Origin of the sequence: Kitasatospora sp. NPDC101447 (genome assembly GCF_044767225.1) — a bacterium.
Classification (GTDB): domain Bacteria; phylum Actinomycetota; class Actinomycetes; order Streptomycetales; family Streptomycetaceae; genus Kitasatospora.
The window spans coordinates 85,545-143,215 of sequence record NZ_JBIWNL010000009.1 but is presented as its reverse complement, the minus strand read 5'-3'; the positions used below and the strand labels follow the sequence as shown (position 1 = coordinate 143,215).

The 57,671-nt window shown below is 73.7% G+C and carries 37 protein-coding genes and 1 tRNA gene (2 of these 38 cut by a window edge); 21 read left to right on the top strand and 17 right to left on the bottom strand.

Annotated elements, in window-relative coordinates; all coding sequences use genetic code 11:
* Both ACIRST_RS16155 and ACIRST_RS16150 read left to right on the top strand, forming a co-directional pair.
* Positions 1-72, top strand: the 3' end of a protein-coding gene (locus ACIRST_RS16155; RefSeq protein WP_402802831.1) for a helix-turn-helix domain-containing protein. 945 nt of this gene lie to the left of the window's left edge; 72 of the gene's 1,017 nt are visible here — the last part of the coding sequence; its start codon lies off the left edge, out of view; its stop codon occupies positions 70-72.
* 183 nt (positions 73-255) lie between these two features.
* Positions 256-930 carry a Crp/Fnr family transcriptional regulator gene (locus ACIRST_RS16150; RefSeq protein WP_030240972.1) on the top strand — a complete coding sequence of 225 codons (675 nt, stop codon included), beginning with the start codon at positions 256-258 and terminating at the stop codon, positions 928-930.
* 161 nt (positions 931-1,091) lie between these two features.
* Here the strand turns inward: ACIRST_RS16150 and ACIRST_RS16145 are convergent, their stop codons facing one another.
* The 5 genes from ACIRST_RS16145 to ACIRST_RS16125 form a co-directional block, all read right to left on the bottom strand.
* Positions 1,092-1,922, bottom strand: coding sequence for an MBL fold metallo-hydrolase (locus ACIRST_RS16145; RefSeq protein WP_350519797.1), 831 nt, complete (start codon positions 1,920-1,922; stop codon positions 1,092-1,094).
* 34 nt (positions 1,923-1,956) lie between these two features.
* Positions 1,957-2,130 (bottom strand): hypothetical protein, encoded by a 174-nt coding sequence (locus tag ACIRST_RS16140; RefSeq protein WP_350519796.1) that lies wholly within the window; start codon positions 2,128-2,130, stop codon positions 1,957-1,959.
* A gap of 146 nt (positions 2,131-2,276) precedes the next feature.
* Complete coding sequence (locus ACIRST_RS16135; protein ID WP_402802830.1) at positions 2,277-3,143, bottom strand: NUDIX hydrolase; 867 nt, start codon at positions 3,141-3,143, stop codon at positions 2,277-2,279.
* A gap of 63 nt (positions 3,144-3,206) precedes the next feature.
* Complete coding sequence (locus ACIRST_RS16130; protein ID WP_350519794.1) at positions 3,207-3,674, bottom strand: RidA family protein; 468 nt, start codon at positions 3,672-3,674, stop codon at positions 3,207-3,209.
* The gene (locus ACIRST_RS16125; protein WP_094743074.1) at positions 3,671-3,829 is read right to left on the bottom strand and encodes a DUF4177 domain-containing protein; all 159 of its coding nucleotides are present in this window, start codon (positions 3,827-3,829) and stop codon (positions 3,671-3,673) included. Before ACIRST_RS16125 ends, ACIRST_RS16130 begins: the two co-directional genes overlap by 4 nt.
* A gap of 213 nt (positions 3,830-4,042) precedes the next feature.
* Between ACIRST_RS16125 and ACIRST_RS16120 the strand changes: the two genes are divergently transcribed.
* Positions 4,043-5,143, top strand: a complete 1,101-nt coding sequence (locus ACIRST_RS16120) for an ArsA-related P-loop ATPase (RefSeq protein ID WP_402802829.1) — start codon at positions 4,043-4,045, stop codon at positions 5,141-5,143.
* Positions 5,140-6,309: an ArsA family ATPase gene (locus ACIRST_RS16115; protein WP_350519792.1), complete on the top strand. Its 1,170-nt coding sequence runs from the start codon at positions 5,140-5,142 to the stop codon at positions 6,307-6,309. Before ACIRST_RS16120 ends, ACIRST_RS16115 begins: the two co-directional genes overlap by 4 nt.
* 135 nt (positions 6,310-6,444) lie before the next feature.
* Here the strand turns inward: ACIRST_RS16115 and ACIRST_RS16110 are convergent, their stop codons facing one another.
* Positions 6,445-6,768: a WhiB family transcriptional regulator gene (locus tag ACIRST_RS16110; RefSeq protein WP_030240986.1), complete on the bottom strand. Its 324-nt coding sequence runs from the start codon at positions 6,766-6,768 to the stop codon at positions 6,445-6,447.
* Positions 6,769-7,191: 423 nt separating this feature from the next.
* Between ACIRST_RS16110 and ACIRST_RS16105 the strand changes: the two genes are divergently transcribed.
* Complete coding sequence (locus ACIRST_RS16105; protein WP_350519791.1) at positions 7,192-9,537, top strand: transglycosylase domain-containing protein; 2,346 nt, start codon at positions 7,192-7,194, stop codon at positions 9,535-9,537.
* A 186-nt stretch (positions 9,538-9,723) separates the two neighbouring features.
* Here ACIRST_RS16105 and ACIRST_RS16100 read toward each other — a convergent pair whose 3' ends face one another.
* Positions 9,724-10,176, bottom strand: coding sequence for a GatB/YqeY domain-containing protein (locus ACIRST_RS16100; RefSeq protein ID WP_350519790.1), 453 nt, complete (start codon positions 10,174-10,176; stop codon positions 9,724-9,726).
* Positions 10,177-10,741: 565 nt separating this feature from the next.
* Between ACIRST_RS16100 and ACIRST_RS16095 the strand changes: the two genes are divergently transcribed.
* The 3 genes from ACIRST_RS16095 to ACIRST_RS16085 all read left to right on the top strand — a co-directional run bounded on the left by ACIRST_RS16095 (position 10,742) and on the right by ACIRST_RS16085 (position 14,513).
* A complete protein-coding gene (locus tag ACIRST_RS16095) occupies positions 10,742-12,049 on the top strand; it encodes a helix-turn-helix domain-containing protein (RefSeq protein ID WP_350519789.1) in 1,308 nt (435 codons plus the stop codon).
* Positions 12,050-12,262: 213 nt separating this feature from the next.
* Entirely contained in the window at positions 12,263-13,432 is a 1,170-nt protein-coding gene (locus ACIRST_RS16090) for a class I SAM-dependent methyltransferase (RefSeq protein WP_350519788.1), read from the top strand.
* Positions 13,433-13,499: 67 nt separating this feature from the next.
* The gene (locus ACIRST_RS16085; RefSeq protein WP_402802828.1) at positions 13,500-14,513 is read left to right on the top strand and encodes a class I SAM-dependent methyltransferase; all 1,014 of its coding nucleotides are present in this window, start codon (positions 13,500-13,502) and stop codon (positions 14,511-14,513) included.
* 92 nt (positions 14,514-14,605) lie between these two features.
* On the opposite strand, the gene ACIRST_RS16080 is transcribed toward ACIRST_RS16085, so the two are convergent.
* On the bottom strand, positions 14,606-15,181 hold the full coding sequence (locus ACIRST_RS16080; RefSeq protein WP_402802827.1) for a hypothetical protein: 576 nt from the start codon (positions 15,179-15,181) through the stop codon (positions 14,606-14,608).
* A gap of 303 nt (positions 15,182-15,484) precedes the next feature.
* On the opposite strand from ACIRST_RS16080, the gene ACIRST_RS16075 reads away from it, so the two are divergent.
* On the top strand, positions 15,485-15,820 hold the full coding sequence (locus tag ACIRST_RS16075) for an acyl carrier protein (RefSeq protein WP_350519785.1): 336 nt from the start codon (positions 15,485-15,487) through the stop codon (positions 15,818-15,820).
* Between the two features lie 183 nt (positions 15,821-16,003).
* On the opposite strand, the gene ACIRST_RS16070 is transcribed toward ACIRST_RS16075, so the two are convergent.
* Together ACIRST_RS16070 and ACIRST_RS16065 are read right to left on the bottom strand one after the other, a co-directional pair.
* The gene (locus tag ACIRST_RS16070; protein WP_402802826.1) at positions 16,004-17,263 is read right to left on the bottom strand and encodes a beta-ketoacyl-[acyl-carrier-protein] synthase family protein; all 1,260 of its coding nucleotides are present in this window, start codon (positions 17,261-17,263) and stop codon (positions 16,004-16,006) included.
* Positions 17,264-17,307: 44 nt separating this feature from the next.
* A complete protein-coding gene (locus ACIRST_RS16065; protein ID WP_350519783.1) occupies positions 17,308-18,324 on the bottom strand; it encodes a ferritin-like domain-containing protein in 1,017 nt (338 codons plus the stop codon).
* Positions 18,325-18,526: 202 nt separating this feature from the next.
* On the opposite strand from ACIRST_RS16065, the gene ACIRST_RS16060 reads away from it, so the two are divergent.
* The gene (locus tag ACIRST_RS16060) at positions 18,527-20,263 is read left to right on the top strand and encodes an acyl-CoA dehydrogenase family protein (protein ID WP_402802825.1); all 1,737 of its coding nucleotides are present in this window, start codon (positions 18,527-18,529) and stop codon (positions 20,261-20,263) included.
* Between the two features lie 99 nt (positions 20,264-20,362).
* Here ACIRST_RS16060 and ACIRST_RS16055 read toward each other — a convergent pair whose 3' ends face one another.
* From ACIRST_RS16055 to ACIRST_RS16040, 4 genes are all read right to left on the bottom strand, one after another.
* Positions 20,363-21,139, bottom strand: a complete 777-nt coding sequence (locus tag ACIRST_RS16055) for an SDR family NAD(P)-dependent oxidoreductase (protein ID WP_402802824.1) — start codon at positions 21,137-21,139, stop codon at positions 20,363-20,365.
* 106 nt (positions 21,140-21,245) lie between these two features.
* The gene (gntD, locus tag ACIRST_RS16050) at positions 21,246-22,304 is read right to left on the bottom strand and encodes a guanitoxin biosynthesis L-enduracididine beta-hydroxylase GntD (RefSeq protein ID WP_402802823.1); all 1,059 of its coding nucleotides are present in this window, start codon (positions 22,302-22,304) and stop codon (positions 21,246-21,248) included.
* 142 nt (positions 22,305-22,446) lie between these two features.
* Positions 22,447-28,917 (bottom strand): amino acid adenylation domain-containing protein, encoded by a 6,471-nt coding sequence (locus ACIRST_RS16045; protein ID WP_402802822.1) that lies wholly within the window; start codon positions 28,915-28,917, stop codon positions 22,447-22,449.
* Complete coding sequence (locus ACIRST_RS16040; protein WP_402802821.1) at positions 28,914-35,234, bottom strand: amino acid adenylation domain-containing protein; 6,321 nt, start codon at positions 35,232-35,234, stop codon at positions 28,914-28,916. Before ACIRST_RS16040 ends, ACIRST_RS16045 begins: the two co-directional genes overlap by 4 nt.
* A gap of 277 nt (positions 35,235-35,511) precedes the next feature.
* On the opposite strand from ACIRST_RS16040, the gene ACIRST_RS16035 reads away from it, so the two are divergent.
* Complete coding sequence (locus tag ACIRST_RS16035) at positions 35,512-37,131, top strand: AMP-binding protein (protein ID WP_402802820.1); 1,620 nt, start codon at positions 35,512-35,514, stop codon at positions 37,129-37,131.
* Between the two features lie 53 nt (positions 37,132-37,184).
* Here ACIRST_RS16035 and ACIRST_RS16030 read toward each other — a convergent pair whose 3' ends face one another.
* On the bottom strand, positions 37,185-37,577 hold the full coding sequence (locus ACIRST_RS16030; RefSeq protein ID WP_402802819.1) for a hypothetical protein: 393 nt from the start codon (positions 37,575-37,577) through the stop codon (positions 37,185-37,187).
* A gap of 515 nt (positions 37,578-38,092) precedes the next feature.
* Here ACIRST_RS16030 and ACIRST_RS16025 point away from each other — a divergent pair.
* From ACIRST_RS16025 to ACIRST_RS16000, 6 genes are all read left to right on the top strand, one after another.
* Positions 38,093-44,509: an amino acid adenylation domain-containing protein gene (locus ACIRST_RS16025; protein WP_402802818.1), complete on the top strand. Its 6,417-nt coding sequence runs from the start codon at positions 38,093-38,095 to the stop codon at positions 44,507-44,509.
* Positions 44,510-44,623: 114 nt separating this feature from the next.
* The gene (locus tag ACIRST_RS16020; protein ID WP_396545038.1) at positions 44,624-44,842 is read left to right on the top strand and encodes an MbtH family protein; all 219 of its coding nucleotides are present in this window, start codon (positions 44,624-44,626) and stop codon (positions 44,840-44,842) included.
* Entirely contained in the window at positions 44,839-46,098 is a 1,260-nt protein-coding gene (locus tag ACIRST_RS16015) for a beta-ketoacyl-[acyl-carrier-protein] synthase family protein (RefSeq protein ID WP_402802817.1), read from the top strand. The genes ACIRST_RS16020 and ACIRST_RS16015 overlap by 4 nt, the downstream gene beginning before the upstream one ends.
* A 92-nt stretch (positions 46,099-46,190) precedes the next feature.
* Positions 46,191-46,562, top strand: a complete 372-nt coding sequence (gene panD, locus ACIRST_RS16010; RefSeq protein ID WP_350519772.1) for an aspartate 1-decarboxylase — start codon at positions 46,191-46,193, stop codon at positions 46,560-46,562.
* Positions 46,563-46,873: 311 nt separating this feature from the next.
* Positions 46,874-47,818, top strand: coding sequence for a metallophosphoesterase (locus ACIRST_RS16005; protein ID WP_350519771.1), 945 nt, complete (start codon positions 46,874-46,876; stop codon positions 47,816-47,818).
* A 100-nt stretch (positions 47,819-47,918) separates the two neighbouring features.
* Positions 47,919-47,992, top strand: a tRNA-Pro gene (locus ACIRST_RS16000).
* 176 nt (positions 47,993-48,168) lie between these two features.
* Here the strand turns inward: ACIRST_RS16000 and ACIRST_RS15995 are convergent.
* Complete coding sequence (locus tag ACIRST_RS15995) at positions 48,169-49,269, bottom strand: MrcB family domain-containing protein (protein WP_402802816.1); 1,101 nt, start codon at positions 49,267-49,269, stop codon at positions 48,169-48,171.
* Between the two features lie 198 nt (positions 49,270-49,467).
* On the opposite strand from ACIRST_RS15995, the gene ACIRST_RS15990 reads away from it, so the two are divergent.
* Positions 49,468-50,430, top strand: a complete 963-nt coding sequence (locus ACIRST_RS15990; RefSeq protein ID WP_402802815.1) for a YDG/SRA domain-containing protein — start codon at positions 49,468-49,470, stop codon at positions 50,428-50,430.
* 86 nt (positions 50,431-50,516) lie between these two features.
* On the opposite strand, the gene ACIRST_RS15985 is transcribed toward ACIRST_RS15990, so the two are convergent.
* Entirely contained in the window at positions 50,517-53,345 is a 2,829-nt protein-coding gene (locus ACIRST_RS15985; protein WP_402802814.1) for an ATP-binding protein, read from the bottom strand.
* A 221-nt stretch (positions 53,346-53,566) separates the two neighbouring features.
* Here ACIRST_RS15985 and ACIRST_RS15980 point away from each other — a divergent pair, with 221 nt between their 5' ends.
* The 3 genes from ACIRST_RS15980 to ACIRST_RS15970 form a co-directional block, all read left to right on the top strand.
* Positions 53,567-53,944, top strand: a complete 378-nt coding sequence (locus ACIRST_RS15980) for a nuclear transport factor 2 family protein (protein ID WP_402802813.1) — start codon at positions 53,567-53,569, stop codon at positions 53,942-53,944.
* 140 nt (positions 53,945-54,084) lie between these two features.
* Positions 54,085-55,626 (top strand): MFS transporter, encoded by a 1,542-nt coding sequence (locus ACIRST_RS15975; protein ID WP_402802812.1) that lies wholly within the window; start codon positions 54,085-54,087, stop codon positions 55,624-55,626.
* A gap of 256 nt (positions 55,627-55,882) precedes the next feature.
* On the top strand, positions 55,883-57,671 hold the 5' portion of the coding sequence (locus ACIRST_RS15970; RefSeq protein ID WP_350519767.1) for a prolyl oligopeptidase family serine peptidase. It continues 74 nt past the right edge of the window; only the first 1,789 of its 1,863 coding nucleotides appear in the window; the start codon lies at positions 55,883-55,885; its stop codon lies beyond the right edge, outside the window.

Genomic DNA, 57,671 nt, shown 5'->3' with positions numbered 1-57,671 from the left:
CTGCACGCCCGCACCGCGATCGGCGATTCGCTGTTCGATCAGGACGAACAGGAGTTCGATCGGAGCACGTGAGGGCGCTCCTGCGGCCCGCCCCGCCCCATGACCAACCGGTACGAATGGCCCCGCACGGCACACCTCGGCACACCCCCTCCTCATATGATCGGAGCGACATGCGCCATGCTTGGTGATGCAGAACACTGAACGGAACTTGCGCCGGACGGCCCACCCGCCGTACGGCCGAGAAGGAGGAAGCACGTGGACGACGTTCTGCGGCGCGCCGCACTCTTCGCGGCACTCGACGACGAACAGGCCGGCGAGCTGCGCGCTTCCATGACCGAGGTCACCCTCGCCCGTGGGGAGTCGCTGTTCCACGAGGGCGACCCGGGCGACCGGCTGTACGTCGTCGCGGAGGGCAAGGTCAAGCTGCACCGCGCATCCCCGGACGGCCGCGAGAACATGCTCGCCGTCCTCGGCCCCAGCGAGATGATCGGCGAGCTGTCGCTGTTCGACCCGGGCCCGCGCACCGCGACCGCCAGCGCGCTGACCGAGGTCAAGCTGCTGGGCCTGGGCCACGGTGACCTGCAGCCCTGGCTGCACGCCCGCCCCGAGGTCTCCATCGCGCTGCTGCGGGCCATCGCCCGCCGACTGCGCCGGACCAACGACGTGATGTCCGACCTGGTCTTCTCCGACGTGCCCGGCCGCGTCGCCAAGGCCCTGCTGGACCTCTCCCGCCGCTTCGGCGTGCAGTCCGAGGAGGGCATCCACGTCGCCCACGACCTCACCCAGGAGGAGCTGGCCCAGCTGGTCGGCGCCTCCCGCGAGACGGTCAACAAGGCGCTCGCCGACTTCGCCGGCCGCGGCTGGCTGAAGCTGGAGGCGCGCGCGGTGGTCCTGATGGACGTCGAGCGGCTGTCCCGCCGCTCGCGCTGACGCCCCGAACACGCCGAAGGGCCCGTCCGGACGGACGGGCCCTTCGGCGTTCACGAGCCCTTCGGCGTTCGCGAGCCCTTCGGCGTTCACGAGCCCTTCGGCCGTCGCGCTCCCGGAGCGGCCCGGGTCGATCGGGCTCCGGGGCCGACCGGGCGCCGGGGTCAGTCGAGCTCCGGGGTCAGCCCGTGCTCCTCCAGGTACTCCAGCTGGGCCCGGACGGACAGCTCCGCGGCCGGCCAGAGCGCCCGGTCCACGTCCGCGTAGACCCGCGCCACCACCTCGGGAGCGGTCCGCAAGCCCGCCTCGACCGCCGTCTCCACCTGCGCGAGCCGGGCGGCCCGGTGCGCCAGGTAGTAGTCGACGGCGCCGAGCGCGTCCGCGAGCACCGGGCCGTGCCCGGGCAGCACGGTCCGCACACCGTGCTCGGAGGCCATCGTGTGCAGCCGGCGCAGCGAGTCCAGGTAGTCCCCCAGCCGGCCGTCGGGGTGGGCCACCATCGTGGTGCCGCGGCCGAGCACGGTGTCCCCGGTGAGGATCGCGCCGTCGTCCGGCAGGTGGAAGGTCAGCGAGTCCGAGGTGTGGCCGGGGGTGGCCACCACCCGCAGGTCCAGACCGCCGACGTCCAGGCGCTGGCCGCCCACCAGGCCCTCCGAGCCCAGCCGGTGCGCCGGGTCCAGGGCCCGGACCTCGGTGCCGGTGAGCTCGGCGAACCGGGCCGCGCCCTCGGAGTGGTCGGCGTGACCGTGGGTGAGCAGGGTCAGCGCGATCCGCTTGCCCCGCTCCTCGGCGAGGTCGATCACCCGGCGCAGGTGCTCCTCGTGCAGCGGGCCCGGGTCGATCACCACGGCGAGGTCGGAGCCGGGCTCGGAGAGCAGCCAGGTGTTGGTGCCGTCCAGCGTCATCGGCGACGGGTTCGGCGCCAGCACGCACAGCGCCCGGGAGGTGGCCTCGCCGCCGACGACGGCGGCGGGGTCACCCGGCAGGAGGCTCATGCACCCACCTCGACGATTCGCTCGCGCTGCTCGCTCACCGGCCGCCCTCGGCGTCGCGTTGGAGGGCCCGCAGCGGCAGTGCCCGGACGAGAGCGCGCTGCGCCACCTCGACGAACGGGACCGGGCTGTCACAGGCCGGGGTACGGGGGTTCAGGCGGCGGGCGGGCATCTCGGGTGCCGTCCGGCGAGCCACGTCGTTGTGGGTCATCGGGCGTCGGTCCTTTCTCTGCGGTGGTGCGGCGGATCTTCTTCGGATGGATCTTCTTCGGACGGGTCCTCTGCGGACAAGGCTTCCCGGGGATTCGCTCCCCGGGCCGGCCGTCCCCGCCGGTGGTGCGGCACGGGCGGACGGCTTCAGGAGTCCTCGGGGAACTCCCCGTCGATGGTCAGCTCGTCGTACCCGGGCCAGCGGACCGTCATGCGGTCCCCGCGGACCTCGGCCCGGCCCAGGACCGGCTCCAGCCGGCGCTCGGCGGCCGCGGCCAGCGCCTCGGCGGCGGTGCGCACCGGCGACAGCTCGCGCAGCACCGTCACGGTCGGCGGCAGCATGCCGAACCGGCCCTCCCGGTAACCCCGGACCGCCTCGGCCGGGCTCAGCCACGCGACCCGGTCGGCCTCGCCGACCTCCAGCGCCGCGCGCTGGCCGGCCGGCAGGGCCGCCACGAAGAACCAGGTGTCGTAGCGCCGCTCCTCGAACTCCGGGGTGATCCAGCGCGCCCAGCCGCCCAGCAGGTCGCTGCGCAGCACCAGGCCGTGGTCCCGGAGGAACTCGGCGAAGGACAGCTCGTGCGCCTCCAGCGCGGCCCGTTCGGCGGTCCAGTCGCGCGGCGCGGCGACGCTCCGCTCGTCCGGGCCGGCCAGCAGCACGCCGGCCTCCTCGAAGGTCTCGCGGACGGCCGCGCAGACCACCGCCCGGGCGGTCCGGACGTCCACCCCGAGGCGGCGCGCCCACTCCTCGGGCGGGGGCCCGGCCCAGCCCGGCTCGACCTCGGCGTCGCGCGGGTCCACCCCGCCGCCCGGGTAGGCGTACATCCCGGCCGCGAAGGCCATCGAGGTGCGCCGGCGCAGCAGGTAGGCCTCCGGCCCGGCGTCGGCGTCGCGCAGCAGCACGACGGTGGCCGCCTGCCTGGGCACCGGCGGCGTCAGCACGCCGGAGTCGACCGCCCGGATGCGGGCAGGCCAACCGGGCGGCATCGGGAGCGTCGTTGCTCGATGGTCCATGCCCGGATGCTAAGCGCACGAAGGCGGGCTCGGCCAGGGCCGATCCCGCCTTCGTGATCGGACTCAGACGGTCTTGACGCGGACCTGGAGCTCGACCTCGACCGGGGCGTCCAGCGGGAGCACCGCGACACCGACGGCGCTGCGGGCGTGCACGCCCGCGGCGCCGAGCACCTTGCCGAGCAGCTCGCTGGCGCCGTTGACGACGCCGGGCTGGCCGGTGAAGTCGGGGGCGGAGGCGACGAAGCCGACGACCTTCACGACCCGCTCGATCCGGTCGAGGTCGCCGATCACCGACTTCACGGCGGCCAGGGCGTTCAGCGCGCAGATCTGCGCGAGCTCCTTGGCCTCCTCCGGCGACACCTCGGCGCCGACCTTGCCGGTGCTCGGCAGCTTGCCCTCGACCACCGGGAGCTGGCCGGAGGTGAAGACGAACTCGCCGGACTGCAGGGCCGGCACGTACGCGGCGACCGGCGCGGCCACCGGCGGCAGGGTCAGGCCCAGCTCGGCGAGCTTCGACTCGACGGCGCTCATGCGTTCTTCTCCCGCTTGAAGTAGGCCACCAGCTGCTCCGGGTTCGGGCCGGGCACGACCTGGACGAGCTCCCAGCCGTCCTCGCCGAAGTTGTCCAGGATCTGCTTGGTGGCGTGCACGAGCAGGGGCGCCGTCATGTATTCCCACTTGGTCATGGCCAGACTCTAGACGAGCCGCCGCGGGGATCGGCGCCGCGTGGCGGGCGGCGTGTGAGGTGGGGCACAAAGAGGGCATGATCAGGCCTGGCAACCCCAGGTGCTCCGGGCATCCGGCGCGGTCCCTGGTTACCCTCGCGGGAGGGCACCCTGGCGAGGGGCACCCTCGTCAGGAGGGGACGCCCGTAGGACGGAGACGGACGGAGACGGAGCGTGGCACGCACCCCCGGCCAGGCGGACCGGCGCGACCCCGACTGGGAGGGCGTCCGGCTGCACGTGGTCAGCGGCAAGGGCGGCACCGGGAAGACCACGCTGGCCGCAGCGCTGGCCCTGGCGCTCGCCGCCGACGGCGGTCGGGTCCTGCTGATCGAGGTCGAGGGCCGGCAGGGCATCGCCGAACTGTTCGGGATCGCCGCACTGCCGTACGAGGAGCGCCGGATCGCCTCGGTCTCCCGTCGGCAGCTGGGGCTCCCGGCCGCGGAGGCGCCCGCGGAGGCACCCGCGGACGCGGCGCAGCCCGGCGAGGTGTTCGCGCTGGCGATCGACACCGAGCAGGCCCTGCTCGAATACCTGGAGATGTTCTACAAGCTCGGCCGGGCCGGCAAGGCGCTGCAGAAGGTCGGCTTCGTCGACTTCGCCACCACCATCGCGCCCGGCGTCCGGGACGTCCTGCTCACCGGCAAGGCCTGCGAGGCGACCCGGCGCAAGGACCCGGACGGCCGGCGCCGCTACGACGCGGTGGTGATGGACGCCCCGCCGACCGGGCGGCTGACCCGGTTCCTGAACGTCAACGCCGAGGTCGCCGGGCTGGCCCGGATCGGCCCGATACACACCCAGGCGCAGGCCGTGATGCGGGTGCTGAAGTCCCCGGAGACCGCGGTGCACCTGGTCACCCTGCTGGAGGAGATGCCGGTGCAGGAGACGGTCGACGGCATCGCGGAGCTGCGCGAGGCGAAGCTGCCGGTGGGCGGGGTGATGGTCAACATGGTCCGCCCGCCGGTCCTGGACGCCGCCGCGGTGGCCGCGGTGGACGGCAACCACCGCGAGGAGGTCGCGCTGGCGCTCGGGGAGGCCGGGCTCGGCGGCCGCTCGCGCAAGCCGGAGACGGTCCGCGCGGCGGTGGAGCCGTTGATCGACCCACTGCTGGAGCAGGCCAGGGAGCACGCCGAGCGGGTCGAGCTGGAGCGCGCGCAGCGCGCCGACCTGCAGCAGCTGCGGATCCCGACGTACGAACTGCCGCTGCTGGGCGAGGGCGTGGACCTCGGCGGACTGTACCGGCTGGCGGGCGACCTGAAGCGGCAGGGGGCGGCATGACCTCGAACGGGGTGCGGAGCACCGGGAAGCGGCTCGCGGTGGACGAGCTGATCGACGATCCGGGGACCAGGATCATCGTCTGCTGCGGCTCCGGCGGCGTCGGCAAGACCACCACCGCCGCGGCGATCGGCCTGCGGGCCGCCGAACGGGGCCGCAAGGTCGTGGTGCTGACCATCGACCCGGCCCGCCGGCTCGCCCAGTCGATGGGCCTGACCGAACTCGACAACACCCCCCGGGTGGTCAAGGGGGTGACCGGCGACGGGGAGCTCCAGGCCATGATGCTGGACATGAAGCGGACCTTCGACGAGGTCGTGCTGGCCCACGCTGAGCCCGAACGGGCCCGGGCGATCCTGGAGAACCCGTTCTACCAGTCCCTGTCGGCCGGCTTCGCGGGCACGCAGGAGTACATGGCGATGGAGAAGCTCGGGCAGCTGCGCGACGCCGAGGAGTGGGACCTCATCGTCGTGGACACCCCGCCGTCGCGCTCGGCGCTGGACTTCCTGGACGCGCCCAACCGGCTCGGGTCCTTCCTGGACGGCCGGGTGATCCGGATACTGACCGCCCCGGCCAAGGTCGGCGGGCGCAGCGCCATGCGGTTCCTGAACGCCGGGATGGGCCTGCTCACCGGCGCCCTGGGCAAGATCTTCGGCGCCCAGCTGCTCACCGACGTGCAGACCTTCGTCAGCGCGATGGACTCGATGTTCGGCGGCTTCCGCGAGCGCGCGGACCGTACGTACCAGCTACTCAAGGCGCCGGGCACGGCGTTCCTGGTGGTGGCCGCGCCGGAGCGGGACGCGCTGCGCGAGGCGGCGTACTTCGTGGACCGGCTCGCCGCGGACCGGATGCCGCTGGCCGGGCTGGTGCTCAACCGGGTGCACGGCTCGGGCGCCCCGCAGCTCACGGCGGAGCGGGCGCTGGCGGCGGCCGAGGCGCTGGAGGAGAACGGCTCGGAGCACTCCTCGCCGGAGGCGGAGCTGCTCGCGGCCGGGCTGCTGCGGCTGCACGCCGAGCGGATGCAGATCATGGGGCGGGAGCGCCGCACCCGCGACCGCTTCGTCTCGGTCTACCCGGACGTGCCGATCGTGGAGGTCCCGGCGCTGCCGGGTGACGTGCACGACCTCGACGGCCTGCGGGCCATCGGCGACCGGCTCAGCAGCACGGCGTAGGACGGCGGACGACGTAGGACGGCGCGGAACGCCGTCGGACGGCTCGGGCGGTGCGGCGTGGGCGCCCGCCCGGGGCCGACCGGCCCGGACCCCCCGGTACGGCCGGTTCGGCCTGTGCAGCCGGTGTGCCCCGGCTCAGCCCGCCTGGGCGTAGTCCGTCAGTATCACACCGGTCGCGAGGGACTCCTCGTACTCGGTGCGGGCCGTCTCCAGCAGCCTCCGCCACGAGATGACCGTCGGGCGGCGGCGCAGCAGCGCCCGGCGCTCGCGCTCCGTCATCCCGCCCCAGACCCCGAACTCCACCCGGTTGTCCAGGGCGTCCGCGAGGCACTCCGTGCGCACCGGGCAGCCGCTGCACACCGCCTTCGCGCGGTTCTGCGCCGCCCCCTGGACGAACAGTTCGTCCGGATCACTCGTGCGGCAGGCGGCCTGCGCACTCCAGTCGTCAACCCAGCCCATGCCGGCGCCGTCCTCTCCCGTATCGAGGCTCCCCCACGGCGGCAACGGCATATTCACCGTTGCCAGTTGAGGACGTTACGGAAGAACGACAGCTTGCAACAGCCCCTTCGGGCTCAATCTCGAATGACCCGATTGGACTATGGGTATCGGTCAGCTCACTCGTTGGAGTGATCGCAGGTCGCACACCTTGCCAAGCGCGGAGCCCCCACTCTCGCCGCAGGCGTCGTCACGGAGCGCAACCGTTCACCCCCGCACAGCAGGCCCCAGCCGCCTCAAAGCCCGGACATTCCAGGGCGATTCGGGCAACTCTCCTCGCCCACAAGAGTGAATGATGCTGACGCACCGAAGCTGTACCAAGCTTGTGACAAGCCTAGGCGAACACGTGCCCCTATGTACGGGAATCCGCGACGTAGGGTTCTCCCCATGGCACCGAAGCGCCCACAGGCATCCCAGCCCCCAGGCAACACCGGAGCTCCGCGCGGCGGCAGCGGCGGATCACCGTTGGAGCACGTCGGCAACGGCGTGAAGTTCCTGGGCGTCAGCGTGCTCTCCGGAGTCCTGCTGGCAGGACTCGCCCTGCCCGCCGTCGGCGCCATCGGGCTGACCGCCAAGGACACGGCGGAGAGCTTCGACAACATCTCCGACGACTTCAAGACCCCGCCGCTCACCCAGGCCACCCAGATCTTCGACGCCAAGGGCGGCCTGATCGCCAAGGTCTACGAGCGCGACCGCACCGTCCTCACCGCCGACCAGATGTCGCCGTTCATGCGGCACGCCCAGGTGGACATCGAGGACGCCCGCTTCTACGAGCACGGCGCCGTCGACCTCAAGGGCATCCTCCGCGCGGCCAGCAAGAACGCCGAGAGCGGCACCGCCTCGCAGGGCGCCTCGACGCTGACCCAGCAGTACGTGAAGAACGTCAACGTGGAGAAGGCCGGCGACGACCAGGCCGCCGTCCTGGAGGCGCAGCGCAAGACCCTGGGCCGCAAGATCCAGGAGCTCAAGGTCGCCATCAAGCTGGAGGAGGACCTGAGCAAGGACCAGATCCTCACCAACTACCTCAACATCACCTTCTACGGCCACCAGGCCTACGGGGTCGAGGCCGCCTCCCAGCGCTACTTCAGCAAGAGCAACAAGGACCTGACCGTCGCCGAGGCCGCCACGCTGGCCGGCATGGTGCAGAACCCGTCGTCCTACGACCCGGTGCGCTACCCCGAGAACACGGTCAAGCGCCGCAACGTCGTGATCGACAAGCTGCTGGAGAACAAGCACATCACCGCGGACCAGGCGAAGGAGGCGAAGGCCGCCCCGCTGGGTCTGAAGTACAAGGACCCGCAGAACGGCTGCATCACCGCCCAGGCCGGGATGGGCTTCTTCTGCGACTACGTCCGCCACGTGGTCAAGCAGGACCCGGCGTTCGGCAAGAGCGCCGACGAGCGCAAGAAGCTCTGGGACACCGGCGGCCTGAACATCTACACCACGCTGGACCCGGACAAGCAGGCCGCGGCCCAGAACGCCGTCACCAAGAAGGTCAACGTGACCGACCAGGTGTCGGCGGCCGCGACCATGATGGAGCCGGGCACCGGCAAGATCCTGGCGATGGCCCAGACCCGCCCGTACGGCCTGGACTCGAACAAGAACCAGACCGTCGTCAACCTCAACGTGGACGCCTCGATGGGCGGCGGCAACGGCTTCCAGACCGGTTCGACCTTCAAGCCGATCCTGGCCGCGGCGGCGCTGGAGTCGGGCATGTCGCCGACCCAGGCGTTCCCGTCCGAGAACAAGATCGACTACCCGCAGATGTCCACCTGCTCGGGCACCTGGAAGAACGTCCCGGCGCCCGGCGAGCAGAAGGCCACGGTCAAGAACGAGTCCGAGTCCGAGAAGGGCCCGTACCAGCTGAAGCAGGCCATGGCGCTGTCGGTCAACACCTACTTCGTGCAGATGGAGCAGCAGGTCGGCCTCTGCGCGATGAAGCAGATGGCGAACAAGCTGGGCATCACCCAGTCCGCGAAGGGCGACGCCTTCCGGGAGGTGCCCTCGATGGTCCTGGGCACCCTGGAGCTCTCCCCGCTGACCATGGCGAACGTCTACGCGACCTTCGCCGCGCGCGGCAAGTACTGCACCCCGATCGCGATCAACAAGATCAGCACGGTGGACGGCAAGGAGCTCCAGGTCCCGCAGACCCAGTGCAGCCAGGCCTTCTCCGAGGACACCGCGGACAAGCTCAACACCGTCCTGCTGAACGTGACCGAGAAGGGCACCGCGGCCGCGCTCGGCCTGGACGGCGGCCGCAAGATCGCCGGCAAGACCGGTACCACCGACGAGAAGAAGGCCGCCTGGTTCAGCGGCTACACCCCGTCGCTGGCCACCTCGGTCTGGCTCGGCGGCCCGGCCGGCGGCGTCAAGATGAAGAACATCAACATCGGAGGCAAGCACTTCGACGAGGTGTTCGGCGCCGACGGCCCCGGCCCGATCTGGCAGCTGGCGATGAACCAGGCGCTCCAGGGCACGCCGATGGAGCCGATCCAGACCGTCGACATCCCGGACCCGCAGCCGGCCACCCCGCCGGCCGACCCCAACCCCCAGCCGCCCGCGGGCAACCCCCCGCCGCAGCAGGGCGGCGGCAACCCCGGCGGCGGCAACCCCGGGGGCGGCGGCCCCGGGGGCGGCCCCGGCGGGATGATCGGCGGCGGGTTCACCTTCCCGCCCGGGATGATCGGCGGCGGGAACGGCGGCCGGCACGGCGGCGGCAACGGCAACGGCTGACCGCGCCACCCGGCACGAGCCGCGCAGCAGTGACGAAGGGGCGCCCTCCGGTTCGGAGGGCGCCCCTTCGGCGTCGTGTTGCCGGGTGACGGGCCGTCGGGGCCGCGGGAGCCCCTCGCGGGCCCTACAGGGCCGCTCGATTCCGGCCAGAGCCGGCTTGACCCGACGGACCCGGGCGGTCCGCGGTCAGGACAGCGCGGCCTTCACGGCGGCGGCGACCCGGCCGCCCTCGGCCAGGCCGTCGACCTTGGGCTTCACCAGCTTCATCACGGCGCCCATCGCCTGCGGGCCGGTCGCACCGCTCTCGGCCACGGCGTCCGCCACGATCGCGGCGAGCTCCTCGTCGGAGAGCTGCTTGGGCAGGTAGGTCGCCAGCACCTCGCCCTCGGCCCGCTCCCGGGCGGCCTGGTCGGTGCGACCCGCCCCGTCGAAGGCCTCGGCGGCCTCCCGGCGCTTCTTCGCCTCGCGGCCGATCACCTTCAGCACGTCGGCGTCGGACAGCTCGCGCTTCTGCTTGCCCGCCACCTCCTCGCTGGTGACGGCGGCCAGCGTGAGCCGGATGGTGGACGCGCGAAGCTCGTCCCGGACCCTGATGGCAGCCGTGAGGTCCTCCTGCAGCTGCTCCTTGAGCGTTGTCATTTCCTCTTCTTATCCTTCGGCTGTGGGCGGTCTCAACCAGGTTTCCACCGGGCATCCACTGCGGTCTGCGCAGGTGAACGAGTATGCCGTGTCAAGAGCGGGCGGCCGTCGCCTGACGCCCCGCCGGCCCGACGGTCGATCACGGCCGGGAAGGGGCAGTGTGATCCGGCCAACCTGGCCGACAATGCCTGCATACTCTCGGCAGAACAGCCGGATATTGCCGGGAGCACCGGGGAGTTGCCGGTGCCAAAAGGGGCAAATCGAACGTAGCGGCAGGTTCGCAGAAATAGTCCGCGTAGTACACTCGTTCACATGTAGCTTGAGTAGCCTAACGGGCTGTGGTCACCTCACCCTCAAAGGCCGCTCCCGAGCAGCAGCGGAACGTCCTCAACTCATTTTTCCACGGTTCTGACACATCACGACCCACGCTCGGCGCGGGCGCTCTCGCATGCGCTCCGCCATGACCGCGCGGCACGTAATGATCGTTCTGGAGTGATTGGCGCCGCAAGTCGGCGTGTTAAGTTCTGACTTGAATTCTGCTCACAACAGCAGGAAGCGCGGGGGAATGGACAACAATCAGCTTCGCTCCATGTTAGTAACCCAACGGAAGATGGTCGGCTGGAGCCAAGAGCAGTTAGCCGAGCATTCCAATGTCAGTGTGCGGACCATTAGGAATCTGGAAACCGGGGCCATCAAGAATCCGCGGCGCAGCTCCGTGGAACTCCTGGTCGGCGCCCTGCTGTCCGCGGCGACCAGCCAGGACACGCTGATGTCCCACGTGGCCCGTCCGGGCACCCCGACCGGCATGCTCTCCTCCCGCCTGGAGCCCGGTCTGCTGACCAACGTCGTCGAGGTCCCGGACAACGCCCGGTGGCAGGGGCTGCGTCCCAAGACGGACATCACCGTCGGACGCCAGGCCGACCTGCTGCACGTGGTGACCACCCTCCGGCCGGGCCGGCCGCTGGTGCTCACCGGCCCGGCCGGCGTGGGCAAGACCCGGCTGGCCCTGGACTCCGCCGCACACCTGCTCGACCGCTTCCGGGACGGCGTGGTGGTGCTCGAACTCGGCTCGGTGACCCCCGAGAGCGTCGACGCCGCCGCGGCCTCGGCGGAGGTGCAGCGCTCGCTCGACACCCTGCTGCACGGCTACGAACGGGACCCGAGGACCAACCCCGAACTGCAGATGATGGTCGTCATCGACAACGCCGAGCACGTCATCGGCGCGGTGACCAGGCAGGTCAGGATGATGCTGGAGCGGCATCCCGCGCTCCACATCCTGATCACCTCGCTGCGGGCGCCCGCCTCCATCCCGGCGGACCTGTGGGAGGTGTCGCCGCTGTCCGTCGACCACCCCGAGGGCAGCTACGGCTGCCCGCCCGCCGCCGAGCTGTTCTGCCGCCGGGTGCACTCCGTCGTCCCGACGCTGGACCTCGGCGACCAGATGCCGCAGGTGGTCGAGCTCTGCCGCCGGCTGGGCGGTCTCGCACTCGCCATCGAGAACGCCGCCTTCCGGATGCGCTCGGTGCCCCTGCACGTCCTGGTGGACGAGTGCCAGGTGCTGCCGATCCTGGGTCAGGACGAGGTGGGCGGGCTGTCCCACCACCGCTCGCTGCACCGCAGCCTCGCCTGGGCCTACGGACTCCTCGACGACCGGCAGCGCCGGGCCCTCAGACAACTCTCCCGCTTTCCCGATGAATTCTCCATCGACGATGTCCGGCAGGAACCGGTCGACGGCGGCCGGGAGCCCTCCCGCAATATCGATGTGCTGGCCGATCTCGTGGATTTCTCCGTCGTCCAGGTGAAACGTGGCCACCAGTACGCGTACCGGGTCCCCCGGATGATGCGCGAGTACGTCAACGCCATTCCGGCCTGAGGCCGGCCCGCACGCACACCGTCCGCTCGTCGGGGCGTTTTCCGTCGCGTCGGCCGCACTGTCGTGCCCGGAATCGGTTCCGGGTGCGACCCGGCCGACCGGCGATCGAATTCGATCGAATCGACGGGTTAACTTCTCCGGTCCATTCGGGAAACTCCTCCGCGGGTCATTCAGCACTGCCCGGCTTAATGCCTTGAGCGCAAATGGGGATCGATGACCACGATAGACGCCTCCGTCCACGACGACAGAACCGGCGAAACGTCGGACGAGAACACTCCGCTGCCGGACACCGGTGTGGCGCCCCTGGTGGACGGTTCGAAACTGATCGGCGATCCCCGGGACGGCGCCGTCGTCCGGGCCTCGCATCGCGTCTACGAACACCTGATCGCGATGTTCGCGCCCGGCATGATCGAGGCCGCGTTCGACCTCGGCGTCTTCGTCGCCCTGGCGGACGGACCGGCCACCCCGGCCGACCTCGCCGCCCGGCTGGACGCCGACGCCCACGGCCTGCGGGTGCTGCTCGACGGCCTGTACTGCTACGAGATCGTCCAGCGGGTGCGCACCGAGGACGGTCAGGACGTCTACCGGCTGGTGGACGGCATGGCCGAGTGCCTGCTGCCCGGCGGCCTCTACAGCCTGGCCGGCCGGATCGGCTACGACCGGGCGATCGGCTGGGACGTGTGGCGCAACCTCGCCGACCACGTCAAGCGGCCCGCCCGCGGCGCGGACGGCGACTACCAAGCCAACCAGCTGTCCGCCGAGGACTACGAGCAGGTCGCCCGCGGGATCAACTTCTGGGCCCCGCCGATCGTCGAATCGCTCGCCAACCTCCTTGCGGAGGAGGAGGGTTGGAAGGGCGAGGCGGACCGCTCGATGCTCGACGTCGGCTGCGGCACCGGCATCTACAGCCAGCTGCTCCTGCAGCGCTTCCGGGGGCTGCGGGCCACCGGCCTGGACCACCCGCGGATCGTGCCCATCGCCCGCGGACAGGCGGAACGGCTGGGCGTGCAGGACCGGTTCGAACCGGTGGAGCGCAACTTCTTCACCGAGGAGTGGAACACCGGTCAGGACCTCGTCCTCCTGGTGAACATCTTCCACCTGCAGACCGCCGAGGGCTCCGAGGAGCTCATGCGACGGGCGGCGCAGGCGGTGCGCGAGGGCGGTGTGGTCGCCGTCGTCGACCACATCGTGGACGACGAGACCGACGCCCAGTCGATCCAGAACCGCTTCTTCCGACTGTTCGCCGCGTCGATGCTCGTCACCGGCGGCGGAGACTCCTTCTCCCTGGCGGACTACGACCAATGGCTCGACCGGGCCGGCCTGGTGAGGACGGCGCTGGTCGACACCCCGATGCACCGGATCCTGCTCGCCCGGCGCCCGTGATCACCACCAGCCCGGCCGGACCTCCCGTCCGGCCTGCCGGATTCCATTCCTCAGAGGGGACCAGGACGTGACCGACAACCTCGTGCTCGGAGCGGCGAGAATGACCGCCGCCGACATCTTCAACGCCACCGTCGCCTCCTCGGCGATCGGTGCCGCCTGGGAGGCCGGGGCGCTCGAAGAGCTGGCGGACCAGGACAAACTGGACGTCGCCGAGTTCTCCGGACGCAACGGCCTCGACCAGTACGCGGTCGAGGGGATGTTCCAGGCCCTGGCCAGCGTCCGCGTCGTCCAGCGGCAGGGCACCCTGATCACCACCGATGCGAACTTCGCCGAGGTGTACCGCGCCAAGGCCTTCTACCACTGGCTGTCCCGCGGTTGCGCGGCGCTCTTCGCCGACATGCCCGCCGTACTGAAGAACGAGAACCGGGTCGGCAGCTTCTACCGCCGCGACTCCGCCGCCATCGCGATCGCCTGCCGCGACATCAACGCCAACTTCTTCGACCCGGTGTTCAAGAAGGCCCTCGGCTCGGTCGGCGGGTTCCGCAAGATCGCCGACCTCGGCTGCGGCAGCGGCGAGCGCATCATCAGCGTGCTGCGGCAGAACCCGGACGCGACCGGCCTCGGCATCGACATCGCCGAGGGCGCGCTGGGCGTGGCCCGGGCCTCGACCAAGGAGGCCGGCTTCGAGGGCAAGGTGTCCTTCGTCAAGGACGACGCCACCAACCCGCAGCCGCACCCGGAGTTCGCCGACGTCGACCTCCTGACCTCCTTCCTTATGGGCCACGACTTCTGGCCGCGGGAGAACTGCGTCACCTCCCTGCGCGGGCTGCGCAAGGCGTTCCCCAACGTCAAGCGCTTCCTGCTCGGCGACACCGCGATGACCACCGACATCCCGGACTCCGAGATCCCGGTCTTCACCCTGGGCTTCGAGGTCGCGCACCGCATGATGGGTGCCTACCTGCCGACCCTCCAGGAGTGGAACGGGGTGTTCGAGGAGGGCGGCTGGCGCCTGGTCGAGGCGCACCGCGTGGTGACCCCGGCGGACAGCGTGATCTTTGAGCTCGAACCGCTCGCCGACTGACGACACGGAAAGTGCTCCGGGGCCGTGGGCCTCGGAGCACTTCTCGCTACGCGCGGTGAATCGGCCCGCGGCCGGCCGGTACGGCCCGCGGGTCAGTTCGTCCGGGCGTCGGGCTGCTCGACCGCGGGCACGGTGCGACCCGGACCGGTGGGCCGGACCTCGGTGATGCCGGGAGCGCGGCGCATCATCACGGCCTGCTGGACGGCCAGCGTCACACCGACCCCGAGCCAGACCCCGTTGCCGTTGAACCGGCCGTGGAAGAACACCGCTTCGACACCGCCGACGACCAGGCGCTCGGCCAGGTTCGCCACCCACAGCTTGGCGGTGGTCCGGCCGCCCTTGCGCAGCAGCCGGCCGGTCTGGTCCCGCCACATGGGCATCGTCAGACCGCGGTAGTAGCCGAAGACCAGGGAGAACGCCAGGCCGATGACCAGGAAGACGACGCTGGTCGCCGTCGCCTCGGCGGGGCCCGGCGGCAGGAAGCCGCGCAGCACGAGCATCGCGACCCACAGGAAGGTCTGGGCCCTGACGTCGCGGACGCTGAACTGGGAGACGAGGACGATCGCCGTGATGAGGACGATGAACGCCACGTTGATCACGGCGAAGAGCGTGTCGTCCGCGGGCGAGGGCTGAGCGGCCAGGGATCCCCAGGATGCCAACAGCGTCATAGAGCCACCTCGGTGGTGTCAGGGGTGATGGTCGGGCCACGTGCCGTGCGGCAGGCGGACCCCCCGCAGTCGCCGCCGCCGAGCCCCAACCGGGTTGGCCGTCACACGTGTTGACGGTGACTCAGAGAGCGCACGGGTGCCCATGCTCCGAGCATAGGGGGCCGACCCGGCCGGTCTCCAGGCAAACCGGCGGCAATCCGGTCACCCGCCGGGTCGGCGCGGTCACCCAAGGCGCGATCTTGCCGAGTCGTTGCCGGAGGCGATGCCTGGAATGTCGGACCCCCGCGCGGCGACGATCCCTGTATGACCGACATCGCCTCCGACCAGATCCCTGCTGTGATCAGCCAGCTGGTCCTCCTCATCGCGCCGACCAAGAAGGACCCGATCGGTCCGGACACCAAGCTCGTCAGCGAACTGGGCTACCACTCGCTCGCGATGGTCCAGTTGGGCCTCACCATCGAGGACGTCTTCGAGTTCGACGGCCTGCCCCAGGAGCGGGCCTCCTCGCTGGAGACCGTCCACGAGCTCGTCGAGCTCGTCCGGGAGCTGCTGGACGAGGGCGAGGGCGCGCTGCCGACCGTCGACCACCTGGAGTCCATCGTCGTCCCGCTCGGCGGCGACTGGCCGCCGGCGTCCTGACCGCGGGACAGCCCGGGAACACCGCACGCACACACCCGCCCGCACCGCACCCACCCGCACGCCCCGCCACCGCCCCCGGGCCAGGAGAGCCGACCTGGCCGGGGGCGGACTCATGCCCGGTACGGGCGCACGTCCGCTACGGGCGCACGCCCCGGGCCGCCTCGCGCGCGGTGCCGGGGGGGCTCACGCCCCGGCGCGGAAGGCCAGCACGGTGTTGTGCCCGCCGAAGCCCGCGCTCTGGGTGAGCGCCGCCAGCGGCCCGGCGGGCAGCGGGCGGGGCGCGACCCGGACCACGTCCAGGTCGATCGCGTCGTCCAGGTCGTCCAGGTTGATGGTGGGCGGCGCGGTGCGGTGGTGCAGGGCCAGCACGGTGGTCAGCGCGGCCAGTGCGCCGGAGGCGCCGATCAGGTGCCCGGCGGACGACTTGACCGCCGACACGGCCGGCCGCACGCCGTCCAGCGCGGTCCGGATCGCCAGCGCCTCCGCCGCGTCGCCCACCGAGGTGGAGGAGGCGTGCGCGCTGACGTGGCCGACCTCGGCCGGCTCCACCCCGCCGTCCGCGAGCGCGCGCCGGATGGCCCGCGCCATCCCCTCGCCCTCCGGGTGCGGACGGGTGATGTGGTGCGCGTCGGCGCTCGCCCCGGCCCCGGCGAACCCGGCGTAGACCCGGGCCCCGCGCCGCCGGGCGTGCTCGGCGGACTCCAGCACCAGCACCGCCGCGCCCTCGCCCAGGACGAAACCGTCCCGCTTCTTGTCGAAGGGCCGGGAGGCGCAGGCCGGGGCGTCGTTGTTGCGGGACAGCGCCTTCATCGCCGCGAAGGCGGTGATCGCCATCGGGTTGATGACCGCCTCGGTACCGCCGGCCACCACCACGTCGGCCCGGCCCAGCCGGATGAGGTCCAGCCCCGCCGCGAGGGCGTCGGCGCCGGCCGCGCAGGCCGTCGAGGGCGCGTGGGCCACCGCCGTGGCGTTCAGCTCCAGCGCGCACAGCGCGGCCGCGGCGTTGTTCATCAGCATCGGCAGGGTGAACGGCGAGACCCGGCGGGTGTCCCCGGCCCGGATCAGGTCGTGCGCCGGCAGCAGGGTGCTCAGGCCGCCGATGCCGCTGCCGACGACCACCGCGAGGCGCTCCGGTTCGGGGTGCCCCGGTGCGCCCGCGGCGGCGCTGAAGCCCGCGTCCTGCCAGGCCTCCCGCTGCGCCAGCAGCGCGAACTGCGCGGAACGGTCGGTGCGCCGGGCCTGGACCCGGTCGATCAGCGGGCCCGGCTCCACGGCGGCCGGGGCGGCGATCCGCACCGGCAGGCCCTCGGCCCAGGGCTCGGTGATCGCGACCGCCGCCGAGACCCCGTCGAGCAGTGCCGTCCAGGTGGACCGGGCGTCGCCGCCCAGCGGCGTGGTGGCGCCGAGCCCGGTGATGACGACGTCGTCGCGCTGCGCAGGCACGCGGCTCCTCCGATTCGTTCTCGTCCTCGTTCTCGTCGTCCGGGTCAGTTGACGCCGACGAAGGCTTCCGGCTTGGCCAGCTGCTCGCTCAGGAACAGGTCGCGCAGCTTCGGGCTGAGCAGGCCGACCTGCCGCAGGATGTGGATCACCTGCTGGAACAGCAGCTGGCGGTAGCCGAACATCATCGGGTCGTTCATCGCGAAGGTGATGCCGGCCTCGACGTCCAGCTCCATGCGCTCCCACACCTCGCGCAGCAGGAACCGGCGGGACATCAGGAAGATCGACTCCAGCAGGAACTCCTCCCGCTCCGCGCGCTCCTTGCTGTTCATCTGCTCGTACATTCCGGTGAGCGAGACCACGCCGAAACCGATGTGCCGCGCCTCGTCGCGGGCGATCATCCGGGTGATCTGGGTGATGATCGGCTCGCCGAATCCGGTGCCCGCCAGTCGGGTCGCGGCCAGCGCGAGGCCTTCGACGATCACCTGCATGCCGAGGTAGACGATGTCCCAGTCGGATTCCGAGAGCAGGTCGCGCAGCAGCGACTTGAGCCCCGGATTGATCGGGTAGCAGTTGCCCAGTTTCTCGTCGATGTACTTGGCGTACGCCTCGACGTGCCGCGCCTCGTCGGCGACCTGGGCGGCCGCGTAGATCTTGGCCTCCATGTCGGGCACGGTCTCCACCAGCCGGGCGGTGGTCACCAGCGCGCCCTGTTCACCGTGCAGGAACTGGCTGATCATCCAGGACAGGTACTCCCAGCGGAACTGGTTGATCAGCTCCTCGGGCACCGGGCTGCCCGGGCCGCGGAAGTTCTGCAGACCGGTGCTCTGGCCCTCGTCCAGAAGCGCACCGAACCGGACCTCGTGGTTCCAGTCGATGTCGGTCGCGGCATTCCACTGCGCGATCTTGCTCTTCTCGTAGAGCGCCCACAGCCGGTTGTTGCGCTCGCCGTAGTTCCAGTTGAGATTGGCCTTGAACGCGGCGTCGACCTCCATCAGACTCTCCCTGGTCCGGTCCAGGGTGAACAGCACGGTTTCCCGTTCGTCGTGGAATTCGGTGTTCATCGCCGCCGGGCTCCTTCGGATTGACGTACTGCCACACCGGATACTCTCGGACGGATAACCCGCAGAACCTAGGCACTCACTGGGCAACTTGCAGGCATGACGAGTTGCCTGCGCCGCTGCCTGGAAGTGCGGAAGACCTCCTGACGACACTGCACCGGAACACGCTGGGCGTTCCGTATTCCCGTGCACAGGAGCCAGTCGTATGGAACCGAATTCCGTTCCCCGCCCGACCCGTCGGCTGACCGCGGAGCTGGAGGGGCTGCTGGGCGACCCGCTGGCCGCGTCCGGCCCGTTCGCCTTCGCCGAGGTCGTGGAGCACGAGGAACTCGGTGAAGTCCCGCCCGGCGCCGAGCAGTTGCTCCTGGACTGGGGCCTGCCGGAGCGCCTCGTCCCGGCGGTGGCCGGCGGACGGATGCTCAACCTCGAATCGGTGCTCGCGGTGACCCGCTCGCTGGCCCGGCGGAACCTGACCATGGCGGTGATGTTCGGCTCCAGCATGCTCGGCTGCCAGCCGGTCTGGCTGTGGGGAACGCCCGACCAGCAGAAGCGGATCGCCGAGGCGGTGACCTCCGGGGACAAGCTGTGCTTCGCCGTCTCCGAGGCGGAGGTCGGCAGCGACCTCACCACCACGGCCACCACCGCCGTGCCCGACGGCGAGGACTACGTGCTGGACGGCGAGAAGTGGCCGGTGGGCAACGGCAACCGGGCCCGCTTCTACACCGTGCTGGCCCAGGGGCCGCGCGGACCGGTGCTGCTGCTCGTCGACCGGCGGGAGCTGGACCCGGACAGCGTCGAGCCGAAGCCGATCGTCCGCGCCCTCGGCCTGCGCGGCCACGACGTGAGCGGCATCCGGTTCACCGGCTCCCGGGTACCCGCGGCCGGCGCGGTCATCGGCCGGCCCGGCCGCGCGCTGATCGACACCGTCCGCACCCTGCAGATCACCCGCACGGCGATCGGCGGCATGTCCCTCGGCAGCATGGACGCCGTGCTGCGGATCGGGCTGGACTACGCGCACGAGCGCCGGCTCTACGGCGCCGCGATCCACCGCCTCCCGGTGGTCCGCCGGCACCTCGTCGACGCGCACCTGGACCTGCTGGTCGCCGACTGCGTGACGATCCCGGTGGCCCGGGCGCTGACCCTCGCCCCGGCACGGCTGGCGCTCTGGTCCTCGGTGGTGAAGTACCTGGTGCCGGTGATCGGCGAGGAGACCATGGAGCAGATGTCCAAGGTCCTCGCGGCACGCGGCTACCTGCGCGAGCTGGTCGCCTCCGGCGCCTTCCAGAAGATCCGCCGGGACCACTGCATCACCTCGATCTTCGAGGGCACCACGCACGTCAACCTGTTCAATATCGCGACCCAGCTGGCCGCGCTGGCCCCGCTCGTGGACCGGGCCGCCGAGGGCTCCGAGGAGCTGCTGGAGCGGCTGTTCGACCTCTCCGTCGAGGCCCCGGTCTGGGAGCCGGACGGCAACAGGCTGGCCCTGGCGACCAACGGGCAGGACGAGATCACCCGGGGCTGGCGCACCGCGGTGGAGCGGCTGGAACGGGTGGCCGCGGCCGAGTGCGCCCCCGGGCAGGCCCGCGACCTGGCCGAGGCGGTCGCCGAGCTGGACCGCCGCCGGGCCGCGCTCTACGGCCGCGTCGCCGAGCACGGCATCGACGCGGCCTCGGTGGCCGGCTCGCGCACCGCGGAGGACCACTGCGTCTTCCACGCCGCCGCCTCCTGCGTGCACGTCTGGCTGCACAACCGTGGCTCCGCGCCGGACGCGGGCTGGCTCGTCCTGGTGCTCCGCCGACTGCTGCAGCGGCTGGACCGGGACGTGGTACTGGACGAGCAGGAGGCGTACCTGCCGGGGCTGGAGGCCGTCATGGAGGAGTGCCGGGTCAGCCGGCGGTACTTCGGCCTGGAGGCCGTGCTGGAGCACGGCGCGCGGGTCTGAGCAGGGCTGGCGGGCCGGGCCGGAACGGCGGAAGGACAACAGCAGGACGGCGGAGGACGGTGCCGGGGTCGGCACCGCCCCCCGCCGTGGTGGACGTCCCTAGACCTGCACCGAGCCGGGCGCGAGGGGGCCGGGGAAGAAGGCGGTGGTGGCGCCGGCCGTCTCGCCGCCGTCCACCACGAACTCCTGGCCGGTGACGAACCTCGCCCGGTCGGAGGCGAGGAAGTGGAAGACCTCGGCGATCTCCTCCGGGGAGGCGTGCCGGCGCGCCGGGATGCGCTCGTTGACCTCGTCCAGCATGGCGTCGGTGTACTCGGCGCGCTGCATCGGGGTCAGCACCGCGCCGGGGGTGACGCACGCGGTGCGCACCAGCGGGCTGAGCTCCATGGCGAAGGTCTGGCAGAGCGAGGCCACACCGGCCTTGGTGGCGTTGTACGGCGCGTAGAGCGGGTAGCCGCGGCTGCCGTTGACCGAGGCGGTGGCGAGCAGCACGCCGTGGCCCTGGCCGAGCAGGTACGGGGCCGAGTGCCGCCACAGGGCCAGCACGCCGACCAGGTTGACGTCGACGGCGCGGCGCACGTCGGCCTCGGTCAGTTCGAGCACGCCGCTGCGGATGCTGATGCCGGCGTTGGCGATCACCACGTCCAGGCCGCCCCGGGCGGCGTGCACGGTGTCGACGGCCTCCTTGACGGCCTGCCAGTCGGCGACGTCGACCTCCAGGAAGCTCACCGACCCCGGGCCGCCGTCCAAGCCCGCCGCCGGGGCCGCGGGCTCGGTGATGTCGAGGTTCACCACGTGGTCGCCGGAGGCGGCGAACCGCTCGGCGGTGGCCTTCCCGATGCCGCTGGAGGCGCCGGAGACGATGACTGTGCGCATGGACGGGGGCCTTTCGGAGGACGCCGGGCCCGGCCGCCGGAGCGGCCGGGTCCCGGCTGGGTGTGCGGGTGCGGAGCTGGCGGCGGGTGCGGGCCCGCTGCCCGGATCAGACGATGACCCGGTGCCGGTCGGGGGCGTAACCGGCCATGTTGCGGCGGAGGTTGCGGCTGACGGTGATCTTCTTCAGCCAGCGGTCGGTGCCGTCGTACCGGGCCTTGAAGGAGCGCCGCCCGTGCGCGGCCTGGTAGTTGTCCACGACCAGCAGGGTGCCGGGGCCGACCACCACCTCCTGCTGGACCCGGGTGAGCTCCGCCATCAGCCGGTCCAGCGCCTCGACGGCCTCCGGGTCGTCCCCGACGCAGCGCATGAACGGCAGGTCGATGCGCAGGTACGGGGAGAGGCCGTCGCCGAACAGCGCGCTGGTCGGCGTGGGGTCGTCGGCCATCCGGCGGAGCTTGGCGAGCGCCGGGTGGTCCGGGTCGGAGGTCTCCAGCTGCCGGATGTGCTCGGTGTCCGGGAGGATGTGGAAGCGGTCCTGGGCGAGCACCTCCCGGGTGCGGTCGTCGAGTTCGACGTCCCGGACGGAGGCGACGATGGTCGGCACGTGGTCGGCGTTGCGCAGGCCGAGCAGGATCAGGTAGTCGCAGCGGTTGGGGTGGAAGCCGTCCTCGGTGTGGAACTCCAGCAGGGCCTCGCTGCCGTAGCCGCTCTGCCGGTCCTCGTCGCCGCGGATCGGCAGGACGTTCTGGATGATGCTGCCCTCCTGGAGGGTGGCCCAGCCGAAGGGCTCGCCGAGCGCCAGGCCGACCAGCGCCAGCATGGCCTCCTGGGTGCGGGCCGTCTCCGCCGCGATGGCGTCGCGCCAGTGCGCCGGGGTCGGGCCGAGCTCGACGTCGTCCACCGGAAGGCCGTGCACCAGGCAGGCGGCGGCGGGCTCGCGGCGGCGGAAGTCGGCGAGGAAGGACTGCAGGCCGACCGGCAGCATCCGGTCGAACTGCCAGGCGCGGTCGTAGAACTCCTCGTCCAGCGGGTTGCCGCAGTCGTCGGCGATCTTGTGGGCGGCCCGGGCGAGCTCGGCGGCCTCGTCCGGGCTCAGGGCGTACTCGGCCAGGCGGCCCTGGAACGGGGTCGGAGCGGTGGCAGTGGACGGTTCTTGACGGAGCATCAGGCGTTCCTTTGCTGTTCTCCGACCGGTTCGGCCGGGTGGGCGGGCGGATGGTCCTGTGCCGTCGGCGCGGGGCGGGCGGCGGGTGGTGTCACGGGCGGAGGGCCGAGCAGGGTCCCGGCCGGCTCTCCGCCCGGGTCGGTCAGTCCTCGTCGGCGAACCTGGCGATGAACTCGTCGAGTTCGTCCTGGTCGAGGTCGACGAGCGGTTCCTCGGCCTCCTCGACCTCCCCGCCGGCGGCCTCCGGCGCCGATTCGCCGGCCACGGCGGCCAGTTCGGCGACGGTCTTGTGGGTGAAGACGTCCCGCGGGGAGATCTCCAGCCCGGCCTCGCGCGCCGCGGTGACCAGCTTGATCGACATGATCGAGTCGCCGCCGAGCGCGAAGAAGCTGTCGTCGATGCCGATCCGCTCGACCCGGAGCACGTCCACGAAGAGCTGCCGCAGCAGTTCCTCGCGCGGGGTGCGCGGCTCCCGGCCGCCCTCGGCGCCGGCGAAGCGTGGGGCGGGCAGTGCGGCGCGGTCCAGCTTGCCGTGCGGGGTGGTGGGCAGCTCGGGGATCTCGACCACGGCGGCCGGCACCATGTACTCGGGCAGGTGGGCGGCGACCAGCTCGCGCAGCGCGGCGGGGTCGGTGCCGTCCGGCCCGGCCGGGACGACGTACGCGACCAGCTGCCGCGCCCCGGGGGTGTCCTCGCGCAGCTGCACGGTGGCGTGCCGCACGCCCGGGTCGGTGGCCAGCACGGCCTCGATCTCGCCCGGCTCGATCCGGAAGCCGCGCAGCTTCACCTGGTCGTCGGCCCGGCGCACGTAGTCGAGGCGGCCGTCCGGCAGCCAGCGGGCGATGTCGCCGGTGCGGTACATCCGGGCGCCGGGCCCGCCGAAGGGGTCGGCGACGTAGCGGCTCGCGGTGAGGTCGGCGCGGTGCAGGTAGCCCCGGGCCAGGCCGGCTCCGGAGATGTACACCTCGCCGGGCACCCCGGCGGGCAGCGGGCGCAGGCAGTGGTCCAGGACCCGGATCCGGGCGCCGACGACCGGGGCGCCGATCGACACGGCGACGCCGGGCTCCAGCGGGCCGCCGACCGTCGCGATGATCGTCGTCTCGGTCGGGCCGTAGATGTTCAGCATCCGCCGGCCCGGGGCCCAGCGGGCCACCAGCTCGGGCGGCAGGACCTCGCCGCCGGTGACGATCGTGATCCCCTCCGGCAGGCTGCCGTCGGCCATCGCGGCCAGCGAGGACGGCGGGACGGTCAGGGTCTGCACCCCGGTCCGGGCCACCCAGTCGGCCAGCGGCTGCCCGGGGAGCATCTCCTCGTAGCTGCCGACGACCACGCAGGAGCCGCTCAGCAGCGCGGTGTTGAGCTCGCCCATGGCGCCGTCGAAGCTGGGCGAGGCGAACCACAGCACCTTGCGGCCGGGGCCGAGGTCCAGGTGCCGCCGCTGGGTCGCCAGGAAGCTCGCCAGGCCGGCGTGGGTGACCAGGACGCCCTTGGGGCGGCCGGTGGAGCCCGAGGTGAAGATGACGTACGCGCCGCAGCCGGGCAGCAGCGGGCGGCCGCGCTCGGCGTCGGTCACCTCGCCGGAGGGGGTGTCCGCCGGGGCGGCGAGCCGGTCGGTGGTGACGACCCGGTCGCGCAGTCCGGCCGGGATCTTCGCGACGGCGTCGGGCGCGGCCAGGATCAGGTCCGGCCGGGCGTCGGTGAGCATGAACTCGATCCGGTCGGCCGGGTAGTCGGTGTCCACCGGCATGTGGACGGAACCGCTCTTCCAGATCGCCAGGATGGTGGTGACCAGCTCGGCACTGCGGGGCAGCAGGACCGCGACGATGCGCTCCGGGCCGGCCCCGTGCGACAGCAGGACGCGCGCCGTCCGGTTGGCCCGGGCGTCGAGTTCGGCGTAGCTCAGCTCCTCGGTGCCGGTGAGCACGGCCGGCGCCCCGGGGTGCTCGGCGACCCGCTGGGCGAACAGCGCCGGGATGGTGGCCGCGGGCGCGGCGGGGGCGGTCGCGGCCCACCGTTCCAGGACGGTCTCCCGGGTGGTCGCGGACAGCAGGTCCAGTGCGGCGAGCGGGGTCCGCGGCGCCTCGGCGAAGGTCTCCAGCACCCGCAGCACCGAGGCCAGCAGGTCGCCCGCCTCGGCCTCGCCGTAGAGGTCGGTGCGGTAGTGGAGCTTGAGGTCCAGGTGCTCGCCCGGGCGTGCCAGCAGCCGCAGCGGGTAGTGCGCGGAGCCGGGGACGGACGGCTCGCGCAGCCCGATGTCCAGTCCGGGCACCGGCCGGCGCGCCTCGGGGTGGTGGATCCCGGCGTTCTCGAAGCCGACGATGGTGTCGAAGAGTTCGCCGAGGCCGACGGCCCGCTGGATCTCCGGCAGCCCGAGGTGGTGGTGGGCGATCAGCTCGGACTGCTCGGTCTGCATCCGGACCAGGGCGGCGGACAGCGGCTCCGCCGGATCGAGCACGGCCCGGAACGGCACGGTGTTCATGACCAGGCCGATCGCGTCCTCGACGCCGGGCAGCTCGGGCGTGCGCCCGGACACCGCGGCGCCGAAGACGACGTCGCCGCGGCCGGTCAGCCGCTCCAGGGCGATCGCCCAGGCGCCGTTCACCAGGGTGTTCACGGTGATCCCGGCGGCGCGGGCCGCGGCGGTGATCCGGGCGGAGGCCTCCGCGTCCAGGACCTGGTGGACGGTGCCCTGCCCGGCCAGCACCGACAGGTCGGCGTGCGGGGCGACCAGCGTGGGCTCGTCCAGGCCGGCCAGGGCACCGGCCCAGGCCGTGCCGGCCGCCGCGCCGTCCCGGCCGGAGAGCCAGGCGAGCACCCGGCGGAACGGCACCGGCTCCGGCAGCCCCTCCGCGGAGCCGCCGGCGGCGTACGCGGCGAAGACCTCGCGGAAGAACAGCGGCACCGACCAGCCGTCCAGCAGGATGTGGTGGTCCGTCACGACCAGCACGTGGCGGTCGTCGGCGAGCCGGACCAGCAGCGCCCGCAGCAGCGGGGCGGAGCCCGGCGGGAACGGGCGGTCGTGCTCCTCGGCCACCAGCTCCTCGACCCGGCGGGCCTGCTCCGGGGCGGCCTGGCCGCCGAGGTCGACCTCCTGCCACGGCACCCCGACCCGCTCGGGGATCACCTGCACGGCCCGGCCGGAGCGCAGCCGCACGAAGCGGGCCCGCAGGTTGGCGTGCCGGGTGAGGACGGCGTCGAAGGCGGCGCGCAGGACGGCGGGCGTCACCTCGCCGTCCAGGTCGAAGACCTGCTGGGTGACGTACGGGTCGACCCGGTCGGGCGCGAGCAGGGCGTGGAAGCTCATGCCCTGCTGGAGCGGGGTCAGCGGCCACACGTCGACGGCGTCGGGGTGGGCGGCCTCGATCTCGGCGCGCTCCTCGGCGGTCAGGTCGAGCAGCGGGCCCTCGGGCAGCGGCTCGTCGGCGGCACCGGTGACGGCGGTGGCGGTGGCGTCGCCGGACTCCGGGTCGGTGTCCCGGGCGGCGGCGACCAGGGCCGCCACCGTGCGGTGCAGGAAGACGTCCCGGGGGCTCAGCGCCAGCCCGGCCCGGCGGGCCAGCGCGGAGAGCCGCATCGACAGCAGCGAGTCGCCGCCCAGGTTGAAGAAGTTGTCGTGGATGCCGATCCGCTCGACCCGCAGCACCTCGGCGAACAGCCCGCGGAGCAGTTCCTCCTGCTCGTCGCGCGGCTCGCCGCCCTCGCCGCCGCCGTCGAAGCGGACCGCGGGCAGCGCCGCCTTGTCCACCTTGCCGTTGACGGTCACCGGCAGCTCGTCCAGCACGACCACGGCGGACGGCACCATGTAGCCGGGCAGCACCTCGGCGGCCCGGGCGCGCAGCGCCGCGCCGTCCGCGGTGGCGCCGGGCGCGGCGACCACGTAGGCGACCAGCATCGGGGAGCCGGGGCCGTCCTCGCGGGCCACCGCGACGGCGTGCCGCACGGCCGGGTCGGCGGCCAGCACGGCCTCGACCTCGCCGGGCTCGACCCGGAAGCCGCGGATCTTGATCTGGTCGTCGGTGCGGCCGAGGAAGACCAGGGTGCCGTCGTCGTCCCGCTGGGCGCGGTCGCCGGTGCGGTACATCCGGGCGCCCGGCTCGCCGAACGGGTCGGCGACGAAGCGCTCGGCGGTGAGCACCCGCTGTCCGAGGTAGCCGCGGGCGAGGCCGGCGCCGGCCAGGTACAGCTCGCCGGTGACGCCGGGCGGGACGGGCCGCAGCGCGTCGTCCAGCAGGTGGGCGCGCAGGTTGTCGGCCGGGCCGCCGATCACCGGGTGCTCGTGCGCCGCGAGGCGGGCGTACATCGGGTCGACGGTGCACTCGGCCGGGCCGTACAGGTTGTACGCGGACAGGCCCTCGGCGGCGCGCAGCCGCTGCCACAGCGGCTCGTCGACGGCCTCGCCGCCGAGCGCGAGCACGCGGACCGTACGGCCCTCGTCCAGCAGTCCCTCGGCGATCAGCTGGCGGGCGAAGCTCGGCGTGGTGTCGAGCACCTCGATGCCGTGCCGGGTGACGTGGTCGAGCAGGGCGTGCGGGTCGGCCCGCAGCTCCTCCTCGATCATGTGCAGCTCGTGCCCGCCGACCATCCACAGCAGCTGGCTCCACGAGGCGTCGAACACCAGCGAGTTGGTCAGCGCGGCGCGCAGCGGCCGGCCGGCCGCGGCCTGCTCGGGCTCGAACAGGTGGTTGCGGTGGCTGTGGAACATGTTGGCCAGCGACCGGTGCTCGACCGCCACGCCCTTGGGGCGGCCGGTCGAGCCGGAGGTGTGGATGGTGTACGCCAGGTTCTCCGGGCGCAGCGGGGCGATCCGCTCGTCGTCGGTGAGGGCGGTGCCGTCGGGCTCGTGCGGCAGTTCGTCCAGCAGCACCCGCTCGGTCCCCCCGGGCAGCCGGGCGGCGGACGCACCGGTGGTGACCACGAGGTGCGGGCGCAGTTCGGCGAAGACGGCGGCGATCCGCTCGGCGGGCTGTTCGAGGTCCACCGGGACGTACACCGCGCCGGACTTGAGGATCGCCAGCAGGGTGACGACGGCCCGGGCGGTGCGCGGCAGGGCCATCACCACGGGCCGCTCGGGGGCGGCGCCGCGGGCGACCAGCTGCCGGGCCAGCCGGTTGGCGGCGGTGTCGAGCGCGGCGAAGGTGAGCCGCTCGGTGCCGCAGCCGACCGCGGGCGCGTCCGGGGTGCGGGCGGCCTGCTGCTCGAACAGGTCGACCAGGGTGCCGGGCGGTGTGGCGACCGGAGCCGGGGCGGCGGCGCGCTCGATGCGGCGCCGCTCCTCCCCGGTGAGCAGCGGGAGCCGGCCGACCGGGGTGTCCGGCCGCTCGACGGCGTGCCCGACCAGCAGACCCAGGCGTTCCAGCAGCGCCTCGGCCCGCGCCCTCGGGTACAGGTCGGCGCGGTAGTTGAGCTCGAAGACGGTGGTCGGGCCGGGGAAGACGGCGAGGCTGAGCGGGTAGTGGGTGCCCTCCGGCACCTCGTCGACGGCGTCACCGGCGAGCGCGAGGCGCAGGCCGGCGACCTCGACGCCGCGGGCGGAGGCCGGCAGCGGGAAGTTCTCGAAGGCGAGGGTGGTGTCGAAGAGGCTGTCGTGCCCGCTGATCCGGTGGATGTCGGCCAGGCCGAGCCAGGAGTGCTCGGCGAGGGCGGCCTGCTCGTCCTGGACGCGGTCGAGCAGTGCGCCGAACGGCTCGGTGCGGTCGATCCGCACGCGGGCCGGGACGGTGTTGATCAGCAGGCCGACGACCCGGTCCACGCCGGGGACGGCGGCCGGGCGGGCGGCCACGGTGCAGCCGAAGACCACGTCGTCGCTGCCGGTCATCAGCGCGAGCAGCAGCGACCAGGCGCCCTGGATCACGGTGTTGACGGTGAGGTTGCGGCCGCGGGCGGCCTCGGCCAGCGCGCGGGAGCGCTCCTCGTCCAGCTCCAGGCGGATCCGGTGCTGGGCGACGTCGCCGCCGGCGAGTTCGGCGCCGCGGCCGAGCAGGGTGGGGCCCTCCAGGCCGGCCAGGGCCTTGCCCCAGGCGGCCTCGGTGGCGTCGCGGTTGCGGGTGCTCAGCCAGCCGAGGTAGTCGCCGACGGAGACCGCGGGGTCCAGGGCGGTGGCGTCGCCGCCGTGGTGGAGGATCCGGAACAGGTCCTCGACGACCACCGGCATCGACCAACCGTCCATCAGGATGTGGTGGTTGGTGAGGACGAGGACGTGCCGGTCGGCGGCCAGCGCGACCAGGGTGAAGCGCAGCAGCGGGGGCTGGGTCATCTCGAAGCGGCGGTGGCGCTCCCCGGTGAGCACCTCCCGCAGCCGGCGCTGCTGCTCGGCGGGGTCGAGGCCGGTGAGGGAGACCTCGGCCCACGGCAGCTCCACCCGGGACGCCACGGCCTGGAACGGTTCGCCGGAGCGGCGCTGGAGGAACCCGACGCGCAGCGCGGGGTGCCGGGCCACGACCAGTTCGCAGGCGCGGCGCAGCGCGTCCCGGTCCAGCGCTCCGGTGAGCTCGATCGGGAGCTGCATGTTGTAGTGGTCGACGCCGTCCTGCCCGCCGTCGTACAGGGCGTGGAAGAGCATGCCCTCCTGCAGCGGTGTCAACGGCCAGATCGCGTCGAACGAGGTCGGCTTCATTTCCCACTTCTCCAGTGCGCTTCGAGTTCGGCGAGCTCGTCGGCGTCGAGTTCGAGCTGCGGCGCCGCGGGCGGGGCGACGGCCGCCTCGGGCTCGATCCCGGTGGCGACCTCCGCCAGGGCCGCCACGGTGCGGTGACGGAACACGTCCCGTGGGGTGAGGGACAGGCCGGCGATCCGGGCCCGCCCGGCCAGCCGGGTGGAGGCGATGGAGTCGCCGCCCAGGTCGAAGAAGTTGTCGTCGATGCCCACCTGCTGTCCGTCGAGCACCTCGGTGAAGAGGCGGCACAGCAGGCGCTCGCGGTCGGTGCGCGGCTCGCGCCGCTCCCGCCGGCCGGCCTGCGGGGCGGGCAGCGCGGTCCGGTCGAGCTTGCCGTTGGGGGTGAGCGGCAGGGCGGTCAGCGACACGATCGCGGACGGAACCATGTACGCGGGCAGTTGTTCCGCGACCTGCTTGCGGGCGGTCTCCAGATCGGGCAGCGCGCCGGGTTCGGGCACCGCGTACGAGACGATCCGCGCGCTGCCGGGGACGTCCTCGCGGACGACCGTGGCGACCTGCCGGATGCCGTCCACCGCGGACAGTGCCGAGTCGATCTCGCCGAGCTCGATCCGGTGGCCGCGGATCTTCACCTGGTGGTCGGCGCGGTCGAGGTAGCGCACGGCGCCGTCGGGGCGGCGCAGGCCGAGGTCGCCGGTGCGGTACATCCGGGTGCCGGGCGGGCCGAAGGGGTCGGGGACGAACCGTTCGGCGGTCAGCAGCGGTCGGCGGGTGTAGCCGTCGGTCACGCCGGTGCCGGCGATGTAGATCTCTCCGGGCGTGCCGACCGGGACGGGGCGCAGGGCGCCGTCCAGCAGGTACACCCGCAGGTTGTCGGCCGGGCTGCCGACGGGGACGTCGGCGCTGCCGGTCTCCGACCCGGCCTGCCAGCTGGTGGTGTAGATCGAGACCTCGGTCGGGCCGTACAGGTTGTGCAGGTCGGCGTCGCCGGCCTTGCGGAAACGTTCCACCAGACCGGCGGTCATCTTCTCGCCGCCGCAGAACACCTGGCGCAGGCTGTCGCACGCGGCGGCGCCGGGCTCCAGCAGGAACAGCTCCAGGGTGGACGGCACGAACTGCGCGGTGTGGATGCGCTCGGTGCGGATCAGTTCCGGCAGGTAGCCGGGGTGCTGGTCTGCCTCCGGCAGCGCGACCACCATCGTCGCGCCGACGTGCAGGGTCCAGAAGATCTCCCACACCGACGGGTCGAAGCTGATCGAGGTGCGCTGCAGCACCCGGTCGCCGGGCGTCAGCGGGAAGCGGCGCTGCATCCAGCGCAGGTAGTTCACGATGCCGCGGTGGGCGACCACGATGCCCTTGGGGCGGCCGGTGGACCCGGAGGTGAAGATCACGTACGCGGTGTGCACCGGGTCGACCGCGCGGTCCGGCGCCGGGCCCGGGGCCTCGCGCGCCGACAGCTCGGCGATGCTCCGCTCGTCCAGGGTGAGCGCCGGGCGGGCGTCCTCGGTCATCGCCCGGACCCGCTCCGGCGGGTACTCCGGGTCCAGCGGGAGGTAGGCGGCGCCGGTGCGCAGCGCCGCGAGCAGCGCCACGACCAGGTCCACGCCGCGCGGCAGCGCCACCGCGACCACGTCGCCGGGGCCGATCCCGTCGGCGGCCAGGATGGCGGCCAACTTCCCGGAGAGTGCGTCGAGTTCGGCGTAACTGACCCGGCGCTCGCCGTACACCACGGCCTCGGCGTCCGGGGTGCGGCGGGCCTGTGCGGCGAACAGGCCGTGCAGGGTGCCCCCCTCGTGCGGCACGGCCGTCGGGCCGCCGTCCCCGACCAGCGCGCGGCGCTCCTCGTCGTCGACCAACCCGACGCGCCCGAGCGGCAGTTCGGGCGAGTCGACGAAGGCCTGCAGATACCGCTCCAGCCGGCCCAGCAGCGCCTCGGCCTGCTCGCCGGAGTACAGGTCGGGGCGGTGGGTCAGCTCCAGGCGCAGCTGCGGACCGGGGTGGACGATCAGGCTGAGCGGGTAGTGGGTGACACCGGTGCGGTCGGACTCGGCGACGGCGATCTCCACCCCCGGCAGGGCGCGGCGGATCGCCTCGCGGTCGGCCGGCGCGTTCTCGAACACCATGGTGGTGTCGAAGAGTTCACCCAGTCCGAGGCCGCGCTGGATGTCGGCCAGGCCGAGGTGGTGGTGCGCGCCGAGCGCGGCCTGCTCGGCCTGCACCTCGGTGAGCAGCTCGGCCAGGGTCCGCTCGGCGGAGAGCCGGACCCGCACCGGGACGGTGTTCATCACCAGGCCGACCAGGTCCTGCATCCCGGCCAGCTGCGGCGGCCGGGCGGAGACCGAGGTGCCGAAGACCACGTCGTCCCGGCCGGTCAGCTGCCCGAGCAGGGCCGCCCAGGCGCCCTGGAGGACGGTGTTGACGGTCAGGCCGGCCGTCCGGGCGGTGCGGGCCAGGTCCGCGGAGAGCTTCCCGGACAGCGCCCGGCGGGTCAGCGCGGGCATCCCGGTGGTCAGCGCGGCCCCGGGGGCGACCAGGCAGGGCTGCTCGACCCCGGCCAGCGCGCGCTTCCAGGCGTCCGCGGCGGTCTCCTTCGGCTGGCGGTCCTGCCAGCGCAGGTAGGCCGCGAAGGACACCTGCTCGGACGGCTCCGAGACCTCGGAGTAGGCCGCGAACAGGTCCTTCAGCATGATCCCGACGGACCAGCCGTCGAAGAGCACGTGGTGGCTGGTGAAGACCAGCAGGTGCCGGTCGTCGGCGGTGCTGACCACCGCGAACCGCAGCAGCGGCGGCCGGGCCAGGTCGAAGCGGGCCGCCTTGTCGGCGGCCAGCAGCTCGGCCGTGCGGGTGCGCTGCTCCTCGGCGTCCAGCCCGCGCAGGTCGTGCTCGGCCCACGGCACCGTGACCCGGGCCGGAACGCTCTGCCGGGCCTCGCCCAGCTCGTCGAGGTCGAAGCGGGCGCGCAGCGCGTCGTGCCGGGCGACCAGGGCGTCGCAGGCGGCGTGCAGCCGGTCGAGCGCGACCTCGCCGGTCAGGTCGAACACCATCTGGCCGATGTACGGGTCGGCGCCGGTGTCGTCGGCGTACAGCGAGTGGAACAGCATGCCGCGCTGCAGCGGGGTCAGCGGCAGCCCCTCCGCCGGGCCGCCGGCGTCGGTCAGCAGCGACCGGTCGAGGTCCGCGGCGCGGCCGCCGTCGGCGACCGCGGCCATGGTGGCGGCCGTGCGGTAGGTCAGGACGTCCTGCGGGGTGAGTGCGAGCCCGGAGTTGACCGCCCGGGCGGCGAGCTGGACGGCGGTGATGGAGTCGCCGCCCAGGTCGAAGAAGCCGTCGTCGATGCCGATCTCCTCCGCGCCGAGCACCTCGTGCAGCAGCTCGCACAGCAGGGTCTCGGTGCGGGTGCGCGGCGGCCGGCGGGTGGCGCCGCCGCGGATGTCGGGCTCCGGCAGCGCCTCCCGGTCGATCTTGTTGTTGGAGGTGAGCGGGAACGCGTCCAGCACGACGACCGCCGCGGGCACCATGTGCTCCGGCAGGGTCCGGCCGACCCAGGCCCGCAGCTCGGCGGGCTCGACGGCGGCGCCCGGCGCGGGCACCACGTAGGCGACCAGGCGGCGCGCACTGCCCTGCGCGGCCCGGGCCACCACGGCGGCCCGGGCGACCGAGGGGTGCGCGGTGAGTCTGCTCTCCACCTCGCCGAGCTCGACCCGGAAGCCGCGGATCTTCACCTGGTGGTCGCTGCGGCCGACGAAGTGCAGCTTGCCGTCCGGCCCCCAGGAGCCGTTGTCGCCCGTGCGGTACATCCGGCTGCCGGGCGGGCCCCACGGGTCGGCGACGAAGCGCTGCGCGGTGAGGTCGGGCCGGCGGTGGTAGCCGACCGAGACACCGGGGCCGGCCAGGTGGATCTCGCCGGTGACACCGGGCGGCACCGGGCGCAGCAGCGCGTCCAGCACGTACACCCGGGCGTTGTGCAGCGGCGAGCCGATCGACGGCGTGCCGGGCCCGCTCAGCGGCCCGGTCATGGTGGTGAACACGGTGCTCTCGGTGGCGCCGTACACGTTGTGCAGCCGGTGCGCGCCGCCCCAGCGGCGGACCAGCTCGGCGGGCAGCGCCTCCGCCCCGACCGCGATGATCAGGTCGTCCGGCAGCGAGCCGGGCGGGAACGCGGCCAGCACCGACGGCACGGTGCCCACGCAGCCGACCCGGTGCTCGGCGATGAACTCGGCCAGCTGCGGGCCGGGCATCAGCTTCGGCGGGGCGATCACCGCGCAGCCGCCGCTCATCAGCCAGACCGACAGCTCCCACATCGACGGGTCGAAGCTGGGCGAGCTGATCATCAGCACCCGCTCGCCCGGGCGCAGCGCCAGCACGCCGGGCTGGGACTCGGCGAAGTCGGCCAGGCCGGTGTGCGGCACCAGCACGCCCTTGGGGCGGCCGGTGGAGCCCGAGGTGTAGATCATGTACGCGATGTCGGCCGGGGTCGGCGCGGTCGGGGGCGCCGGCTCGGCGGGGTCGGCGGCGTCCAGCCCGGCGGCCACCGCGGGGTCGTCGAGGTGCACCGCGGCCAGGCCGTCGCGGGCCGGGAGCCCGTCGGCGTGCCGGGTGACCATCAGGTCGGGCCGGGCGTCGGAGAGCATCCCGTCCACCCGGTCCGCCGGGTAGCCCGGGTCCACCGGGAAGTAGACGGCGCCGGCCTTCATCACCGCGAGCAGCGCCACCAGGTTGTCCAGGCCCCGCGGCAGGGCGACGGCGACGAAACCGCCGCGGTGCACCCCGCGTTCGAGCAGCATCCGCGCCAGGCGGTTCACCCGGGCGTCGAGCTCCCGGTAGGTGAGGGTGCGCCCCTCGAAGTCCACCGCGTCGGCGTCCGGGGTGCGGGCGGCCTGGCGCTCGAACAGCGCCGGCAGGGTGATCCGCTCGGTCGGCCACTCGGTGTCGTTGAAGTCGTTCAGCACCCGGTCCTGCTCGACGGCCGTCGCCAACTGCAGCCGGGCCAGCGGGGTGTCCGGGTCGGCCTCGGCCAGGCGGTGCAGGAAGGCCAGCAGCCGGACGGTGTGGGCGTCCAGGTCCGCCTGGTCGTAGCGGGCCTCGTTGCCCTCCAGGCGGACGTGCTGCCCGCCGGCCGGGTCGGGGAACAGGGTGAGCACCAGGTCGGGGACCTGGCCGGCGTTGAGGCCGGTCACGGTGGCCGGGAAGCCGGCCAGCTCGGTGCGGTCGCCGGTGGGCACCAGGTTGAGCGCCGCGTGGAACAGCCGGTCACCCGCGTCCCGCATGCCCAGCTCGCGGCGGATGTGCTCGTGCGGGAAGCGCTGGTGGGTGAGCAGCTCGCCGAGCCGTGCGGAGGTGTGGTCGATCAGCTCGCCCACCGTCATGTCCGGCTCCAGCCGGACGCGCAGCGGGAGTTCGTTGGCGAGCATGCCCGGGGTCGCGCGGGCCGTGTCGGTACGCCGGACGGTCGCCGTCAGGCCGAGGACCAGGTCCTGGTGGCCGCTCAGACCGCCGAGGTAGGCGGCGACCCCGGCCGCGACCACCGCCGTCCAGTCGGTGCGCCGACGCCGGCCCAGCTTGCGCAGGGCGGTCGCGTGGGTCGAGGTCAGCAGGGTCTGCGCGCGCAGCACGTCGCCCACCCAGTCGGCGGCGCGCGGGGCCACCGTGACCGGCTCGGGACGGTCGGCCATCCGCTCCAGCCAGTACGCGCGGTCCGCCTCGTACTGCTCCGAGGCCAGGTAGGCGGCCTCCTCCAGGGGCAGCAGCAGGGAGGACGGCAGCGGGCGGCCGCCCGGCTCGGTGCCGGCCGCCATCGCCTTGTAGAGCCCGTTGATCCGCTCGGTGAGGATGGCCAGGCCCTGGATGTCGGTCAGGACGTGGTGGTAGCTGCTGTACCAGAACCAGTGGCCGGCCCCGAGGCGGAGCAGCACGTCCTCGCCCACCGGGCCGCGCCGCAGGTCGTAGGTGGTGCTCATCCGGTCGGCGATCCAGCGGTGGGCGGCCAGCTCGGGGTCGGCCCGGTCGGAGAGGTCGACGACGTCCCAGCCGGCGTTCGAGCGGCCCAGGTGCTCCTGGTACGGGCCGTCGGCGTCCTCGCCCAGGCGCACCTCGAAGACCTGGCTCTCCGCGTGCGCCTGCCGGATCGCCCGGTGCCACAGCTCGGGGTCGAGCGGGCCGCGGATCTCGAAGCGGCGCACCAGGTTGAACCTCGGCGAGTCCGGCGCGAACTGCTGGGCGAGCCACAGCGCCCGGCCGGCGGCGGTCAGCGGCGTGCGGTTCCCGGCCCCGCGGGTCGACGAGTGCGAACCGGATCCTTCTCGATCGCTTGCCCGGTACACACCTGGCTCCTCTCCACGGCGGTCGGCCGGCGGCACGGGCGGCCCCCCGGCCGCTGCCCGGGGACCGCACTGACGGTTCTCGCCGCCGATGCTTGCGCGCGCGCAGTGATCCGACCAGGAAACTGACCGGCAATCGGCCTTGCTGGTACCGGCCGTGCGGCGGGCCGGAGTTGCCCGCTCGATTCCTGGCCTCCCGCCCGTACGAACCGGAGGATGCGGCCGTGGGCGGCAGCCACGTTGCTCCGACGAACGCGAGGATCTGGGAAGGAATCGGTCAATGAGCATCCCCGACAGGGCCCTGCTGGACTGGGTCGAGGAGGCCTCGGAGGAGCGCGGCCTGCACTTCGCCGGTCCGGGTGACTCCTGGGAGTTCCACAGCTACGCCGAGCTGGCCGACAAGGTGCTGCGCACGGCCGAGGCGCTGCGCGCCGCCGGCGCGCAGGACGGCGACGTCGTCGCGGTCGTCCAGCGCTGCAGCCCCGGCTTCGTGGCGACGTTCTTCGGCGCCATCGCGGCCGGCTGCACGCCGTGCTCGATCGCGCCGCCGTTCGCCTTCCAGCGCGGCAGCGAGTACGCCGAGCACGCGCGGGCCCTCTTCGACACCGCACAGCCCCGGGTGATCGTCTGCGACGAGGAGTCGCAGGCGCCGGTGCGCACCGTCACCGAAGGCCTCGACCTGCCCGCGCCGGTGGTCTTCGACGCGTTCATCGACGGCGTCGAACCGGCCGCGAAGCCGTACCCCCCGGCCGAGTTCGCGCTGCTGCAGTTCACCTCCGGGTCCAGCGGCCGCTCCCGCGGCGTGCTGGTCGGCCACGAGGCGCTGACCAACGACGTGAACGCGATGCACCGCTGGCTGGAGTGGTTCCCGGAGTACTCGGGCATCTCCTGGCTGCCGGTCCACCACGACATGGGCCTGATCGGCTGCATGGTCAACTTCGTGACGATGAGCTGCGACGGCTGGATGATGCAGCCGGAGGACTTCATCCGCTCCCCGCTGCGCTACCTGCGCTGCATCAGCGACAACGCGGTCGGCCTCACCGCCATGCCCAACTTCGGCCTGGCGTACATCCTGCACCGGGTGAAGCCGGCCCAGCTGGAGGGCCTGGACTTCTCGTCCTTCCGCTCGCTGATCCTCGGCGCCGAGCGGATCGACCCGCAGGTGCTGGAGGGCTTCGAGGCGCTGCTCGGCCCGCACGGCTTCGACCGGCGCGCGCTGCTGCCCGCGTACGGCGGCGCCGAGGCCACCCTGGCGGTCACCGGCCTGCCGATCGGCGAGGGCTGGAGCGAGGTCACCCTGGAGGGCGACCAGGCCGGACGCTTCGTCGGCTGCGGCCGCCCGCTGCGCGGCGTCACGGTCACCGTGGTGGACGACGAGGGCACCGAGGTGCCGGACCGCGTGGTCGGCGAGGTGCTGGTGAGCGGGAACACCCTGGGCACCCGCTACCAGGGCGCCGCCGGCACCGCCTCCGGCACGGTGCTCGACGGCGGGGTGCTGCACACCGGCGACGCCGGCTTCCTGCACGAGGGCCAGCTCTACGTGGTCGGCCGCCTCGGCGACGGCGTCAAGGTCCGCGGCAAGATGGTCTTCGCCGAGAGCCTGGAGGCCAAGCTGCACGAACTCGGCATCCCCCAGCGGCGGGTGGCGGTCCTGCTGGGCCACCGCGAGGACCGCGCGACCGGCGTGGTGGTGCTGGAGAAGCCCGACCCGCAGTGGCAGGCCGCGGCGCACACGGTGCTCTCCGAGGCCCTGGGCGCCGAGGCCGACCTGCTCGCGGTCGAGGTGCCGCGCGGCGGCCTCGCCGTCACCTCCAGCGGGAAACCGCGCCGCCGGGTGATGTGGGCGGCGCTGACCGCCGGCGAACTGGGCGGCGACGTCCGGAGTCTCACGCCGGCCTGACCGGCCGGCCCCGGGGCGGCCTCACCGGCCGGCCCGGGGCGCCGCCCGCCGCCTCAGGCCGGCGAGCCGGCGGGGAGCCGCTTGCGGGACCGGACGGTCACAACCAGCGTGCGCGCCAAGAGCATTGCGCCGAACGAGATGGCCAGGAAACCGAACCCGGTCTCGATGTCCTGGTTCTGGCCGACCTTGTAGAAGGCCGTCCGGGAGACCAGCAGGCCCGCCCAGACCGCCACGGCGTACAGGCCCCCCTTGAACACGGTGTGCCCGGCCGCGTCCCGGCTGATCGGCAGCAGCGCGCCGTACGCCACGCCGAGCGCCAGACCGACCCCGGTGATCGCGGCGCCGAGCCCGATCGAGGCGCCGCTCCTGTCGTGGTCGATCAGGTCGTCCTGGAGGGCTCCGACCACGATCGGAATCACCGGAAGCAGCCACGGCGCGAGGGTCAATCTCTGATCCCTGAACTCACGGAGAAGTCCGAGCACCAGAACGGCTGCGGTCAGAATCTCGACCATGTTGTCTTTCACGGGGAATTCCCATCGTGTGTGAGGCGCCCGCATCGGCACCGGCGCCGTGAGCACGGGCGCGGCCTCGTCAGATCGGCGATCGGAGCAGTGGTCAGAACGGCGGTCAGAACGGCGGTCGGAACGGCGGTCGGAACGGCGCAGAGGCACCCTACTGCAGCTCCCGCCGGTGGAATAGGGACGCCTTGCGGAAGTCTTCCGGACGTCTCCGCAGAACCGAATTCCCCTGGTGGAGACCGTTACACCCGATCGGCAGCTGGAATGCAATTTCGATTGCCGGGCACTTGCCTGGCCGGGCCGTGCGGCAGCCGGAAGCATGGCCGACGCGGGCCGGCCGGACGGCCCCGCAGCTCCCGTCCCCCCGGCGATCCCGGCCGGTCCGCGCCGGACGTCGCCCGCGGACCGTGCGACCGCAACCCGCCCCGGTTGGAGATCACCCAGTGCCTGCCCACGACTCACCGCTGGAAGCGGTCCTTCCGCTCGCGCCCCTGCAGGAGGGGCTGTTCTTCCACTCTCTGCTCGGCCAGGGCGGCATCGACGAGTACGTCAGCCAGGCCGCGCTGCGCCTGGACGGCCCGCTCGACCGCGAGCGGCTGCGCGCCGCCTGCCGGGCCGTGGTCCGCCGGCACACCGCATTGCGCGCCTCCTTCCAGCAGCGGAAGAACGGGCAGGGCGTGCAGCTGGTGCACCGCAAGGTCACCGTGCCGATCACCGAACTCGACCTGGCCGGCGGGGCGGAGGCCGCAGCCGACCCGGCCGGTGGGGCGGACGCCGGACTGGCCCGGCACCTCGCCGAGGAGCGACTGCGCGGCTTCGACCTCGGCGCCCCGCCGCTGGTCCGCTTCTCGATCGTCCGGACGGCCCCCGAGTCGCACGTCCTGGTGCTGACGCACCATCACATCCTGCTCGACGGCTGGTCGTTGTCGACCGTCCTGCGCGACCTGGTGGCGATCTACGCGGCCGGCGGCGAGGACACCGCCCTGCCGAAGGCCGTCCCGCCCACCGGCTACCTGGCCTGGCTCGCCAAGCGCGACGCCCGGGTGTCCGAGCACGCGTGGCGGCAGGCCCTCGCCGGGCTCGACGCGCCCACCCTGACCGGCCCCGAGCACACCGGCGCGGCCGAGGACCTCCCCGACCTGGTCGCCGCCGAACTCCCCGCCGAGCTCACCGCGGCCGTCGGGGACACCGCCCGCGCCCGCGGCCTGACCCTCAACACCGTCGCCCAGACCGCCTGGGCGCTCGCCCTCGCCTCGCTGACCGGGAAGACCGACGTCGTCTTCGGGCAGACCGTCTCGGTGCGCTCGGCCGCCGCCCCGCGGGTCCAGGAGATGGTCGGACTGCTCATCAACTCGGTCCCGGTACGGGTGCGCCTGGACCCGGCCGAGCCGCTGCACGCCCTCCTGGACCGGGTGCAGCGCGAGCAGTCCGCGCTCACCGACCACCACCACCTCCCGCTGCCCGAGATCCAGCGGTCCGCCGGGCACGGCACCCTCTTCGACACCTTCCTGGCCCTCGCCGACCCGGGCAGCGGCGACGACGCGGCCGCCCGGCCCCTGGCCGGCCTGCGGATCTCCCCGCTCACCGACGACCCGGCGGCCACCGACCCGGACGGCGCCCGCGGCTCCACCCACTACCCGCTCAGCCTGGTGGTCGTCCCCGGCGACCGGCTGGTCCTCGAACTCACCCATCGCCGCGAGGTGTTCGACGCCGACACGGCCCGCGGCGTGCTGCGCCGGCTGGAGGCCGCGCTCACCGCCTTCGCCACCGCCCCGGACACCGCGGTGGCCGCCCTCGACCTGCTCGACGACGCCGCCCGGGCCGCCCTCCCCGTCCCCGGCGTCCCGGCCCGCGGCCCGGTGCCCGAGACCACCGTGCCCGCACTGTTCGAGGCCCGGGTCGACCGGGCGCCGGACGCCGTCGCGCTCTCCGACCGGCACCGCGCGCTCAGCTACCGGGACGCCAACGCGGCCGCCAACCGGATCGCCCGCGCCCTGATCGCCCGCAGCATCGGCCCCGAGTCCGTGGTCGCCGTCCTGCTGCCGCACGACGCCGAGCTGGTCGTCGCGCTGCTCGGCGTGCTGAAGTCCGGTGCCGCCTACCTGCCGATCGACCCGGCGCTCCCGGCGGAGCGGGTCGCCTTCATGCTCCGGGACGCCCGGCCCGCCGCGCTGCTCACCGACCGCGACCCCGCCCTCCCGGCCGAGGCGCCCCGGCCCGCCGACCCGCCGGCGGACGGCCCTTCGCCCACCGACCCGCTCGGCGTCGGTGACGTTGCCGGCCCGGCGCCGGCCCACCTGCGGCCCGCCGACCTGCTGGCCGAGCCGCACCCGGACGGCAACGTCACCGACGCCGAGCGCGTCCGCCCGCTGCGCCCCGGCAACGGCGCCTACCTGATCTACACCTCCGGCTCCACCGGCCGCCCCAAGGGCGTCCAGGTCGAGCACCGCTCCGTCGGCGTCTACCTGGACTTCGCCCGGCACACCTACCCGGGCCTGGCCGGGACGGCGATCGTGCAGTCACCGATCTCCTTCGACTTCACCGTCACCGGCGTCTGGGGCGGCCTCACCGCCGGCGGCCGGGTGCACATGGCGGAGCTCACCGAAGCCGCGCCCACCGGCCTCGGCCCGGCCACCTTCGCCAAGGTGACGCCCAGCCAGATGCCGCTGCTCGCCGACACCCACGCCTGGCTGTCGCCCACCCGCGACCTGGTGGTCGGCGGCGAGCAGCTGTCCGGCGCGATGCTGCGCGCCTGGCGGGCCGGCAACCCGACCGCCACCGCCGTCAACGAGTACGGCCCGACCGAGGCCACCGTCGGCTGCATGGAGTTCCGCAGCGGGCCCGACGACGGGATCGCCCCCGGCGCCGTCCCGATCGGCAGGGCGATCCCGGGCGCCGCGATGCACGTCCTCGACACCTGGCTGCGCCCCGTCCCGGTCGGCGTGCCCGGCGAGGTCTACATCGCCGGGCCGAGCCTGGCCCGCGGCTACGTCCGCCGCCCCGGTGTGACCGCCGAGCGCTTCGTCGCCAACCCCTTCGGCGCGCCGGGCGAGCGGATGTACCGCACCGGCGACATCGCCCGGTGGGGCGCCGACGGCGAACTCGTCTACCTCGGCCGCGCGGACGACCAGGTCAAGATCCGCGGCCAGCGGGTGGAACCCGCCGAGATCGAGGCGGAGCTCTGCCGGCACCCGGCGGTGCGGCACTGCGTGGTCGTCGTCCGGAGCGGCCCGCAGGCCGACCGGCTGGTCGCCTACCTCGTCCTGGACGGCGCACCGGGGGCCGGGGAGCTGCGCGAGCACGTCGCCGCCCGGCTGCCCGCCGCCATGGTGCCGGACGCCTTCGTCCCCGTCCCGGAGATCCCGCTCACGCCCAACGGCAAGCTGGACCGCGCCGCGCTGCCGCCCGTGCCCGACCCGGCCGAGGAGCGCACCACCGGCCGCGCGCCGCGCAACCCGGTCGAGAAGCTGCTGGTCAAGCTGTTCGGCGAGGTGCTGAACCGCGACGTGCGCTCCGTCCACGACGGCTTCTTCGAGCTCGGCGGCGACTCCATCACCTCCCTGCAGCTGGTCGCCAAGGCGCGCGGCGCGGGCCTCGACCTCACCGCCAAGCAGGTCTTCGAGCACCGTACGGCGGCCGCGCTCGCCACGCTGTCCGGCACCACGGCCGGCACGGCGGCTCCGGTCACCCACGACGACGGCGTGGGCGACTTCCCGGCGCCGCCCATCGTCCACCGGCTGCGCGAACTCGGCGGCCCCGTCGACTCGTTCAACCAGTCCACGCTGCTCACCGTCCCGGCCGGGCTCGGCCTGGAGCGACTGACCGGCGCGGTGCAGGCCCTGCTCGACCGGCACGGCGCGCTGCGCATGCGCCTGACCGAGGACTGGTCGCTGACCGTCCCGGCCGTCGGTACCGGCGTTGGCGGTACCGGCGCCGCCAGCACTGAGGACGCCGGCAGCGGTACCGCCGCCGACCACGTCCGCCGGGTCGACGTCGCCGGGCTCGCCCCCGACGCCCTGGCCGCGGCCGTCACCGAGCACGCCGCCGACGCCACCGGCCGGCTGGACCCGCGCAGCGGGAACCTGCTCCAGACGGTCTGGTTCGACGCCGGCACCGCCCCCGGCCGCCTCCTCGTCGTCGTCCACCACCTGGCCGTGGACGCCGTCTCCTGGCGCGTCCTGCTCCCCGACCTGCACGCCGCCTGGCTGGCCGCCGGCACCGGCGCCCCGGCCCTGCTCGACCCGGTGCCGACCTCGCTCCGGCGCTGGTACGAGACGCTGGCCGACGCCTCCGGACGCCCGCACGTCGCGGCGCAGCTGGAGCACTGGCGGCGCACCCTCGCCGAGGCCGGCCCCCAGCTCACCGACCGCGCCGCCGACCCGGCCCGCGACGTGCACGGCGCCGCCCGGAGCCTGACCGTCGAACTCACCCCCGCCGAGACCGAAGCACTGCTCACCACGCTGCCCACGGCCTTCCGGGCCGGCCCCGACGAGGTCCTGCTGACCGCCCTGGCGCTGGCCGCCGCCCGCACGCGCGGCCCCGGCGGGCTGCTGGTCGATCTGGAGGGCCACGGCCGCCGCGACCTCGACGGGCTGGACCTCACCCGGACGGTCGGCTGGCTCACCACCCTGCACCCCGTGCTGCTCACCCCCGGCACCGCCGCGCGCGACGACGCGGCACTCGACGACGCGGCACTCGACGACGCCGTGCTGGCCCGCGCCCTGAAGGCGGTCAAGGAACAGCTGCGCACCGTGCCCGACCACGGCCTCGGCTACGGGCTGCTGCGCTACCTGGACGAACGGGGCCGCGCCACCCTCGGCGGCCTCCCCCACCCGCAGGTCGCCTTCAACTACCTCGGCCGGTTCACCGCCGGCCCCGAAGCGGACTGGCGCCCGGCCGGCGAGACCGCCGCCCCGCCCGTCCACCCCGACCAGCCGATGGCCCACCCGCTGGAGGTCAACGCGGTGGCCGAGGACGGCGGCGACGGCCTGCGGCTGACCGCCACCTGGTCCTGGGCCCCCGGGCTGCTGACCGAACCCGAGGTCCGGGCGCTGGCCGAGGAGTGGGCCACCGCACTGCGCGCCCTGGCCGCCTTCGCCGGCCGGCCCGCCGCGCACGGGATCACCCCCTCGGACGTACCGCTGGTCCGGATCACCCAGGACGAGCTGGACGCCCTCGCCCAGGACGGCCCGGTCACGGACGTCCTCCCGCTCACCCCCACCCAGCAGGGCCTGCTGTTCCACGCCCGCTACGAGCACGGCGCCCCCGACCTGCACACCGTCCAGACCGTGCTGGAACTCGACGGCGAGCTGGACGCCGACCGGATGCGCACCGCGTTCCGGGCCGTGGTGCGGCGCCACGAGGCACTGCGCGCCCGGTTCGGGCTGCTGCCCTCCGGCGAGCCCGTGCAGGTCCTGGACGAGCACGCCGAGGCCCCCTGGCGCGCACTCGACCTGCGCCGCGCCGACGCGGCCCGACGGCGGGAGGTGCTCGCCGGGGAGCGCCAGGAGCCGTTCGACCCGGCCCGCTCCCCCCTGGTCCGCGGCCTGCTGGTGCGCCTCGGCAAACGCCGCCACCAGCTGGTGCTGACGCTCCACCACATCCTGGTCGACGGCCGGTCCAGCGCGATCCTGCTGCGGGACCTGGCGCACCTGTACCGGCACCGCGGCGACGACGCGGGCCTGCCCGACACCGTCCCCTACCGGCGGCACTTCGGCTGGCTGGAGCGGCAGGACGGCGAGGCCGCGCGCGCCGCCTGGCAGAAGGCCCTGTCCGGTGCCGAACCGACCCTGCTGGCGCCCGACGCCGACCCCGCACGGGTGCACGCCCGGCCACTGCGGCGCACCGCGGAACTCCCCGAGGAGACCACCGAGGCGCTCCGCCGGGCGGCCCGCGACCACGGCGTCACCCTCAACACCGTGGTCCAGGCGGCCTGGGCGCTCACCCTGCACCGGCTCACCGGCTCCCGCCGACCGGTCTTCGGCGCCACCGGGTCGATCCGCACCCCGGAACTGCCCGGCCACGAGGACCTGGTCGGCCTGCTCGTCAACACCGTGCCGGTCCCGGTACGGCTGGACCCGGACGCCGGACTGGACGCCCTGCTGCGCGACCTCCACCGGGAGCAGGCCGAGCTGGCCCCGCACCGGCACCTGGCGCTCGGCGAGATCCTGCGCGCCGCCGGTCGCGCCGGGCAGCGCGAACTCTTCGACAGCTGCCTGGTGTTCGAGAACTACGCGGCCGCCGAGCCGGTCGGGCCGGGGGCCAATGGGCCGGGGGGCGGTGGGCCCGGATCCGATGGGCCCGGATCCGGTGGGCCGGGGGCCGGTGGGGCGGCGGGGTCCTCGGGTGGTCTGCGGATCACCGACACCCACGGCCATGACCCGTACCACTACCCGGTCCGACTGACCGTCACCCCGGAGCAGCGGCTGCACCTCGCGCTCAGCCACCGGCCGGAGCTGGTCCCGACCGCGCTCGCGGAGCGGGCCGGTGACCTGCTGCTCGCGCTGCTGCACGCCGTCGCGCGGCGGCCGACGGCGAAGGTCGGCGAGCTGCTGCCGGACCCCGACGCCCTGCGGGCCGCCCGGGACACCCTGGCGGCGCTGGCGGCCGAGGCCATCGGCGCCGCGTCCGGCCCGACCGCCGACGTCGAGCCGCTGGACGCGGACGACGACTTCTTCGCGCGCGGCGGCGACTCACTGGCGGCGCTTCGGCTGTCCGGCCGGATCGAGGCCGCGTTCGGCCGCCCGGTCGACATCCGCGCGGTCTTCCAGCAGCGCACCCCGCGCCGCCTGGCCGCCCTGTGCGCCCCGAGCGCCGCCGCCCCCGGTTCTCCCGGCTTCACGGACCCCGACGCCGACTGACCGCACCGCCACCCGGCCGGCCCCACCCTCCCGACCTCGACAAGCCCCGCACCGCGACAAGACCCGCACCGCGACAAAACCGCAGAGCGACCCGCAACGAAAGGCACGAGTCTGATGCAGAACCCCTTCGACAACCCGGACGGCACGTTCCTGGTCCTGCGCAACGCGGAGGGGCAGCACTCCCTCTGGCCGGCGTTCGCCGAGGTCCCGGCGGGCTGGACGGTGGCCCACGAGAAGGCCGGGCGCCAGGAGTCCCTGGACTACATCGAGCGCAACTGGACCGACATCCGGCCGCAGAGCCTGGTCGCCGCCATGGAGTCCGAGCCGGCATGACGGACGACCGCAGCGGTGACGCCGTGGTGGTGACCGGACTCGGCGCGGTCACCCCCCTCGGAGCGACGGCCAAGGACACCTGGCCGGCGCTGCTCGCCGGGCGCGGAGCCGTTGCGGCCCTGGACGACCCCTGGGCGGCCGAGCTCCCGGTCCGGATCGCGGCGCGGGCCGCGGCCGAACCCGGGGAGCTGCTGGACCGGGTGCTCGCCCGCCGGGTGGACCGGGTCGGCGCCTTCGGCCTGGCCGCCGTCCGCGAGGCCTGGGCGGACGCCGGCTACGCCGGACCAGCCGGCACCCCCGGCGCCCCGGACCCGGAGCGGGTCGCGGTGGTGCTCGGCACCGGCATCGGCGGCGTGCACACCGTCGTGAACAACCACGAGGAGCTGCGCACCCGCGGGGCGCGCCGGGTCTCGCCGCACGCCGTGGCGATGCTGATGGGCAATCACACCGCCGCGCTGGCCGCCCTCCACGTCAACGCCCGGGCACAGGCATCGGCCCCGGCCACCGCCTGCGCGGCCGGCGCCGACGCCATCGCCACCGCCCTGGACCTGATCCGGCTCGGCCGCGCCGACGTCGTGGTGGCCGGCGGTGCGGACTCGGGCGTCCACCCGCTGGTCGCCGCGGCCTTCGCCGCCATGCGCGCACTCTCCGGCCGCAACGACGAGCCGCACCGCGCCTCCCGGCCGTTCGACCGGGACCGGGACGGCTTCGTCCTCGGCGAGGGCGCGGGCGTCCTGGTGCTGGAGCGCGAGCGCCACGCCCGGGCCCGCGGGGCACACCGGTACGGCGTCCTCGCGGGCGCCGGCCTGGCCTCCGAGGCGCACCACCCCACCGGCCCGCGCCCGGACGGCGGCGGCCTCGCCGCCGCGCTGCGCCGGGCCCTGGCCGACGCCCGGCTCGACCCGGCGGAGGTCCGGCACGTCCAGGCGCACGCCACCTCCACCCCGGCCGGCGACGCGGCCGAGGCCGCGGCACTGCGCACGGTGTTCGGGCCGAGGGCCGTCCCGGTCTCGGCGATCAAGTCGATGACCGGCCACCTGCTGGGCGCCGCGGGCGGGCTCGCGGCGGTCGCGGCCGTCCTGTCCCTGTCCGACGGCGTCGTCCCGCCGACCGTCAACGCGGAGCACCCGGAGGCGGGCCTCGACCTGGACCTGGTCCGGGACACCCCGCGCGAGCTGCCCGCCGGCCCCGCGGCCGTCCTCTGCAACGCCTCCGGCTTCGGCGGTCACAACGTGTCGCTCGCCTTCACCCGCTGAGACCCGCCCGCACCCCGCCCCGCCGTACTGCCCCGCCCCGCCCGCCGTACCACCCCTCCCCTGTCGAAAACCACACCTGTGAGGTTGAGAACGTGCGACGCACCATGCTGAAGTCGAAGATCCACCGCGCCACCGTGACCCAGGCCGAGCTCCACTACGTCGGCTCGCTGACCCTGGACCCGGTCCTGATGGAGAACGCCGACCTGCTGCCCGGCGAGCTGGTCCACGTGGTGGACGTCGACAACGGCGCCCGCCTGGAGACCTACGTCATCGAGGGCGAGCGCGGCTCGGGCGTGGTCTGCATCAACGGCGCCGCGGCCCGCCTGGTCCACCCGGGCGACACCGTGATCATCATCGCCTACGCCTCGATCGAGAACGACGAGGCCGCGGACCTGAAGCCCGCCGTCGTCTTCGTGGACAAGTCCAACGCGGTGGTGAAGGTCGGCGTCGACCCGGCGTCCTGACCGCCGCCCCGCCCCCGGGTGCCCGCCGCGCACAAGCCGGCGGGCACCCCTGTATCTCCCCCTCGTTCCCCTGTCACTCCCCCTCGCCCCCCGGATGCCGTAACCCGCCGACCCGGTTCGGCCCCGGCGGCCGTCCCGATCACCGCCCCCTCACCCGCCCCCGCCCGTCCCCACCGGTCCCCACCCGCGCCCCGACGGCACCACCGCCCCACTACCCCACTGCCCGCCGACGGCTCCCGGCCGGCCTCCGCGCCCGCCGCCGCCCCGGCCGGACGTTCACCGGCTGATCGACCGTCTGAGAGCATGGGCTGATGCGACCGCTGTACTCCGTTCCCCTCGGCATCGCCGCCGCCGGCGCCGCCTGCCTCGCCTACTCCGCCGGGTACGAGGTCCGGGCCTTCCGCCTCCGCCGGGTCGAGGTCCCCGTCCTCCCCCGCGGCGCCCGCCCCCTCCGGATCCTGCAGGTGTCCGACATCCACATGGTGAGCGGCCAGGGCAAGAAGCAGCGCTGGCTGAAGAGCCTGGCCGCCCTGCGCCCCGACCTCGTGGTCAACACCGGCGACAACCTCTCCGACCCGCTCGGCGTCCCCGCCACCCTCGACGCGCTCGGGCCGCTGATGGAGTTCCCCGGCGTCTACGTCTTCGGCTCCAACGACTACTACGGTCCGGCCCGCAAGAACCCGGCGCGCTACCTCCAGGCCATGCGCAGCGGCATCCACGGCATGAACAACCCCGACGGCACCGCCGGCCGCGGCATCAGCGGCGCCGTCCACAACCCGTGGGAGAAGCTCCGCGACGGCTTCGACGCCGCCGGCTGGCTCGACCTGACCAACACCCGCGGCCGCCTCACCGTGAACGGCCTCGACCTCGAATTCACCGGCCTCGACGACCCTCACATCCGCCGCGACCGCTACAGCGCGGTCTCCGGCGGCCCCTCCCCCGACGCCGACCTCTCCCTCGCCGTCGTCCACGCCCCCTACCTGCGCGTCCTCGACGCCTTCACCGCCGACCGCTACCCGCTGATCCTCGCCGGCCACACCCACGGCGGCCAGCTCTGCATCCCCTTCTACGGCGCACTCGTCACCAACTGCGACATCGACACCCGCCGCGTGAAGGGCCTCTCCACCCACACCGCCGGCGGCCACCGCTCCCACCTCCACGTCTCCGCCGGCTGCGGCACCAACCGCTACACCCCCGTCCGCTTCGCCTGCCCCCCCGAAGCCACCCTGCTCACCCTCACCCCGGCCCCCCGCTGACCCCCACCGGACGCCCGCCCGAAACCGGATTTCGTGTCTCGGCGAGCGTCCGGTAGAGTTCTACTCGTCGCGAAGGAGACGGAGCGACAAACCGCAAGACCGGGGTGTGGCGCAGCTTGGTAGCGCGCTTCGTTCGGGACGAAGAGGCCGTGGGTTCAAATCCCGCCACCCCGACCCAGTAAGACCAGCTCAGGGCCGGTCTCCCGCAAGGGAGACCGGCCCTGACTGGCTTTCGGGGACTCTCGGGAGAATCCTGGGGGAAATCCCCCGACAGCCGGGGCCGTACCCCTTCCTCCTCCGGGATCCGCCAGCAGGGACGAGTTCACTGGCCGTGGCCCCGATGGCTTCCGCTACGGGGCCGGTTCCGAGGGGTCGGCCAGTCCCGCGGCAACCGCGGACGGCGATCCGGACCACCCAGCCGGCGTGCGCCACACGGAAGCGATCCCGTGGTGTTCCAGGAGCCTCATGTAGACGTCGCCGATGTCCTCGGTGAAGAGGGCCAGCTGCATCGGCTGCTCGGTGGTCGGGTAGAGCAGGAAGGAGTACGTCGCCAGCTGCCCGAGCGCCTCCCGCACCGCGTTGGTGGCGTTTCCCTTCTGCACAACCTTGGCCTCGATCAACCAATGCGCGGCAGCCCTGCGCGCGACCAGGTCCCGCGGGTGAACGTTGGTCCCTGCTTCGAACCCCCGGGCGATGAGATGGTTTCCGTACTCACGCACCAGGGTTTCGTGCCGCTTGGTCTTCACGGTCGTGCGGCTCGTGATCGTCTGCACGTACTCCGCATCGCTCTTGGGCGCGAAGTGCAGCAGTTCGTCCCGACCTCGGTCGTGGGTCCACGTTCCCTCGACCCGAACCGTGGAGATCACGTCCCGCGTTGTTTGCCGCAGTCGCTCCCGCGCCGCCAGGGCGTCCTGGTAGAGGTCGATGAAGCGCCGGAGGTCACCGCGCAAGGTTGCTTCGTCGGGCAATTCGGCAATTGTGTAGGTTCGGGCGAAGACGTTCCCGTGCTCGTACGATCGCGGGAGCCCCGCATGTCCGCCGAGGTCGATTGTCGGCTCCAGGTCCGAGACGCCCCGGGAAGCCAGTGCTTCCCGAATGGCACCGGCCTCCACCGCGAGCTTCCTGTTCCCTTCCTTGGTCTTGTACTTCTTGTGCAGCTCGGTGACGCCGTGGTTCAGACTGAGCGATACCGTCCGCATGTCCTCGGCGAAGAGGTAGACCACGTACATGCCGTTCTGGGCAGATTCGGTCTCATCGGGATCGAAGAAGGCGACCCAGGGGCAGAGTGCGCCCGCGCCCCTTCCCGGACTGCCCACGATCCGGTACCCAGCGTGCACCCGGCCGGCAAAGTGGGACCGGGCGTCCCGAAGTAGCTGAGCCGTAGGTGTACTTGTCCCGGCCGAACGGTCATAGGTCGTACCGACCTGATGCAGGAAGCCTCGAAGCGTCATGGCGAGCATCGTAGGCCGACCGTCCGAGATCGAAAATGCCATTTACCCCCAACTGTGCTCACCAGTTGACGATTTCGCAGGATGAGCACCTTGGTCAATGGCGCCGGCAACCGAGGAACGATAGCGAGGAAGTGAGCGTTTCGCGGTACGAAAGTTCCACTCCGGCACATCGATTCGCTGATCTGAGAGGTTCGGACTTTGCAGGCAAACACACTTCCCGCTGCCTCGCATGACTTCGACGGCTTCGGCGCCGTACCGGGCATCGAGGTCGGGCGCGTCTTCGTCAATCGGCAGGCACTCGCCCGGGCCCAGGTGCACCGGCCACTGCAAGCGGGGATCTGCGGGACCGGGAAGCGCGGGGCGGAGTCCATCGTCGTGTCCGGCGGCTACGAGGACGACCAGGACGACGGTGGTGCCATCGTCTACACCGGACAGGGCGGCCGCAATCCGGACACCGGCCTACAGGTTGACGATCAGGAGCTCACGCGTGGCAATGCCGCCCTCGCCACCAGCATGGCAACCGGGATACCTGTACGGGTGGTTCGCGGATGGATGGGCGACCGCCAGCACTCTCCGACCACCGGCTACCGGTACGACGGGCTCTTCCGTGTCGTCGACTACTGGCACGAGACCGGAAGGTCCAACTTCCGGATCTGGCGCTACCGCTTGGTCCAGCTCGAATCCGCCGAGGCGCCGAACGGCGCGCCCGCTGGCGCCGTTCCCACAGGCGGGACAACCACTGCGGTCGAGCCCACCGGCCAGGTGGCGCCGACACGCACGGAAGCCATGGTGCAACGGATCGTCCGCAGCACCCGGGTGGCGAACTTCGTGAAACGGGCCCACGACTTCACGTGCCAGGTCTGCGGCACCCAGCTCCGCACGCCGACGGGCAGCTATGCCGAAGCGGCTCACATCCGGGGGCTGGGAGCGCCCCACAACGGGCCCGACGTCGCAGGAAACGTGCTGTGCCTCTGCCCCAACCACCACACGCTGTTCGACTTTGGCACGCTAGCCATCGCGGACGACCTGACGATCACGGATCGCGCGACGGGAGCAGACCTGGGGACGCTGCGGGAGGCCGCCGGCCATCACGTCGACCCGGCGCACCTGTCGTATCACCGGGACCACTACTCCGAGGGCTGGAAGCACGCCCAGGACTGATCGGGCCGTTCCACCAACAGCACCGGGCCGGGGCTCCGCTGACAGACGTCGGCGGAGCCCCGTTCGCATCGGGTCGATGCTTCGACTCAGAGGACCGTGGTGAGTTCGGTGCGGGAGGTGATGTTGAGCTTCGGGTAGGCCTTGTAGAGGTGGTGGGCGACGGTGCGGGGGCTGAGGAAGAGCTGGGCGGCGATGTCGCGGTTGGTGAGGCCCTGGGCGGCGAGGCGGGCGATCTGGAGTTCCTGGGGGGTGAGGGGGGACTGGGCGGTGCCTGCGGGGGTGGGGGCGGGGGTGCCGGTGGCGGAGAGTTCGGTGCGGGCGCGGGCGGCCCAGGGGTGGGCGGCCAGGCGGTCGAAGGTTTCGAGGGCGGCGCGCAGGTGGGGGCGGGCGTCGGTGCGGCGGCGGGTGCGGCGCAGCCATTCGCCGTAGAGGAGGGCGGTGCGGGCCTGTTCGAAGGGGCGGTGGCCGGGTTCGTGGAGGTCGAGGGCGGCGCGGTAGGCGGATTCGGCGAGTTCGTCGGGGCCGAGGAGGGCTTGGCAGCGCAGTCGGAGGGCTTCGGCCCAGGGGCGGTCGGCGGCGGCGGCCCAGCGGGCGTAGCGCTCGTACGGTTCGGCGGCGCGGTCGGGGGTGCCGAGGCGGACGGCGGCCTCGACCAGGTCGGGGACGGCCCTGGTGGCGCTGACGTGGTGCCGGTGGGGGCCGGTGGTGAGGGTGTGCAGGCGGTCGGCGGCGTCGCCGGCGCGGCCCTGGCCGAGGTCCAGGAGGGCGAGCGCCCACTGGGCCCAGGGGAGGCCGGCTGCGGGGGCGGCGCTCTGCGGGCCGGTGGTGGCGAGGGCGGTGGCGGCGAGGTCGGTGCAGTGGTCGGTGCGGCCGTCGAGTGCGGCCAGGTAGGCGAGCAGCGCGGTGAGTTGGCTGACCCACTGGTGCTGGCCGGTGTCGCGGGCGAGGCCGAGGGCCTCGGTGGCGGTGAGTTCGGCGTCGCGGTGGCGGCCGTGGAAGAGCTCGGCTTCGGCGAGGAAGAACTGCAGGGTGGGCAGCACGCCGACGGTGCCCTTGGAGCGGGCTTCGGCGATCAGTTCGGCGCCGAGTTCGGCGGTTTCGTCGTCGCGGCCGAGGATGAGGGTGGCGCCGCACAGTTGGACGAGGTCGACCGGGCTCTCGGCGCCGGCTCGGCGGGCGGCCTCGGCGGCCTCCCGGACGGGTGGGGGCGGTGCGACGGGTCGGCCGAGGGCAGGGAGGACGGCGGCGGGCAGGTGGTGGGCGAGCGGCGCGAGGGGGTCTCCGTCGGCCAGGGGGAGGGCGGCGAGGCGGTCGAGGACGGCGGTCACCGGTTCTTCCCCGGCGTACCAGGCGGTGTGGAAGGCCTGGAACAGCATCCGGGCGGCGTGCTGCGGGTCGATGTCGGTGCCGGCGGCGTCGAGCAGCAGCCGGTAGGCGGTGGGGTAGGAGCCGCGCCAGAAGTGCGCGGTGGCCCGGACCTGGTCGAGCAGGGCGTGGGCCAGCACGCTGTCGGTACGGCCGGCGGCCTCGTCGGCGAGCGCTTCGGCGCGGGCCAACTCGCCTTCCTCGGTGGCTGCTTCGGCGGCCAGGACGAGGCGGCGGGTGGCGCCGTCGCGGTCCGGGGTGAGCCGGGCGGCGCGCTCGTACGCGGCGGCGCCGCCGTGTCCGCCGCGGCGCTCGGCGCGGACGGCGGCGCGTTCCAGGGCGTCGGCGAGGTCGGTGTCGGGGGCGGTGGCGGCGAGGGCGAGGTGCCAGGTGCGGCGGTCGCCGTCCGGGAGCGCGTCGGCCAGCGCCCGGTGAACGGTCAACTTCTGGTGGTGCGGCGCACGTTGGAGGATGGCGGAGCGTAGCAGCGGATGCCGGAAGGCGATCCGGCGGTCGGCGGTGACCGTCACCAGGCCCGCCTCTTCGGCGGGGGTGAGGTGTTCGGCGGTGACGCCGAGCGCGACCGCGGCGGGCAGGATGACGTCGAGTTCACCGCGTTCCTCGGCGCCGGCGACCAGGAGCAGCGTCTGGGTGGCCGCGGGCAGCCCGGTGACCTGCCCGTGGAAGGCGATCAGCAGCCTGCTGGTGAGCGGCAGGCCGCCCGGTGCGTGCGCCTGCGGGCCTGCGGCGACGGGGAGTTCGGTGAGGGCGAGCGGGTTGCCGGCGGCCTCGGCGAGCAGCCGCTCGCGGGCGGCTGCGGGCAGGTCGGGGCCGGTCCGTCGGGCCAGCAGCCGGGTGGCGTCGGCCGCGGCCAGGGCGGTCACCTCCAGCTCGGGGAGGCCGAGCCGGCGCTCCGACGAGATGTCGGGGCCGGCTCCGACACCGGCCACGGCAGCGGCCCCGGCGCCGGCTCCACCGCCGGTACGGGAGGCGAGCAGCAGGGCCACCCCCTCGGCCTGGAACCGTCGCGCGGCCAGCAGCAGCGCGTCCAGCGAGGCCCGGTCCAGCCACTGCACATCGTCCAGGACGCACAACAGCGGTTGATCGGAGGCTAGTTCGGCGAGCAGGGCGAGCGTGGCGAGCCCGACCAGCAGCCGGTCGGTCGGCCGTTCGGCCTGCTGGCCGCCCGGCTGGTCGACGGCCCGCCCGGACGCTTCGGCCGCCCCGCCCGCCTCGCCCGCCCCGCCGTCGGCCAGCCCGAACGCTGCTTCCAGGGCCCGCCGTTGCGGCCCCGGCAGGGCGTCCAGCCGGTCGAGGCCGGGCGCGAGCAGCAGGCTCAGCCCGGCGTACGGCAGCTCGGCCTCGTACTCGACGCCCGCTGCCCGGATCACCCGGAACGTCTCCCCCGCCCGCGCGACGGCGTCGTCCAGCAGCGCGGTCTTGCCGATGCCGGCCTCGCCGCGGAGCAGCAGGACGCCGCTGCGGCCGGCCCGTGCCGCGTCCAACAGTCCGTCCACGACGGACTGTTCGTGTTCCCTCCCGTACAACATGCCCTCGACCCTACCCATCCGGCCCGTGCCACCCCAGCGCGGAACCACGGCGGGCGGGGACACGGCGCCCCCGGCACGGGCACCCCGGCACCCCGGTACGGACCACGGACCTACGTACCCCCATGCCTATACGTGACCGATTCGCCGCCGCGCGCCGCTCCCTACCTTTGTGAGCACCGGGAACGACCGGCCAACACCCCACCGGAACACAGGAGATGACGATGACCGAGATCACCACCGCCGCCCTCCAGCAGCTCGCCGAGCGCTACCTCGCGGTGTGGAACGAGACGGACCCGGCGGCCCGCCGCAAGCTGATCGACGAGGTGTGGGCGGAGGACGGCCGCTACACCGACCCGCTGGCCGCGGTCGCCGGCCGGGACGCGATCGACGCGCTGATCGGCGCGGCCCAGGCGCAGTTCCCGGGGCTGGAGTTCACCCTCGGCCCGGTGGACGCGCACCACGACATCGCCCGCTTCACCTGGAACCTCGGTCCGGCCGGCGCGGAGCCGGTGGTGATCGGCTTCGACGTGCTGACGGCCACCCCGGACGGTCGGATCGGCGCGGTGTACGGCTTCCTCGACCGCGTGCCGGGCGCCTGAGCGACCGCTCCTCGCCTGCGCGAGGGGCGGGCCCCTTCCCCCTCGGCCCGCCCCTCGCCGGCCCGCTGCCCCAAGCCCACCGCCGTCCCGAACCGGCCTCCGGCCCGCCGCCCCCACCGACCCCTTGAGGAGAGCCCGAGATGAGCACCGCCCTGGACGCCCGGCGGCCCGCCATGGCCCCGCCCGCCGCAGCCCCGACCACCGCAGCCCCGCCGGACCCGCCCACCGCAGCCCCGAACACGCCGGCCACGCCCCCCAGGGGCCTGCTGCCGGTCGTCCTGACCGCCACCTTCATGACCGCCCTCGACGTCTTCGTCGTCAACGTCGCCCTCCCCTCGCTCCAGGCCGACCTGGGCGCCGGCCCGGCCGCCGTCCAGTGGGTGATGGCCGGCTTCAGCCTGGCCCTCGCGGCCGGCCTGGTCACCGCGGGGCGGCTCGGCGACCGCTACGGCCGCCGCCGGGTGTTCGGCCTCGGCCTGGCCCTCTTCACCCTGGCCTCCGCGGGCTGCGGCTTCGCCCCCACCGCCGCCGCGCTGGTCGGTGCCCGGGTGGTGCAGGGCCTGTCCGCGGCGTTGATGGGACCGCAGGTGCTGGCGATCCTGCGGACCGCGTTCAGCGGCGCGGCACAGGCACGGGCCTTCGCCCGGTACGGGCTGACGATGGGCGTCGGCGCGGTGTTCGGGCAGCTGATCGGCGGGCTGCTGATCCGGGCTGACCTCTTCGGCCTGGGCTGGCGCAGCTGCTTCCTGATCAACCTGCCGATCGGCCTGGTCGCCCTGGCGATGGTCCGCCGCTCCCTGCCGGAGTCCCGCGCCCCGCAGCGGCCCGGGCTGGACCCGGTCGGCGTGCTGCTGGTCTCCACCGCGATGACCGCCCTGGTGCTCCCGCTCATCCAGGGACCCCAGCTGGGCTGGCCGCTGTGGACGGTGCTCTGCCTCGGTGCCTCGCTCGTCCTGCTGGCCGCGTTCGCCGTGCACCAGCACCGCGCCACCCCGCGCGACACCACTGCCACCACTGCCACCACTGCCAACGCCGCCACCGCCACCACTGCCGGCACCGACACCGGCAACACCACCCCGTTGGTCGACACCCGCCTCTTCCACAGCCGCGCCTTCAGCGCCGGTGTGCTCGCCCAACTCGCCTTCTGGCTCGGCCAGGGCTCCTTCTTCCTGGTGCTCGCCCTGCACCTGCAGTTCGGCCGCGGCCTGGACGCGCTCGGCGCCGGGCTGGTCTTCACCGCGATCGGCCTCGGCTACCTGATCACCTCCAACACCACCCACCGGGTCACCGCCCGCCTCGGCGGCCGCCGCACGATCACCGTCGGCGGGCTGCTGATGACCGCCGGGCTGGGCCTGCTCGCCCTCGCCGTGTACGGCGTCGCGGACGGCACCGTCTGGTGGCTGGCCCCCGGCCTGTTCGTGGACGGCCTCGGCATGGGTCTGGTGATCGCCCCGGTCACCGCCGTCGTCCTGGAGGGCGTCGAGCCGCGGCTGGCCGGCTCCGCCGCCGGGGTGGTGTCCACCGTGCAGCAGGTCGGCGGGGCGCTCGGGATCGCGCTGATCGGCCTCGTCTACTACGGCGCCGGCGACCCGACCGCGGCCTTCGGCCGCAGCGTGCTGGTGCTGGCGGTGCTGGAGCTGGTGCTCGTGGGCCTGGTCCGACTGCTGCCCCGCCGGACCTGAAGCCCGGCACGACCGGAAGCCCGGCGGGCCGCTCCGCAGAAACCGAACCACCCCGCAGGAACCGCCCCGCGGACCGACCCTGCAGGACCCGCCCCGCGGACCGACCCCGCAGGACCCGCCCGGCACCCGGCACCCCGGGGACCGGGCGGGCACGAACGGGCGCGACCCTCGTGAACACCCCCGAACCACCCGGCGGGTGGGCCTCAGGCCCACCCGCCCGTTCCATTCCCTCCCCCCGATCGGGTTGGATGGTCGGATGAGCGAGGAGAAGAGCGCCGTCCCGGCGTGGGAGCAGCGGTTCAGGGCGGCCCGGGTGTCACTGCCCGACTGGGCCGAGGACGCCCCCGACCGGGCGCTGTACGTGTCCAACGCGACCGGCACCTACGAGGTCTACGCCTGGGACCGCGCCACCGGCGCCCACCGCCGGGTCACCGACCGCCCGAACGGCACCACCGACGCCGAGCTGTCCCCCGACGGCGACTGGGTCTGGTGGTTCGACGACCACGACGGCGACGAGTTCGGCGTCTGGCGCCGCCAGCCGTTCGCGGGCGGCCCGGACGAGGAGGCCGTGCCCGGCCTCGCCCCCTCCTACTCGGCCGGCCTGGCCCTCGGCCGCAACGGCACCGTGGTCGTCGGCCGCTCCACCGACGAGGACGGCACCACCCTGCACCTGCGCCTCCCCGGTGCCTCCGAGCCGGTCGAGATCTACCGGCACGCGGAGTACGGCGGCGTCGGCGACCTCAGCCACGACGGCACCCTGCTGGCCGTCGACCACACCGAGCACGGCGACGCGATGCACTCCGCGATCCGGGTCGTCCGCATCAGCGGCACCGGCACCGTCGAGACCGTCGCCGAACTGGACGAGGTCACCGGCCGGGACGAGCCGCGCGGCGTGGCCTGCCTCGGCTTCGCCCCGGTCGAGGGCGACACCCGTCTGCTGGTCGCGCACCAGCGCACCGGCCGCTGGGAGCCGATGATCTGGGACGTGGCCACCGGTGCCGAGACCGCGCTGCCGCTGCGCGACGAGCAGGGCCGCGAACTGCCCGGCGACGTCTCCGCGCAGTGGCGCCCCGGCGCCGGTGAGCTGCTGGTCGAGCACGAGTACGAGGCGCGCAGCGAGCTGTTCTCGTACGCGCTCGCCGACGGCCGGCTCACCCGCCTCGACACCCCGCGCGGCACCGTCGGCGGCGCCACCGCCCGTCCGGACGGCACCGTCGAGTACCTGTGGTCCTCCGCCGCCGAGCCGTCGGCGGTCCGTTCCACTGCGGGGACGGTCGTGCTGCGGGCGCCCGGCGCGGTGCCGCCCGGGTCGGTCCCGGTCGAGGACGTCTGGGTGGACGGGCCCGGCGGCCGGGTGCACGCCCTCGTGCAGCGGCCGGCCGGGAGCAGCCCCGAGGACGGCCCCCTCCCGACCGTGTTCGAGGTCCACGGCGGCCCGACCCACCACGACAGCGACTCCTTCGCCGCCGGCCCGGCCGCCTGGCTGGACCACGGCTTCGCGGTGGTCCGGGTCAACTACCGCGGTTCGACCGGTTACGGCCAGGCCTGGACCGACGCCCTGCACGAGCGGGTCGGCCTGATCGAGCTGGAGGACATCGCGGCGGTCCGGGAGTGGGCGGTCGACAGCGGCCTCGCCGATCCGCGCCGGCTGGTGCTCACCGGCGGCAGCTGGGGCGGCTACCTGACCCTGCTCGGCCTCGGTGTCCAGCCCGACGTCTGGGCGCTCGGCGTCGCCGCCGTGCCGGTCGCGGACTACCACACCGCGTACGCCGACGAGATGGAGGCGCTCAAGTCGCTGGACCGCACGCTCTTCGGCGGCACGCCGGAGGAGGTCCCGGACCGCTTCACCGCCTCCTCGCCGCTGACCTACGTCGAGCAGGTGCGGGTGCCGGTGTACATCAGCGCCGGGGTCAACGACCCGCGCTGCCCGATCCGGCAGATCGACAACTACGTCGAGCGGCTGGAGCAGCTCGGCAAGCCGCACGAGGTGTACCGGTACGACGCCGGACACGGGTCGCTGGTCGTGGAGGAGCGGATCAAGCAGC

What these genes read in the sequence shown, in the direction of transcription:
- ACIRST_RS15985 (WP_402802814.1), bottom strand. Translation starts at nt 53,345, where the DNA reads ATGTTGTACGGGAGGGAACACGAACAGTCCGTCGTGGACGGACTGTTG.
- ACIRST_RS15980 (WP_402802813.1), top strand. Translation starts at nt 53,567, where the DNA reads ATGACCGAGATCACCACCGCCGCCCTCCAGCAGCTCGCCGAGCGCTAC.
- ACIRST_RS16145 (WP_350519797.1), bottom strand. Translation starts at nt 1,922, where the DNA reads ATGAGCCTCCTGCCGGGTGACCCCGCCGCCGTCGTCGGCGGCGAGGCC.
- ACIRST_RS16135 (WP_402802830.1), bottom strand. Translation starts at nt 3,143, where the DNA reads ATGGACCATCGAGCAACGACGCTCCCGATGCCGCCCGGTTGGCCTGCC.
- ACIRST_RS16130 (WP_350519794.1), bottom strand. Translation starts at nt 3,674, where the DNA reads ATGAGCGCCGTCGAGTCGAAGCTCGCCGAGCTGGGCCTGACCCTGCCG.
- ACIRST_RS16005 (WP_350519771.1), top strand. Translation starts at nt 46,874, where the DNA reads ATGCGACCGCTGTACTCCGTTCCCCTCGGCATCGCCGCCGCCGGCGCC.
- ACIRST_RS16095 (WP_350519789.1), top strand. Translation starts at nt 10,742, where the DNA reads ATGGACAACAATCAGCTTCGCTCCATGTTAGTAACCCAACGGAAGATG.
- ACIRST_RS16060 (WP_402802825.1), top strand. Translation starts at nt 18,527, where the DNA reads ATGGAACCGAATTCCGTTCCCCGCCCGACCCGTCGGCTGACCGCGGAG.
- gntD (WP_402802823.1), bottom strand. Translation starts at nt 22,304, where the DNA reads ATGCTCCGTCAAGAACCGTCCACTGCCACCGCTCCGACCCCGTTCCAG.
- ACIRST_RS16045 (WP_402802822.1), bottom strand. Translation starts at nt 28,917, where the DNA reads ATGAAGCCGACCTCGTTCGACGCGATCTGGCCGTTGACACCGCTGCAG.
- ACIRST_RS16115 (WP_350519792.1), top strand. Translation starts at nt 5,140, where the DNA reads ATGACCTCGAACGGGGTGCGGAGCACCGGGAAGCGGCTCGCGGTGGAC.
- ACIRST_RS16105 (WP_350519791.1), top strand. Translation starts at nt 7,192, where the DNA reads ATGGCACCGAAGCGCCCACAGGCATCCCAGCCCCCAGGCAACACCGGA.
- ACIRST_RS16100 (WP_350519790.1), bottom strand. Translation starts at nt 10,176, where the DNA reads ATGACAACGCTCAAGGAGCAGCTGCAGGAGGACCTCACGGCTGCCATC.
- ACIRST_RS16080 (WP_402802827.1), bottom strand. Translation starts at nt 15,181, where the DNA reads ATGACGCTGTTGGCATCCTGGGGATCCCTGGCCGCTCAGCCCTCGCCC.
- ACIRST_RS16140 (WP_350519796.1), bottom strand. Translation starts at nt 2,130, where the DNA reads ATGACCCACAACGACGTGGCTCGCCGGACGGCACCCGAGATGCCCGCC.
- ACIRST_RS16065 (WP_350519783.1), bottom strand. Translation starts at nt 18,324, where the DNA reads ATGAACACCGAATTCCACGACGAACGGGAAACCGTGCTGTTCACCCTG.
- ACIRST_RS16090 (WP_350519788.1), top strand. Translation starts at nt 12,263, where the DNA reads ATGACCACGATAGACGCCTCCGTCCACGACGACAGAACCGGCGAAACG.
- ACIRST_RS16125 (WP_094743074.1), bottom strand. Translation starts at nt 3,829, where the DNA reads ATGACCAAGTGGGAATACATGACGGCGCCCCTGCTCGTGCACGCCACC.
- ACIRST_RS16055 (WP_402802824.1), bottom strand. Translation starts at nt 21,139, where the DNA reads ATGCGCACAGTCATCGTCTCCGGCGCCTCCAGCGGCATCGGGAAGGCC.
- ACIRST_RS16015 (WP_402802817.1), top strand. Translation starts at nt 44,839, where the DNA reads ATGACGGACGACCGCAGCGGTGACGCCGTGGTGGTGACCGGACTCGGC.
- ACIRST_RS15995 (WP_402802816.1), bottom strand. Translation starts at nt 49,269, where the DNA reads ATGACGCTTCGAGGCTTCCTGCATCAGGTCGGTACGACCTATGACCGT.
- ACIRST_RS16110 (WP_030240986.1), bottom strand. Translation starts at nt 6,768, where the DNA reads ATGGGCTGGGTTGACGACTGGAGTGCGCAGGCCGCCTGCCGCACGAGT.
- ACIRST_RS16035 (WP_402802820.1), top strand. Translation starts at nt 35,512, where the DNA reads ATGAGCATCCCCGACAGGGCCCTGCTGGACTGGGTCGAGGAGGCCTCG.
- ACIRST_RS15975 (WP_402802812.1), top strand. Translation starts at nt 54,085, where the DNA reads ATGAGCACCGCCCTGGACGCCCGGCGGCCCGCCATGGCCCCGCCCGCC.
- ACIRST_RS16075 (WP_350519785.1), top strand. Translation starts at nt 15,485, where the DNA reads ATGACCGACATCGCCTCCGACCAGATCCCTGCTGTGATCAGCCAGCTG.
- ACIRST_RS16020 (WP_396545038.1), top strand. Translation starts at nt 44,624, where the DNA reads ATGCAGAACCCCTTCGACAACCCGGACGGCACGTTCCTGGTCCTGCGC.